This window comes from Pseudomonas sp. A34-9 (assembly GCF_029543085.1).
GTDB lineage: Bacteria > Pseudomonadota > Gammaproteobacteria > Pseudomonadales > Pseudomonadaceae > Aquipseudomonas.
Map to the genome: position 1 here is coordinate 4,143,699 of NZ_CP119967.1, position 57,671 is coordinate 4,201,369.

44 protein-coding genes (2 of these 44 cut by a window edge) are annotated in these 57,671 nt (G+C 59.6%); 19 read left to right on the plus strand and 25 right to left on the minus strand.

Features of this window, described 5'->3' with window-relative positions:
* From nuoM to P3G59_RS18450, 3 genes are all read left to right on the plus strand, one after another.
* A protein-coding gene (gene nuoM, locus P3G59_RS18440; protein ID WP_277758429.1) for an NADH-quinone oxidoreductase subunit M crosses the window boundary here: on the plus strand, nt 1-213 show its 3' portion. Its footprint begins 1,320 nt before the window's first position; 213 of the gene's 1,533 nt are visible here — the last part of the coding sequence; its start codon lies off the left edge, out of view; the stop codon is at nt 211-213.
* Nucleotides 214-220: 7 nt separating this feature from the next.
* Nucleotides 221-1,684, plus strand: a complete 1,464-nt coding sequence (gene nuoN, locus P3G59_RS18445) for an NADH-quinone oxidoreductase subunit NuoN (RefSeq protein WP_277758430.1) — start codon at nt 221-223, stop codon at nt 1,682-1,684.
* A 541-nt stretch (nt 1,685-2,225) separates the two neighbouring features.
* Nucleotides 2,226-3,551 carry an OprD family porin gene (locus P3G59_RS18450; RefSeq protein WP_277758431.1) on the plus strand — a complete coding sequence of 442 codons (1,326 nt, stop codon included), beginning with the start codon at nt 2,226-2,228 and terminating at the stop codon, nt 3,549-3,551.
* 460 nt (nt 3,552-4,011) lie between these two features.
* On the opposite strand, the gene P3G59_RS18455 is transcribed toward P3G59_RS18450, so the two are convergent.
* The 6 genes from P3G59_RS18455 to P3G59_RS18480 form a co-directional block, all read right to left on the minus strand.
* Nucleotides 4,012-4,392 (minus strand): DUF6124 family protein, encoded by a 381-nt coding sequence (locus P3G59_RS18455; RefSeq protein ID WP_277758432.1) that lies wholly within the window; start codon nt 4,390-4,392, stop codon nt 4,012-4,014.
* A gap of 456 nt (nt 4,393-4,848) precedes the next feature.
* Nucleotides 4,849-5,181, minus strand: coding sequence for a DUF2790 domain-containing protein (locus tag P3G59_RS18460; protein ID WP_277762178.1), 333 nt, complete (start codon nt 5,179-5,181; stop codon nt 4,849-4,851).
* Between the two features lie 80 nt (nt 5,182-5,261).
* The gene (locus P3G59_RS18465; protein WP_277758433.1) at nt 5,262-5,465 is read right to left on the minus strand and encodes a co-regulatory protein PtrA N-terminal domain-containing protein; all 204 of its coding nucleotides are present in this window, start codon (nt 5,463-5,465) and stop codon (nt 5,262-5,264) included.
* A 223-nt stretch (nt 5,466-5,688) separates the two neighbouring features.
* A complete protein-coding gene (locus P3G59_RS18470) occupies nt 5,689-8,838 on the minus strand; it encodes a CusA/CzcA family heavy metal efflux RND transporter (protein WP_277758434.1) in 3,150 nt (1,049 codons plus the stop codon).
* Nucleotides 8,839-8,853: 15 nt separating this feature from the next.
* Nucleotides 8,854-10,041 (minus strand): efflux RND transporter periplasmic adaptor subunit, encoded by a 1,188-nt coding sequence (locus P3G59_RS18475; RefSeq protein ID WP_277758435.1) that lies wholly within the window; start codon nt 10,039-10,041, stop codon nt 8,854-8,856.
* A 49-nt stretch (nt 10,042-10,090) separates the two neighbouring features.
* Complete coding sequence (locus P3G59_RS18480; RefSeq protein WP_277762179.1) at nt 10,091-11,338, minus strand: TolC family protein; 1,248 nt, start codon at nt 11,336-11,338, stop codon at nt 10,091-10,093.
* A gap of 572 nt (nt 11,339-11,910) precedes the next feature.
* Here P3G59_RS18480 and P3G59_RS18485 point away from each other — a divergent pair.
* From P3G59_RS18485 to P3G59_RS18500, 4 genes are all read left to right on the plus strand, one after another.
* Nucleotides 11,911-12,585 carry a heavy metal response regulator transcription factor gene (locus P3G59_RS18485; RefSeq protein WP_277758436.1) on the plus strand — a complete coding sequence of 225 codons (675 nt, stop codon included), beginning with the start codon at nt 11,911-11,913 and terminating at the stop codon, nt 12,583-12,585.
* Nucleotides 12,582-14,015, plus strand: coding sequence for a heavy metal sensor histidine kinase (locus P3G59_RS18490; RefSeq protein WP_277758437.1), 1,434 nt, complete (start codon nt 12,582-12,584; stop codon nt 14,013-14,015). The genes P3G59_RS18485 and P3G59_RS18490 overlap by 4 nt, the downstream gene beginning before the upstream one ends.
* Nucleotides 14,016-14,369: 354 nt before the next feature.
* The gene (locus P3G59_RS18495) at nt 14,370-14,708 is read left to right on the plus strand and encodes a type II toxin-antitoxin system Phd/YefM family antitoxin (protein ID WP_277758438.1); all 339 of its coding nucleotides are present in this window, start codon (nt 14,370-14,372) and stop codon (nt 14,706-14,708) included.
* The gene (locus P3G59_RS18500; protein ID WP_277758439.1) at nt 14,705-15,082 is read left to right on the plus strand and encodes a type II toxin-antitoxin system VapC family toxin; all 378 of its coding nucleotides are present in this window, start codon (nt 14,705-14,707) and stop codon (nt 15,080-15,082) included. The genes P3G59_RS18495 and P3G59_RS18500 overlap by 4 nt, the downstream gene beginning before the upstream one ends.
* Before the next feature lie 320 nt (nt 15,083-15,402).
* Here the strand turns inward: P3G59_RS18500 and P3G59_RS18505 are convergent, their stop codons facing one another.
* From P3G59_RS18505 to P3G59_RS18530, 6 genes are read right to left on the minus strand one after another with little or no spacing between them, the layout of a single operon-like run.
* Complete coding sequence (locus P3G59_RS18505; protein WP_277758440.1) at nt 15,403-17,145, minus strand: ABC transporter substrate-binding protein; 1,743 nt, start codon at nt 17,143-17,145, stop codon at nt 15,403-15,405.
* Nucleotides 17,146-17,192: 47 nt separating this feature from the next.
* Nucleotides 17,193-17,465: a DUF2160 domain-containing protein gene (locus P3G59_RS18510; protein ID WP_103305295.1), complete on the minus strand. Its 273-nt coding sequence runs from the start codon at nt 17,463-17,465 to the stop codon at nt 17,193-17,195.
* Between the two features lie 10 nt (nt 17,466-17,475).
* Nucleotides 17,476-18,276: a carbohydrate ABC transporter permease gene (locus tag P3G59_RS18515; protein WP_027614646.1), complete on the minus strand. Its 801-nt coding sequence runs from the start codon at nt 18,274-18,276 to the stop codon at nt 17,476-17,478.
* 9 nt (nt 18,277-18,285) lie between these two features.
* The gene (locus P3G59_RS18520) at nt 18,286-19,152 is read right to left on the minus strand and encodes a sugar ABC transporter permease (protein ID WP_007912484.1); all 867 of its coding nucleotides are present in this window, start codon (nt 19,150-19,152) and stop codon (nt 18,286-18,288) included.
* Nucleotides 19,149-20,255, minus strand: coding sequence for an ABC transporter ATP-binding protein (locus P3G59_RS18525; RefSeq protein WP_277758441.1), 1,107 nt, complete (start codon nt 20,253-20,255; stop codon nt 19,149-19,151). The genes P3G59_RS18520 and P3G59_RS18525 overlap by 4 nt, the downstream gene beginning before the upstream one ends.
* The gene (locus tag P3G59_RS18530; protein WP_277758442.1) at nt 20,255-21,349 is read right to left on the minus strand and encodes an ABC transporter ATP-binding protein; all 1,095 of its coding nucleotides are present in this window, start codon (nt 21,347-21,349) and stop codon (nt 20,255-20,257) included. Before P3G59_RS18530 ends, P3G59_RS18525 begins: the two co-directional genes overlap by 1 nt.
* Nucleotides 21,350-21,680: 331 nt before the next feature.
* On the opposite strand from P3G59_RS18530, the gene P3G59_RS18535 reads away from it, so the two are divergent.
* Nucleotides 21,681-23,519, plus strand: coding sequence for a sigma-54-dependent Fis family transcriptional regulator (locus P3G59_RS18535; RefSeq protein ID WP_277758443.1), 1,839 nt, complete (start codon nt 21,681-21,683; stop codon nt 23,517-23,519).
* A gap of 189 nt (nt 23,520-23,708) precedes the next feature.
* Here the strand turns inward: P3G59_RS18535 and P3G59_RS18540 are convergent, their stop codons facing one another.
* From P3G59_RS18540 to P3G59_RS18550, 3 genes are all read right to left on the minus strand, one after another.
* Nucleotides 23,709-24,926: an MFS transporter gene (locus P3G59_RS18540; RefSeq protein WP_277758444.1), complete on the minus strand. Its 1,218-nt coding sequence runs from the start codon at nt 24,924-24,926 to the stop codon at nt 23,709-23,711.
* A gap of 495 nt (nt 24,927-25,421) precedes the next feature.
* Complete coding sequence (gene cysS / locus P3G59_RS18545) at nt 25,422-26,804, minus strand: cysteine--tRNA ligase (protein WP_277758445.1); 1,383 nt, start codon at nt 26,802-26,804, stop codon at nt 25,422-25,424.
* A gap of 22 nt (nt 26,805-26,826) precedes the next feature.
* Nucleotides 26,827-28,527, minus strand: a complete 1,701-nt coding sequence (locus P3G59_RS18550) for a glutamine--tRNA ligase/YqeY domain fusion protein (RefSeq protein WP_277758446.1) — start codon at nt 28,525-28,527, stop codon at nt 26,827-26,829.
* A 249-nt stretch (nt 28,528-28,776) separates the two neighbouring features.
* Here P3G59_RS18550 and P3G59_RS18555 point away from each other — a divergent pair, with 249 nt between their 5' ends.
* Complete coding sequence (locus P3G59_RS18555; RefSeq protein ID WP_025108967.1) at nt 28,777-29,283, plus strand: peptidylprolyl isomerase; 507 nt, start codon at nt 28,777-28,779, stop codon at nt 29,281-29,283.
* A complete protein-coding gene (lpxH, locus tag P3G59_RS18560; protein WP_277758447.1) occupies nt 29,280-30,026 on the plus strand; it encodes a UDP-2,3-diacylglucosamine diphosphatase in 747 nt (248 codons plus the stop codon). The genes P3G59_RS18555 and lpxH overlap by 4 nt, the downstream gene beginning before the upstream one ends.
* A 180-nt stretch (nt 30,027-30,206) precedes the next feature.
* Here the strand turns inward: lpxH and P3G59_RS18565 are convergent, their stop codons facing one another.
* The 8 genes from P3G59_RS18565 to P3G59_RS18600 form a co-directional block, all read right to left on the minus strand.
* Nucleotides 30,207-31,736, minus strand: coding sequence for a DHA2 family efflux MFS transporter permease subunit (locus P3G59_RS18565; RefSeq protein ID WP_277758448.1), 1,530 nt, complete (start codon nt 31,734-31,736; stop codon nt 30,207-30,209).
* A 166-nt stretch (nt 31,737-31,902) separates the two neighbouring features.
* Nucleotides 31,903-33,105 (minus strand): HlyD family efflux transporter periplasmic adaptor subunit, encoded by a 1,203-nt coding sequence (locus P3G59_RS18570; RefSeq protein ID WP_277758449.1) that lies wholly within the window; start codon nt 33,103-33,105, stop codon nt 31,903-31,905.
* A 15-nt stretch (nt 33,106-33,120) separates the two neighbouring features.
* Complete coding sequence (locus P3G59_RS18575) at nt 33,121-34,590, minus strand: efflux transporter outer membrane subunit (RefSeq protein WP_277758450.1); 1,470 nt, start codon at nt 34,588-34,590, stop codon at nt 33,121-33,123.
* Nucleotides 34,580-35,062, minus strand: coding sequence for a MarR family transcriptional regulator (locus P3G59_RS18580; protein ID WP_277758451.1), 483 nt, complete (start codon nt 35,060-35,062; stop codon nt 34,580-34,582). The genes P3G59_RS18575 and P3G59_RS18580 overlap by 11 nt, the downstream gene beginning before the upstream one ends.
* Nucleotides 35,063-35,317: 255 nt before the next feature.
* A complete protein-coding gene (locus P3G59_RS18585) occupies nt 35,318-36,634 on the minus strand; it encodes a DUF308 domain-containing protein (RefSeq protein WP_277758452.1) in 1,317 nt (438 codons plus the stop codon).
* A gap of 118 nt (nt 36,635-36,752) precedes the next feature.
* Nucleotides 36,753-40,427: a translocation/assembly module TamB domain-containing protein gene (locus tag P3G59_RS18590; RefSeq protein WP_277758453.1), complete on the minus strand. Its 3,675-nt coding sequence runs from the start codon at nt 40,425-40,427 to the stop codon at nt 36,753-36,755.
* On the minus strand, nt 40,424-42,151 hold the full coding sequence (locus P3G59_RS18595) for an autotransporter assembly complex family protein (RefSeq protein WP_277758454.1): 1,728 nt from the start codon (nt 42,149-42,151) through the stop codon (nt 40,424-40,426). The genes P3G59_RS18590 and P3G59_RS18595 overlap by 4 nt, the downstream gene beginning before the upstream one ends.
* Before the next feature lie 66 nt (nt 42,152-42,217).
* Nucleotides 42,218-42,868, minus strand: coding sequence for a GNAT family N-acetyltransferase (locus P3G59_RS18600; RefSeq protein ID WP_108225630.1), 651 nt, complete (start codon nt 42,866-42,868; stop codon nt 42,218-42,220).
* Nucleotides 42,869-43,165: 297 nt separating this feature from the next.
* Between P3G59_RS18600 and xthA the strand changes: the two genes are divergently transcribed.
* Together xthA and P3G59_RS18610 are read left to right on the plus strand one after the other, a co-directional pair.
* Nucleotides 43,166-43,978 carry an exodeoxyribonuclease III gene (gene xthA / locus P3G59_RS18605; RefSeq protein WP_277758455.1) on the plus strand — a complete coding sequence of 271 codons (813 nt, stop codon included), beginning with the start codon at nt 43,166-43,168 and terminating at the stop codon, nt 43,976-43,978.
* Between the two features lie 177 nt (nt 43,979-44,155).
* The gene (locus tag P3G59_RS18610) at nt 44,156-45,490 is read left to right on the plus strand and encodes a phosphate ABC transporter substrate-binding/OmpA family protein (RefSeq protein WP_277758456.1); all 1,335 of its coding nucleotides are present in this window, start codon (nt 44,156-44,158) and stop codon (nt 45,488-45,490) included.
* Nucleotides 45,491-45,620: 130 nt separating this feature from the next.
* Here P3G59_RS18610 and P3G59_RS18615 read toward each other — a convergent pair whose 3' ends face one another.
* A complete protein-coding gene (locus P3G59_RS18615) occupies nt 45,621-46,847 on the minus strand; it encodes an acyl-CoA dehydrogenase (RefSeq protein WP_277758457.1) in 1,227 nt (408 codons plus the stop codon).
* A gap of 185 nt (nt 46,848-47,032) precedes the next feature.
* Here P3G59_RS18615 and P3G59_RS18620 point away from each other — a divergent pair, with 185 nt between their 5' ends.
* From P3G59_RS18620 to P3G59_RS18630, 3 genes are all read left to right on the plus strand, one after another.
* Nucleotides 47,033-47,962 (plus strand): LysR family transcriptional regulator, encoded by a 930-nt coding sequence (locus tag P3G59_RS18620; protein WP_016986544.1) that lies wholly within the window; start codon nt 47,033-47,035, stop codon nt 47,960-47,962.
* A gap of 196 nt (nt 47,963-48,158) precedes the next feature.
* Nucleotides 48,159-48,560, plus strand: a complete 402-nt coding sequence (locus P3G59_RS18625) for a MerR family DNA-binding transcriptional regulator (protein ID WP_093434160.1) — start codon at nt 48,159-48,161, stop codon at nt 48,558-48,560.
* Between the two features lie 148 nt (nt 48,561-48,708).
* The gene (locus tag P3G59_RS18630) at nt 48,709-49,608 is read left to right on the plus strand and encodes a hydroxymethylglutaryl-CoA lyase (RefSeq protein WP_277758458.1); all 900 of its coding nucleotides are present in this window, start codon (nt 48,709-48,711) and stop codon (nt 49,606-49,608) included.
* A 669-nt stretch (nt 49,609-50,277) separates the two neighbouring features.
* On the opposite strand, the gene P3G59_RS18635 is transcribed toward P3G59_RS18630, so the two are convergent.
* Nucleotides 50,278-51,975: an AMP-binding protein gene (locus tag P3G59_RS18635; protein WP_277758459.1), complete on the minus strand. Its 1,698-nt coding sequence runs from the start codon at nt 51,973-51,975 to the stop codon at nt 50,278-50,280.
* Between the two features lie 294 nt (nt 51,976-52,269).
* On the opposite strand from P3G59_RS18635, the gene P3G59_RS18640 reads away from it, so the two are divergent.
* The 4 genes in view from P3G59_RS18640 to P3G59_RS18655 are tightly spaced (at most 13 nt apart) and all read left to right on the plus strand, a layout consistent with a single transcriptional unit that may run on beyond the window.
* On the plus strand, nt 52,270-53,433 hold the full coding sequence (locus tag P3G59_RS18640) for an isovaleryl-CoA dehydrogenase (RefSeq protein ID WP_277758460.1): 1,164 nt from the start codon (nt 52,270-52,272) through the stop codon (nt 53,431-53,433).
* Nucleotides 53,434-53,445: 12 nt separating this feature from the next.
* The gene (locus P3G59_RS18645) at nt 53,446-55,053 is read left to right on the plus strand and encodes a carboxyl transferase domain-containing protein (protein ID WP_277758461.1); all 1,608 of its coding nucleotides are present in this window, start codon (nt 53,446-53,448) and stop codon (nt 55,051-55,053) included.
* 13 nt (nt 55,054-55,066) lie between these two features.
* Complete coding sequence (locus tag P3G59_RS18650) at nt 55,067-55,882, plus strand: gamma-carboxygeranoyl-CoA hydratase (protein ID WP_277758462.1); 816 nt, start codon at nt 55,067-55,069, stop codon at nt 55,880-55,882.
* Nucleotides 55,882-57,671: the 5' portion of an acetyl/propionyl/methylcrotonyl-CoA carboxylase subunit alpha gene (locus tag P3G59_RS18655; RefSeq protein ID WP_277758463.1), read on the plus strand. 160 nt of this gene lie beyond the right edge of the window; only the first 1,790 of its 1,950 coding nucleotides appear in the window; its start codon is at nt 55,882-55,884; its stop codon lies beyond the right edge, outside the window. Before P3G59_RS18650 ends, P3G59_RS18655 begins: the two co-directional genes overlap by 1 nt.

The window sequence follows — 57,671 nt, forward strand, 5'->3', positions numbered from 1 at the left end:
ATGATCCACCGTGCTTACTTCGGTCCGGCCAAATCGGATTCGATCCTGCACGGCATGGACGGTCGCGAACTGATCATGGTGCTGGGCCTTGCGGCATTGCTGATTTACCTCGGCGTTTACCCGCAACCGTTCCTCGACACTTCTGCCGCCACGATGCATGGCGTACAGCAGTGGCTCGGCACCGCCTTCACTCAACTCGCTTCGGCCCGGTAAGAGCGCTATGGAATTCACGATTCAACACTTTATTGCGCTTGCGCCACTGTTGATCACCAGCCTCACCATTATCGTGGTGATGCTGGCAATCGCCTGGCGCCGCAATCACTCGCAGACCTTCCTGATCTCGGTCGCCGGTCTGAACCTGGCCCTGCTGTCGATCCTGCCGGCCCTGAAAGTCGCGCCTCTGGCCGTGACTCCACTGCTGCAGATCGACACCTTCGCTTGCCTGTACATGGCGCTGATCCTGGTCGCCACCCTCGCTTGCGTCACCCTCGCCCACGCCTATCTGGGCGATGGCGGTTCGGGTTACCCGGGCAACCGTGAAGAACTGTACCTGTTGATCCTGATGGCCGCCGCCGGTGGTCTGGTTCTGGTCAGCGCGCAGCACCTGGCCGGTTTGTTCATCGGTCTGGAACTGCTCTCGGTACCGGTTTACGGTCTGGTGGCTTACGCCTTCTTCAACAAGCGTTCGCTGGAAGCCGGCATCAAATACATGGTGTTGTCGGCCGCCGGTTCTGCGTTCCTGTTGTTCGGTATGGCGCTGCTGTACGCAGACTCCGGTTCGCTGAGCTTCGTCGGTATCGGTCAGGCTCTGGCTGCAACTGGCCTGCCTAGCTCGCTGGCACAACTGGGCCTGGGCATGATGCTGATCGGTCTGGCGTTCAAGCTTTCGCTGGTACCGTTCCACCTGTGGACGCCGGACGTCTACGAAGGTGCTCCGGCACCAGTGGCCGCGTTCCTCGCCACTGCGTCGAAGGTTGCGGTGTTTGCGGTGATGGTGCGTCTGTTCCAGATCTCCCCTGCCGCGAGCAGTGGCGTACTGAGCGACGTGCTGACCGTCATCGCCTTCGCCTCGATCCTGTTCGGTAACCTGCTGGCCCTGACCCAGAGCAACCTCAAGCGTCTGCTCGGTTACTCGTCCATCGCGCACTTCGGCTACCTGCTGATCGCGCTGGTGGCGAGCAAGGGTCTGGCGGTGGAAGCCATCGGCGTCTACCTGGTCACCTACGTGATCACCAGCCTCGGCGCGTTCGGCGTGATCACCCTGATGTCCTCGCCGTACAACGGCCGTGACGCCGACGCACTGTACGAGTATCGCGGCCTGTTCTGGCGCCGTCCATACCTGACCGCCGTCCTGACCGTGATGATGCTGTCGCTCGCGGGTATCCCGCTGACTGCAGGCTTCATCGGCAAGTTCTACATCATCGCTACCGGTGTCGAGTCGCACCAATGGTGGCTGGTCGGTTCGCTGGTACTGGGCAGCGCCATCGGCGTGTTCTACTACCTGCGCGTGATGGTCACCCTGTACCTGATCGAACCAAACCTGCGTCGCCACGACGCCCAGCTGCACTGGGAACAGAAGGCAGGCGGCGTGATGCTGCTGGCCATCGCCCTGGTCGCATTCTTCCTGGGTGTGTACCCGCAGCCATTGCTGACACTGGTTCAGCAGGCGGGTCTGGCGGGCTGATTGCTTGGCTGGAAACGGAAACGGCACCTTCGGGTGCCGTTTTTGTTTTTGTGGGATTCAACCTCAAAAGATCGCAGCCTTCGGCAGCTCCTACATTGGGATGGTATGCGGTCTGTAGGAGCTGCCGAAGGCTGCGATCTTTTGACTTATAACGCTCTCCCCTTTCTAGGAATTTGCCTGCAAAGCGGTGAGCAATGGCTGACATTCTGCAGAAGGTAATTACGGTTAAATTTGAGGATCACCTATCAAGTGGAGATCCACGAACCATGAAGCGGGATATTTTTTCAGCGTTGGTAGGCACATCCACCCTCTTCAGTGCCTGACATTCCGCTTTCGCGAGCAGGCTCGCTCCCACAGGTTTGTGTGGCGTTCACTTAATCCATATAACCACATGACGAAATTGTAATTCCCGCATCACCTTGGCGTTATCCGCAGCTTGCAACGATGTCACCCGGCGACCATGCCGGCGGGCCCTGCCCCGCCGAACAATAAAACCCACGCCGAAGCACGTTCCCGTTCTGCCGAACCCAAGGAGTGTTTGATGGTTAACAATACAAAAATGTCGATGGCCGCTTTAGCGGTGGTGGTCGGCGCCGGGCCGTCCATGGTGTTTGCAGAAGACAAGCCTGAAGGCTTTGTCGAAGGCAGCAGCCTGACGGTGCTCAACCGCAACTTCTACTTCAATCGTGATCATCGCAACGGCCAATCCAGCCCGACCGGCAACGGTTATTCCGAAGCCTGGGCGCATGCGGTCATCAGCAAGTTCGAATCCGGTTTCACCCAAGGCACCGTCGGCGTTGGTGTCGATGCATTTGCGATGATCGGGCTGAAGCTCGACACCGGCGACGGCCGTAATGGCGGGCGCAGTTCGTTTGATGTTCTTCCGGTCAACAGTGATGGTCAGGCGCGAGACGAATACACCAAGGTCGGCGGCGCTGCGAAAATTCGAGCGTTCGATACGGTGGTCAGGGTCGGTGATGTATTCCCGGCCAACCCGGTAGTGGCGGCTGGTGACTCGCGTTTGCTGCCGGAGAGCTTTCGCGGGGTGACGGCGAGCAACACCAGTATTGAAGGTCTATCGGTTCAGGGCGGTCGCTTGCACGCGATGAGCCAACCGGTGTCCAGCGACATGCGCGAGAACTTCGCGACCTTCTACGCAGGCCCGGTCAATTCGCCGTGGATCGCTTACGGCGGCGGCGATTATGCGCTGAACAAAAACCTCAGTTTCAGCCTGTACTCCAGTCGTCTCAAGGACGCCTGGAATCAGTACTACGCCGGCACTGCCTGGACCTATCCGCTGTCCGATGATCTGTCGCTGTTCGGTGGCCTGAACTACTACAAGGCGGTCGATGAGGGCAAACAGCTGCTCGGCGAGTTCGACAACAACATCTGGAGCGGCCGTGCCGGCGTGAAGTTTGGTGCCCACTCCGTCGCCCTCTCCCACCAGCGCAACAACGGCAATGACGACTTCGATTACCTGCGCCAGTCCGATTCGATCTTCCTCGACAACTCCATCCAGTACAGCGACTTCAACTCGCCGAAAGAGCGTTCGTGGATGGTGCGTTATGACCTCGACATGAGCACTTATGGCGTACCGGGTTTGTCGTTCATGACCCGCTATGCGCGCGGCACTGATGCCGACTATTCCAACGCCAACGCGGTGTACATGCGCCGCGATGCCGAGGGTAATCCGCTGACCGACCAGAAGCGCTGGGAACGCGATATCGAAGTCAAATACGTGGTGCAAAGCGGTTCGATGAAAGACCTGTCACTGCGTTTGCGCCAGGCCACCACTCGCGCCACGGCGTTCGAATCCGATCTGGATGAAGTGCGGGTGATTGTCGAGTATCCGCTGGCGATTCTCTGACTTTACGAGCAATGCACATTCACCTTTAGAAGCTCCTTGCTCCTTTGGTAAGAGGTGAATTTTTTGGCGTCCTTCGGGGCGCTTTTTTTTGCTTTGCGTTTTGCCGTGGTTATGTTTTCCAGGTTTAGGCCCGGCCCTCACCCTAGCCCTCTCCCAGAGGTAGAGGGGACTGACCGAGTTGGTTATTGAAGATACATCGACCTGAAAAACCGAGTCGTACTCAGGTTTTGAATGGCTTGAAGATCTATTCCCTTTCCCCCTCGCACCCCTGGGGGAGAGGGGACTGACCGAGTTGGTTGTCGAAGATACATCGACCTGAAAACCGAGTCGTACTCAGGTTTTGAATGGCTTGAAGATCTGCTCCCTTTCCCCCTCGCCCCCGTGGGGGAGAGGGCTGGGGTGAGGGGGTAGGATTTTGAGGTCAACGCACAAACAACGGTTGAAAACTGGCCATTGATAACTACGCGGTGGGATCGACGTTATCCAATGCCTTGTTCACCGCCAGTTCGCCAAGCATGACGACCTGCGCGATGCCGAGCAGGGTCTTGCGATGGGTGCCGTTCAGCAGCGCGGCGAAGTCGCCGAGCATTACCGTGGCCGAGGCGAGGGATTCGCTGGCGTTGGCCAGTAATGATTCGGTGTCGGCTTTGGGATTGACCAGGAACATCTGGTTGGGGATGTACGGTGCGGACATGATGGCGGCTGAGGGTTTGAGGTAGAAGTCGAGGGCGCGGTCGGCGGCTTCGTGGAGTTTTCTAGTCTCAATGGAGACGTAGGGGGATGTTGAGGTGGTGTCAGGGGTGACGTCTGTTTCGGGAGGATTGGGTGTTGGCTTTTTCATAATGTTTTACTCAGCTTGAAGGTGGAGCTGGCCCTTTCGGTTCCACGCGAAAGGGTGGCAGCTGTACGCAGGTTGGAACCCGGGCAACTGAGCAAACCCGACAGACTCGAAGTCTCCCGCGCACAGCCGCCATAACGGAGTGCACACATGAAAGTGCGCAAGCATACGTCATGAACAGTGCGTTTTGCTTCAGTTGAGCCACGGGGTTCCAATCCCGATCGCTGATTTGGCAGCGACCCACACAGGCTAGAGAGCGGACGTCCGACGGACAACCTGAAAACATTGTGGGAAGGTTCCGTATTTCCCACACAACCTTTAAACATCACGAATTGAAATACAGAACGTGTAGGAGCTGCCGAAGGCTGCGATCTTTTGATCTTGATCTTTAACATCAAAGTCAAAAGATCGCAGCCTTCGGCAGCTCCTACGCGGGACCGCGTTTAGACTTTACAGATTTCAGCTACCGCCGTTCCGGCACACGCCCATCACGTTGTACTTGATGGTGTTGAGCTGACCTTTCGAATCCTCGTAGGTCATCGCGGTCGGCACCACCTTGCACGCAGGCTGCGGCTTCACCACGCTCACCACCTTGACCACGTCCAGCTTCATTCCGTATTCGTAATCCTTCACCACCGGCGGCGCTTTGCCCTGGTTGGCGGCGTACTGTTCCATGGCTTTGCTGTTGGCGCTGAGCGCACGTTCGAAGGTGCGGTCGCCACCGCCTTCAGCCAGCACATTTACCGACATCGCCATGACAGCGGCGAATGCGATCAACTTGAGTACTTTCATATCCATTTACTTCCCGTCCGGGCTTGAAAAAAAAGCCCGGCATCGATGCGCGATGAAGGGCTTGTTCAGCTGCAGCAGGCTTACAGGTCGCGGGTTTTGTCGTCTTTCTTGTCATTGACGACAACCGGGTTGCCGGCGGCTTTCTCCTTGGCGACGAACACCTCCATGGAGCGGTCGTTGTGGGTCATCATCCGGTCGAATGTGCGGTCACCACCGCCCTCAGCCATGACCAGGGAAGACATCGCCAATGCCACCACAAAAGCACCCATCTGTACGATTTTCATCTTTGATTCCTCGTTTAAGTAACTGACGGGATCAAGGTAACAATCCGAACCTTTCGTGACGGTGGCGTGGAAATTACATATCCGTTATGTGCCCGGCACTCTTCTGAAGCCGAACACAAAACCTGTAGGAGTGAGCCTGCTCGCGATAGCGGTGGGTCAGTCAATTTAGATCTGACTGATAGACCGCTATCGCGAGCAGGCTCACTCCCACAGGGGGGATTACCTATTCAGATGGAACGGCGTCCTCATCCCGGCGATGGGCGAGTTGGTAGAGCGCCGGCAGGATCAGCAGCGTGAGGATCGTCGAGGACAGGATTCCGCCGATCACTACAGTGGCGAGCGGTCTCTGCACTTCAGCGCCTGTGCCAGTGGCGAGCGCCATCGGGATAAAGCCGAGGGACGCCACCAGCGCCGTCATCAGCACCGGCCGCAAACGCGTCAGCGCGCCTTCGTTGATCGCAGCGGATAGAGACCGCCCCTCCTCACGCAAATTACGAATAAACGCAATCATCACCAGGCCGTTCAACACCGCCACCCCGGACAACGCGATAAACCCGACACCCGCCGAAATCGACAGCGGAATATCGCGCAACCACAGCGCCATGACCCCGCCAGTCAAGGCAAACGGAATCCCGGTAAATACCAGCAAACCGTCCTTGAGGTTGTTGAACATCATGAACAGCAACCCGAACACCAGCAGCAGCGCCACCGGCACCACAATCTGCAAGCGCTTGGCCGCCGATTGCAGTTGCTCGAACTGTCCGCCCCAACTGGTCCAGTAACCGGCCGGCACTTGCACGTCTCGCTCGATCACTTCGCCGGCCTCGCTGACAAATGAACCAATATCACGCCCGCGCACGTTGGCACTGACGATCACCAGACGCTTGCCGTTCTCGCGGCTGACCTGATTCGGCCCGAGCACCAGATCCAGGCTGGCGACTTCCTTGAGCGCAATGAAACCGATCTGATTGGTCGTGCCATTGACCGCCGGCACCGGAATCAGCAATGCCGACAGTCCATCGATGTCTTTACGCATGGCATCGGACAAACGCACCACCATGTCGAAACGCCGGTCACCCTCATACAACGTCCCGGCCTGACGCCCGCCCACCGCGACGGCGATGGTGTCCTGCACATCACCCACGTTGAGTCCGTAGCGCGCAGCTTTATCGCGATCAATGTTGATGGTCAGCACCGGCAACCCGGTGGTTTGCTCGACCTTCACTTCGGATGCGCCGTTGACCTTTTGCATGGCCGCAGCGATTTTCGCCGCGATGGCGTTAAGCACGTCCATGTCATCACCGAACACCTTCACCGCGACGTCACTGCGCACGCCAGAGATCAGTTCGTTGAAACGCAACTGGATCGGCTGCGACAGTTCATAGTTGCTGCCCGGCAACGTCGCGGCGGCGGCTTGCAGTTCAGCCAGCAGGGTTTCACGCGACTTGCCCGGATCCGGCCACTGCTCTTTCGGCTTGAGCATCACATAGCTGTCGGAGATATTCGGCGGCATCGGGTCGGAGGCGATTTCGGCGGTGCCGGTGCGGGCAAAGACGCGTTCGACTTCCGGTACTTTCGCCAGAATCAACGTTTCCAGACGCTGCTGCATGTCCACCGATTGCGTCAGGCTAGTGCCCGGTACGCGCAAGGCTTGCAGGGCAAAATCGCCCTCGCTGAGGCTTGGCACAAACTCGCTGCCCATACGACTGGTCAGCACACCACTGAGCACGATCACGGCCAACGCCACGCCAACGGCAACGGTCCGATGACTCATTACCCACGCCAGCGCTGGCGCATAGACACGACGCGCGCCGCGCATCACCGCGCCCTCTTCTTCCTTGACCTTGCCCGTGACGAACAACGCAATTGCCGCCGGCACAAAGGTCACGGAAAGCAACATCGCGCCAAGCAAAGCGATGACAACGGTGAACGCCATCGGGTGGAACATTTTCCCTTCGACGCCGCTCAGGGCGAAGATCGGCAGGTACACCACCATGATGATCAGCTGACCGAAAATCAGCGGTCGCCGGGCCTCTTTCGCTGCGGCAAAGACTTCCTTGAAACGCTCGGTGCGGGTCAACAATCGCCCATGGTGCTGCTGCGCATGGGCCAGGCGGCGCAGGGTGTTTTCGACTATCACCACCGCGCCGTCGACAATGATGCCGAAGTCCAGCGCACCAAGGCTCATCAAATTGGCGCTGACCTTGTTGCTGAACATGCCGGTAAAGGTGAACAGCATCGACAGCGGAATCACCATCGCGGTAATCAACGCAGCGCGGATATTGCCGAGGAACAGGAACAGAATCGCGATCACCAGAATCGCGCCTTCGATGAGGTTCTTTTTCACCGTGGCGATGGCTTTGTCGACCAGGTGCGTGCGGTCGTAAACCGGCACGGCGATCACACCTTGGGGCAAGGATTTGTTGATCTGTTCGAGTTTGCTGGCGACCGCTTGCGAGACCGTGCGGCTGTTCTCGCCGATCAGCATGAACACGGTGCCGAGCACTACTTCGCGACCGTTCTCCGTGGCCGCACCGCTGCGCAATTCGCGGCCGATTTCGACTGTTGCTACGTTCTTGATGCGGATCGGCGTGCCGTCGACATTGGCCATGACGATGTTGGCGATGTCCTCGGTACTCGCCACTTGCCCCGGTGCGCGGATCAGCAACTGCTCGCCGCTGCGCTCGATGTAACCGGCGCCGACGTTGGCGTTGTTGCGCTCCAGCGCAGTGACCAGATCGGTCAGCGTCAGCTTGTACGCCGCCAGGCGTTTGGGGTCCGGCGCGATCTGATATTCCTTGGCGAAACCACCGATGGTGTTGATCTCGGCGACGCCCGGCACGTTGCGCAATTGCGGCTTGATGATCCAGTCCTGAATGACCCGCAGATCGGTCGGCGTGTACGCTGTGCCGTCGTCCTTCAGTGCGCCCTCCTTGGCTTCCACGGTCCACAAAAAGATCTCGCCGAGGCCGGTGGAAATCGGCCCCATCACCGCTTCGGCGCCTTCGGGCAATTGCTCCTTGGCGATCTGCAAACGCTCGTTGACCAGTTGACGGGCGAAGAACAGGTCGGTGCCGTCCTTGAAGATCACCGTCACTTGCGACAGGCCGGAGCGCGACAGCGAACGGGTCTGCTCCAGCGCCGGCAGACCGGCCATGGCGGTTTCAATCGGGAAAGTGATGCGCTGCTCGGTTTCCAGCGGCGAGAACCCGGCGGCGCCGGTGTTGATCTGCACCTGGACGTTGGTGATGTCGGGCACGGCGTCGATCGGCAGTTTTTGATAACTGGCGATGCCGAGGCCGGCCATGAGCAGAACGGCGAGCAGCACGATGATGCGCTGCTCGATGGCAAACTGGATCAGGCGTTCGAACATGAGGACCTTCCAGAATTAATGGCTGTGCTCGGCTGAGGCTTTGCCCAGTTCCGATTTGAGGACGAAGCTGCCAGCGCTGGCGACTTGCGCGCCCGGTTCCAGCCCCTGAGTAATTTCCACGTGGCCGGCGGCGCGACTGCCCAGTTCCACCGCGCGCGCTTCGAAACCGTCGTCGGTACGCACGAACACCGTGGGTTTATCCTCGACGGTCTGGATCGCGGTTTCCGGCACGGCGACTTGCGCTTCGCGGCTGTCGGTCGCCACCAGCGCAGTGACGAACAGACCGGGGCGCCATGAGCCTTGCGGGTTTTCCAAGGTGACGCGAACCGTTGCGGTACGAGTCTGTTCGCCGAGCAAGCTGCCGACGTAAGCCACGCTGCCGACCACTTCTGCGTTGAGTTCCGGGGCGCTGACGGTGACCGCTTTGCCCACTTGCACCTTGTTCAGATCCTTCGGTGAAACGCCGAATGTGACCCACACTCGCGACAGATCCGAGAGGGTGAATGCCGCCGTGGATTCATCGACCACTTCCCCCGGCGTCAGGTGTTTTTCCACCACGACACCGTCGAACGGCGCGCGTAATTCGTAGCGGTTGCCGCCAGTGGCGACCACGCTGCCGCTGAGCACGCTGATCTTTTGCCGGGCATTGCTCACGGCAATTTCCGCCTCTTGCAACGCCTGGCGCGCCTGGAGGAAATCCTGCTCGGCGGAGATCTTGTCCTGCCACAGCTTTTTCTCGCGCTCATAGGTGGTGCGCGCCAAGGCCAAACGCCGTTGCGCGGCGGCTTGCTCGCTGCGTTGTTCGGAGATCTGCTGACTGGCGATCACCGCCAGTAACTGGCCCTTCTTCACGGTTTGCCCGAGGTTGACCGCCACCGTCTCGACCACGCCCGGCACACGCGGCACGACGTGGGCGGTGCGGTCTTCGTCAAAGCGCACTTCGCCAGGGAACGGCAAGCCAAGGCTGATGTTTTGCGGTTTTGCTTCGGCCAGTTGAATGCCGGCAGCAGTGATTTGCTCGGCACTCAATTCGATGTGCCCCTCTTCGCCATGTTCAGCCGCTGCGCCTTCTTCAGCGTGATCGGCATGTTCAGCCGCCTCATCGGCGTGGGCATCGATGCTTGCATTGCCCGCCCACTGCGAGCCGATACCAATGCCCAGGGCCAACGTCGCCACTGCGACCACCATCAGTTTTTTATCCATGGAAACTCCTCTGCGCCGCGCCATCGCGCAGTTGTCTGAAAAATGAAATTCAACGGCTGACGCTGAGGTCGCCAAAGATCCGTTCGATGCGCACGCGGGCGTCGGTCGCTTCGCTGACGGCCTGGATGTACTGGCTGCGAGCGCTGATCAACGTGCGCTGCGCATCGAGTACATCGAGGAAGCCGAACTTGCCCATTTCGAAACCGCGCGTGGCGCTGTCGACCGCACTTTGCGCAGCAGGCAGGATGGTCTGGTTGAAAGCTGTGACTTCGCCGTTGGCGGTCTGCCATTGCGCAAGGCTGGTCTGGATTTCGGTGCGCAAACGCAGCTCGGTGGCGTTGCGCAGATCCCGCGCCTGATCGGTTCGCCGCGCCGCCGCGAGCACGTTGCCCTGATTGCGGTTAAACAGCGGAATCGGCATCGACAGCCCAACCACGTTGACCCGCTCGCGCTCGGTTTCGCTGTATTGGCTGCCGATGCTCACGGTCAGGTCGGGGATGCGTTGGGATTTTTCCAGCCCCAGCGACGCTTCACGCTGATCGATCTGCAGCGTGGCCAGACGCAATTCGGCGGTTTCGTTCAGACGCTCGAGCAATCTTGTCGGCGGAGGCACGGCCGGCATGCTTTGCGTGGGTGCCTGCACCTTGGTCGAGGTCGGCAACGGTGCGCCCATGACTTGCGCCAATTGTTGATACGCGTTGGCCTGATCGCGTTCGGCGCGGCTCAGTTCCAGGCGTACTTCTGAGAGTTGCACTTGCGCCCGCGTGCCTTCGACCGGGGAAGATTTGCCGGCCTCGATCCGCCCTTGCGCCACGCGCAAGCCGTGCTCGGCCAGTTGCAGTGATTGCCGCGACAACTGCAAACGTTGCTGCGCGGTTTGTGCGCTGTTGAACGCCTGAATCACATCGGCGCGCAAGGTGTTGCGCTTGCGCTCCAGCTCGATGCCGGCGGCGTCCTGCGCGCGGCTGGCGACGTCGATCCGCGCGCCGCGTTTGCCACCCAGTTCGATCGGCTGGCTGAGCATCACCGTGGTGGTGCGCGAGTCGCGGCGGGTGTCCTCGGCCTCCCACGAGACCTCGGGGTTGGGGATCAGCCCGGCCTGTTGGCGGTCACCTTCCGCGATGCCGATTTCCCACTTTGCAGCGGCCAGATCCGGGTTGCCGGCGAAGGCCGTTTGCAGGGCCTGATCGAGGGTCAGGGTCGATGCGCCCGCGAGGCTGGTGCTGGCCAGCAGCAGAATGCCGCTGGCGATTTTTTTCAGGCGTGATCGCGCCGTCAGTTGTCTTGAACCGGGCAATGGAAGACTTCCTTTCATCAGGATTTTTCGATGCCGCCACGGTAGGGTTTTGAACTTATCGACAAGGTGACTGGAACATTACAAATCCGTTATCCACGGTTTGCCTGATTTGTTTTGTTTTAGGATGCGAAGTGCAAATGGCGTTATCGAAATACATCGAAACAAAAACACGGTAGTTATCTGCTGTACAGCACTTGCCGGAATCAAACTGATGAGAATTTTGTAGTTCACGCTGCGACCGACTGTCGCAGAACACTGTTTAAAGCAATTGGTTGTTGACCCTGTAGTCGCTACAACCTTTATCGTGCCTGCCTCCCCTCACCCCAGCCCTCTCCCGGGGGGAGAGGGAGCCGACCGAGGTGTATGGCACTTTCCATCGACCTGTTAAATCAAGTCGATTATGGATTCAGTAAAGATGTTCCACGTCGGTGTAGTTCTGAAGCATCCCGCGTTCAGTCCCCTCTCCCTCTGGGAGAGGGTTAGGGTGAGGGGCTTCTTAAGCAATGACAAAAACAACAACTTTTCCCGACCGCCTTAATTAACTATCCATTAAATAAAAGTGGTGAAAGATCATGCGAATCCTTGTAATCGAGGACGAGCTTAAAGCTGCCGAATACTTGCATCAGGGTTTGACCGAAAGTGGTTATGTCGTTGACCACGCCGCCACCGGTGCCGATGGCCTGCATCTGGCGCAACAACACGCGTATGACCTGATTATTCTCGACGTCAACCTGCCGGAACTCGACGGCTGGGGCGTACTGGAGCAACTGCGTCGCACGCATTCGACACGGGTGATGATGCTCACCGCGCGCGGGCGCCTGGCCGACAAGATTCGCGGCCTCGACCTGGGTGCCGATGATTATCTGGTCAAGCCGTTCGAGTTCCCCGAACTGCTGGCACGGGTACGCACGTTGATGCGGCGCAGCGAAAACATCCCGGTGCCGCAGGTGCTGAAAGTCGCTGATCTGGAATTAGATCCGGGCCGCCATCGCGCGTTTCGCGGGCAACAGCGTATCGACCTGACCACCAAGGAATTCGCCCTGTTGCATCTGCTGATGCGCCAGTCCGGCGAGGTGCTGACCCGCACGCAAATCATCTCGCTGGTGTGGGACATGAATTTTGACTGCGACACCAACGTGGTCGAAGTGTCGATCCGCCGCTTGCGGGCGAAGATCGACGACCCGTTCGACAGCAAACTGATCCACACCCTGCGCGGTGTCGGCTATGTCCTGGAGGCGCGGGAATGAAGCCGGCCAGCCTGTCGATGCGCCTCGGTTTGACAGTGAGTATTCTTGGTGCGCTGTTGGTGGTGTTTCTGGCGATCCTTGCCTATTTCGCGTTGACCCATGAGCTCAATGCGCTGTCCAGAGACAGCCTGGAAAAGAAGATGGCGCAGGTCGAGCACAGCCTGTCGCTGTACGTCGACGCCAATGAAATCAGCGGCAAGCCGCACATTTTGCTCGATCAGGTCATGGGCCATGACAACCTGACGCTGACGATTTATGACCGCGTCAATCAGCGCTCGCCGCTGCTCAAGTCCGGCTCGGGATTGAGCGATCCGCGCGTCGAATTGAAAGCGGTGCGCGCCACCACCGATCAACTGACTTACAGCGACAGCACCGACGCGGAAGGCAAGAAATTCCTCACCGCCTCGAAACTGATTCGCCTCAAAGACGGCAGCAGCGTGCCGGTGTTGCTGTCGGTGGATAATGCGCACGATGAGGCGTTGCTCAGCGCCTACCTGCGCTCGACGCTGATCGCCCTGCCATTGTTGCTGGTGTTTATCGGCCTGACAGCGTGGGGTGCGGTGCAGCGCGGGTTGGCGCCGCTGCGCGAATTTCGCAAAGTCGCGGCGATGGTCTCTACGCAAGACCTGGATCATCGACTGTCGGTGCTGAACATGCCGCAGGAACTGAGTGAACTGGCGCAGGGCATCAACTTCATGCTGCATAGGCTGGATGCCGGGGTGCAGCAGTTGTCGCAGTTCTCCGATGACCTTGCGCATGAGTTGCGTACGCCGATCAATAACTTGATGGGCAAGGCGCAGGTCACGTTGTCACGCGAGCGCTCGGTTGAGGAATACAAGGATGTGCTGGTGTCGTGCACCGAGGAACTGGAACGCGTGGCGCGGATTGTTTCGGACATGTTGTTTCTGGCGCAGGTGAGCCATCCGTCGGCGCTGGCGCCGTTTGAGTCGGTGGCGCTGGAGGTTGAAGCGGCGAAGGTGGCGGAGATGTTTTCGTTGTCGGCGCAGGATAAGCAGATTCATTTGAATGTCATTGGCAGCGCACAGGTGATGGGGGATCGTTTGATGATTCAGCGGGCGATTTCCAATCTGCTTTCCAACGCGTTGCGCCACTGCCCCAGCGGGAAAACCGTAACGCTGCTGATCGAACAAGGTGCCACGCAAAGCTCGATGCTGGTCAGCAATCCCGGAGCGGGGATTGAAGCGCAGCATCTGCCGCATCTGTTCGACCGCTTCTACCGTGTCGACAGCAGCCGCTCGCGCTCGCAGGGCAGCACCGGGTTGGGCTTGGCGATCGTGCGTTCGATCATGAGCCTGCATCAGGGTGTGGCGGAGGTGAGGAGCTTGCCGGGGGCGATGACCGTGTTCCGCCTCGGTTTCCCTGCGGTGCCTGCCATGGCCCCATCACTTGCAGGCAAGCTCCCACAGTGATCTGCGGTGTGCCAAGGTTATGTGGACACCACTGAAACCTGTAGGAGCCAGCCTGCTGGCGATGGCGGTGGGTCAGCCGCTATCAATGACCGAATCGCTGGCAAGCCTGCTCCCACAGAGATCTGCGGCGTGCCTGGAGTTTGTGAGCATCGCAGAAACCTGTGGGAGCCTGGCTTGCCAGCGATGGCGGCGGGTCAGTCGATATTTTTGTACGATTTTTTACCGATTTGCTCCCGTCCCCAAACAAACGCCGAAAGCTCTCGCCGCAACCTCCGTTTTGTCCTACAGCCAGTTTTGAGTAGATAGCTCTATGGTGGAGGCCTTGGCAGATGGAATATCGACGAGAGGCAAAAAATGAACAGGGATATCGTTTGCGAATGGGCTGAAGAAGTCTATGGATTGGCAGTGCTGAAATATTCTGGCTATATTTGTCCAGAATACAGGGGTGAGCTGATGATCATCGTTCCGCTGGCTGAAGCCAAAAACAATTTATCCAAACTCGTCGACGATGCCGCTGCTGGCCAAGTCATCACGATTGCCAAGCATGGCCGGCCGATGGCTCGCCTCATTCCCGTAGGAAAACCCAGCGCTCAGCGTATTGGCGCAATGAAAGGCAAACTGGTGTTGCCCGACGATTTCGACTCACCATTGCCCGATGACATGCTTGATGCATTCGAGGGCACTCAAGCATGAGGCTTCTGCTCGACACGCACATTTTGCTCTGGACGCTCAGTGATGACGCCAGACTGTCCGGCAAAGCCAGAAAACTGATTGAGAACGCCGCCGAAATCTACATCAGCGCCGCCACCTTCTGGGAAATGGCGATCAAGGTCGGGCTCGGCAAGCTGAATGTTGATCTGGAAGAAATCCGCCAATATTGTCTCGACAGTGGCTTTATCGAACTGCCAGTGACTGCAGAGCACGCCATCGCCGTGAGGGATCTTGAGCACCATCATCGCGATCCGTTTGACCGCATTATCGTGGCCACAGCAATGACCGAACCGATGAAGTTGCTCACGGCTGATGCTTTGGTTGCTCGGTACACAGATTTGGCTGTTCTGGTCTGATCAAGACACATCCAGTACCGGCACACATCAATGCTGGCAGGCCAGCTCCCACAGTAATTTGCGGTGTGCGCAGAGTTTTGTGCACTCACAGAAACCTGTGGGAGTCTGGCTTGCAAGCGATGGCAGCGGGTCATTCGACAGCTTTGTTGTCTGACACACCGCAATCGCGAGCAGGCTCACTCCTACAGGTTTTTGTGTCGTTCACGGATGATGCGTACGCCGCAATCCCCTGTAGGAGTGAGCCTGCTCGCGATTGCGGTGTGTCAGGCACAAATGAAAACGGCACCTTGCGGTGCCGTTCGCCTTTCCCATTTCAGCTGTTACTTGCGCGCATCCGCCCACGATTTCAGCAGTTCGTTGTAGCTCACGGTCTCGCCCTTCGGCTTCTCGTTGGCCAGTTTCGGTTTCGGTGCGCCCGGCTGGTCAAACCAGTATTGCGCATCGCGTTCCGGGTTCATCTTCGGTGCACAAACAGCTTGAGCCTTGGAGCGTTCGAGGCGCGTCATGATCGCGTCCTGATCCTTGGCCAAACCGTCGAGCGCCTGTTGCGGGGTCTTCTCGCCACTCGCTGCTTCGGCGATGTGGCTCCACCACAATTGCGCCAGACGCGGATAGTCCGGCACGTTGGTGCCGGTCGGGGTCCATTGCACGCGGGCCGGGCTGCGGTAGAACTCGACCAGACCACCGAGTTTCGGCGCCAGATCGGTCATCGCCTGCGAGTTGATGTCCGACTCGCGAATCGGCGTCAGGCCGACGATGGTTTTCTTCAGCGACACGGTTTTCGAGGTGACGAACTGCGCGTACAACCAAGCCGCCAGTTTCTGTTTCTCAGGCGTCGACTTCATGAACGTCCACGACCCCACGTCCTGATAGCCGAGCTTCATGCCCTCCTCCCAATACGGCCCGCGCGGCGATGGCGCCATGCGCCATTTCGGCGTGCCGTCGGCGTTGACCACCGGCAGGCCCGGTTTGGTCATGTCGGCGGTGAACGCGGTGTACCAGAAGATTTGCTGGGCGATGTTGCCTTGCGACGGCACCGGCCCCGACTCGGAGAAGGTCATGCCCGCCGCTTCCGGTGGCGCATAGGCCTTGAGCCAGTCGACATATTTCTGCGTGGCGAACACCGCCGCCGGGCCGTTGGTGTCGCCGCCACGGGTCACGCTGGAGCCGACCGGGTGGCAATCCTCGACGCGAATCCCCCACTCGTCCACCGGCAAACCGTTGGGCAAGCCCTTGTCGCCGCCGCCGGCCATGGAGAACCAGGCATCGGTGAAGCGCCAGCCCAGCGACGGGTCTTTCTTGCCGTAGTCCATGTGCCCGTAAACGCGCTTGCCGTCGATTTCCTTGACGTCTTCGCTGAAGAATTTGGCGATGTCTTCATAGGCCGACCAGTTCACCGGCACGCCCAATTCGTAGCCGTACTTTTCCTTGAACTTGGCTTTCAGGTCGGCGCGCTCGAACCAGTCGGCGCGGAACCAGTAGAGGTTGGCGAATTGCTGGTCGGGCAGTTGATAGATCTTGCCGTCCGGCGCCGTGGTGAAGGAGATGCCGATGAAGTCCTTGATGTCGAGGGTCGGCGAGGTGAAGTTTTTGCCTTCGTTGGCCATCAGGTCGGTGATCGACTCGGTCTTGCCGTAGCGAAAGTGCGTACCGATCAGGTCCGAGTCGTTGACCCAGCCGTCATAAATATTCTTGTCGGACTGCATCACCGTCTGCATTTTTTCCACCACGTCGCCTTCTTGCAGCAGGTCGTGGGTGAGCTTGATCCCGGTGATTTCGGTGAAGGCCTTGGCCAGCACTTTCGACTCGTATTCGTGGGTGGTCAGGGTCTCGGAAACGACCTTGATTTCCATGCCGCGAAACGGCTCGGCGGCCTTGATAAACCACTTCAATTCTTCGAGTTGCTGATCGGCCGTCAGGGTCGACGGTTTGAATTCACTGCCGATCCATTTTTTCGCCGCGTCTTCGTAGGCATCAGCCCAGGCGACTGCGCTCAAACCGCTGAGTGCCAGCATGGCTGCCAATGAAATGCTATGTCGCAGCTTATTGTTTTTGTCGAACATAGAGACCTCCTGTTTAGGATTTCGGAGCACGGTGCCGATCGATTCGACTAGCCCCAACGCATCACAGCCAACAGCCACACCAGGGACAACGCGGACGCGACCCAGATGCTCCAGTCGGTGGCGCCGATGACCAGCAAATGCAGGTAGGCGCTGCCGAGAAGACCGATAAACAAGCGATCGCCACGGGTGGTGGCAATCGGCAGAAAACCTCGCCGCAGGATGCTCGGCGAGCGCAATTCCCATGTGGTCATGCCCACCAGCAGCAGACCAATGGCGATGAAGAACCCCGCTGTCGGGGTGGTCCAGCTCATCCATTCCATCATCAGTTCCTCAGACCCGGCCGAGGGCAAAGCCCTTGGCCACGTGGTTGCGCACAAACCAGATCACCAGCATGCCCGGCAGAATGGTCAACACCCCCGCCGCCGCCAGCACGCCCCAGTCGATACCCGAAGCCGAGACCGTACGGGTCATCACCGCAGCAATCGGTTTGGCGTTCACCGAGGTCAACGTACGCGCGAGCAGCAGTTCGACCCAGGAAAACATGAAGCAGAAAAACGCCGTCACACCGATGCCGGAGCCGATCAGCGGGATGAAAATCTTCACGAAGAACTTGGGGAAACTGTAGCCGTCGATGTAGGCGGTTTCGTCGATTTCCTTCGGCACGCCGGACATGAAACCTTCGAGAATCCACACCGCCAATGGCACGTTAAACAGGCAGTGCGCCAGCGCCACGGCGATGTGTGTATCGAATAGACCAATCGACGAATACAACTGAAAGAACGGCAGCAGAAACACCGCCGGCGGCGCCATGCGGTTGGTCAGCAGCCAGAAAAACAGGTGCTTGTCGCCGAGAAAACGATAGCGGGAAAACGCATAGGCTGCCGGCAGCGCGACACTCAGGGAGATCACCGTGTTCAGGCTGACGTAATACAGCGAGTTGAGATAACCGGTGTACCAGCTCGGATCGGTGAAGATCACTTTGTAGTTGTGCCAGGTGAAATCCTGCGGAAACAGGGTCAACCCGCCGAGAATTTCCGTGTTGCTTTTGAACGACATGTTCAGCAACCAGTAGATCGGCACCAGCAGGAACAGGATGTACACCAGCAACGGAATAAGCTTTCTTTTGCTCATGGCCGGGCCTCAACGGTTGGCGTCGGAGTGCGTCATGGCGGTGTAGAACAGCCAGGACACCAACAGGATGATCAGGAAGTACACCAGCGAAAACGCCGCTGCCGGACCGAGGTCGAATTGCCCTACAGCCATCTGCGTCAACGTCTGACTCAAGAAGGTCGTGGCATTGCCCGGCCCGCCGCCGGTGAGCACGAACGGCTCGGTGTAGATCATGAAACTGTCCATGAAGCGCAGCATCACCGCGATCAGCAGCACGCTCTTCAGCTTGGGCAATTGAATGTGGCGGAACACCGCCCAGGCCGAGGCGCGGTCGATGCGCGCCGCCTGGTAATACACGTCGGGAATCGCGCGTAAGCCAGAGAAACACAGCAAGGCTACCAGTGAAGTCCAGTGCCAGACGTCCATCACCAGCACCGTCACCCAGGCGTCCATGGTGTTGGCCGCGTAGTTGTAGCTGATACCCATGGCGTTGAGGCTGGAACCGAGCAAACCGATGTCGGCACGGCCGAAGATCTGCCAGATCGTGCCAACCACGTTCCACGGGATCAGCAGTGGAATCGCCAGAATGATCAGCACCACCGACGACCAGCGGCCCTTGGTCGGCATGGTCAGCGCAACGGCAATACCCAGCGGGATCTCGATCAGCAACACGCACGCCGAGTAGATGAACTGACGCAGCAGCGAGTCATGCAGACGCGGATCAAGCAGCACCTGTTTGTACCAGTCAGCGCCGACGAAGTAGCGGCTGGACTGGTCGAAGATGTCCTGCACCGAATAGTTGACCACCGTCATCATCGGGATCACCGCACTGAACGCCACCAGCAGGAACACCGGCAATACCAGCCACCAGGCCTTGTTGTTCTGCACCTTGTTCATGGCTGCACCTCGTCGGCTTCGAGCAGAAACTCATCGGCATAAACCATCAGCCACTGCGCCGGAAAACTGATGTACGCGGTGCCCTGCGGCACCGGTTTGTCTTCGGCCAGGCGCACTTTCAGCGGCGCGCCGTCGAGGTCGAGGGTCATGATCTTGTAGGTGCCGAGGTCTTCGACGTGTACGACTTTTGCCTGCATCGCGTCATCAAACGGCTCGTCCCACACGTGAATAAACTCGGGGCGGATGCCGACCTTCAGATTTTTCCACTGGCCGTGTTCGATATGGCGCTGCATGGCGTCAGACAACGGCAGATGCGTCGAGGCGAAACCGACGCCGCCGGGTTGTGGCTGCACCTCGATCAGATTCATCCCGGGGCTGCCAATGAAGTAGCCGACAAAGGTGTGGCTCGGCCGCTCGAACAATTCCCGTGGCGTGCCGAACTGCACGATCTGGCCGCCGTACATCACCGCGATCTTGTCGGCGAAGGTCGAGGCCTCGAGTTGATCGTGGGTGACGTAGACCATGGTGATGTTGAACTGCTCGTGGATCTGCTTGAGCTTGCGCCGCAGTTTCCACTTCAGGTGCGGGTCGATCACCGTCAGCGGTTCGTCGAAGAGGATCGCCGACACGTCGTCACGCACCAGGCCACGGCCCATCGAGACTTTCTGTTTTTCGTCGGCGGTGAGATTGCGCGCCTTCTTGCTCAAGAGGTTTTGCAGGTCGAGCACTTCGGCAATTTCCTGCACCTTGCTGTGCACTTTCGCCTCGGCCATGCCCTGATTGCGCAGCGGGAAGGCGAGGTTATCGAACACGGTCATGGTGTCGTAGACCACCGGAAACTGGAAAACCTGGGCGATATTGCGCTTCTCCGGCGTCAGGTCGTTGACCGCTTTGCCGTCGAACAGCACGTGGCCCTGCGAGGGGCTGAGCAGGCCGGAAATGATGTTGAGCAAGGTCGACTTGCCGCAACCCGACGGGCCGAGCAAGGCATAGGCGCCGCCCTGCTCCCAGACGTGGTCCATTTCGCGGATCGCGTAATCCTCCGCGCCGCTCGGGGTTTTGCTGTAGCTGTGGGCGAGGTGTTGCAAACGGATTTCGGCCATCAGGCAACCCTCGCGACGCGCCGGCCCGGTGCTTGCACCAGACGGCCCTGCGCATCGAAAACGAACAGTTTGTGGGTCGGGATGTAAATGCGGATCGGCGCATCGACGTCGTATTCGTGAACCCCGGGCAGGTGCAGCACCAGCAGGAAATGCTCGTTGCGCACGTGCAGGAAGGTTTCCGAGCCGCTGATTTCGGCGACTTCAACGGTGACGGCCAGTTCGAGGTCGTCATCGTTGCTCGGCACCAGCGAGATGTGGCTGGGGCGCACACCGAAGCGGAACTCGCCCTCGCCCACCGGGCGCAGATCGACGTTCAACGGGAAGTGCACGAAGTTGGCGAAACTGACTTCGTTACCGGCGATGCGCCCGGGCATCAGGTTGATCGGCGGCTCGGAAAACAATTCGGCGGCGAGCACGGTTTGCGGCTGGTGGTAAACCGAGGTCGACGGGCCGCTCTGGATTACCCGGCCCTCGTGAAGAATCGTCGTGGTCCCGCCGAGAGCCAGCGCTTCATTGGGTTCGGTGGTGGCGTAAATGGCGATGGTGTGGCGCGCCTTGAACAGCTCGCGCATTTCCTGACGCAGCTCTTCGCGCAGTTTGTAGTCGAGGTTGACCAGCGGCTCATCGAACAGAATCAGCTCGGCGTCCTTGACCAGCGCGCGGGCCATGGCGGTGCGCTGCTGTTGGCCGCCAGAGAGTTCCAGCGGATAGCGCTGCAGAAACTTCTCGATGCGCAGCATCTTCGCGGTTTCCTGCACTTTGCTATGGATGATGTCTTTTGACACTCCGGCCTGGCGCAGCGGCGAGGCGATGTTCTCGAACACGGTCATGGTCGGGTAGTTGATGAACTGTTGATAGACCATCGACACGTTGCGCAGGCGCACCGGGCGTTGGGTGACGTCGACGCCGTTCATCAGGATGCGGCCGCTGTCGGGTTTATCCAGACCGGCCATCAAACGCATGAGGCTGGTTTTGCCGGACAGGGTGCGGCCGAGCAAAACGTTGAAGGATCCGGGTTCGAATTGCAGGCACGCATCGTCGATCCAGGTCTGGCCCTCGACGGTACGGCTGACGTGCTCCAGGGTGAGTGACATGGCTCGGCCTTTTTATTATTGGAGTCAAGCGACCTGTGCACGGGAGCGAGTTTCGTGCCAGAAATGGCAAGTGGTTGATTTGTCGTGAAAATCGTTGAAAGCGCGGGGATTGGGCGTTCATTGCTGAACACATTTGAACAGTTGGGCGATTGACAATGAACAATAGTGAACAACACTCTACGGACTGCTCACGCTCCCTGTAGGAGCTGCCGAAGGCTGCGATCTTTTGATCTTGTTTTTTAAAGTCAAAGTCAAAAGATCGCAGCCTTCGGCAGCTCCTACAGGGGATCGCATAAAAATAATAAGAATGCTGCATCAGAGGCCCACTGCCATGGCCGCACCCGCCCCGCCGCTGTCCCACGACGCGATCGTCCAGACTTCCTGGCAACGTTGTCGCGCGTTCGGTCTCGATCACCAGAGCACGCCGGCCTTCGATCAGTTGCCCGCCGCCGGCATTGCGCAGTTGCTCGACAGCCATCATTCACTGGTGCAGACCACGCACCAGGAAGTCCTGCCCTATTACGAAAACATCCTCAGCAATTCCAACTGCCTGATCATGCTCGCCGACAATCAGGGCCAAGTCCTGACCTCGTGGGGCACGCAACGCTTTATCGAGCCGAATCTGGCACGGGGCTTTCAGGCCGGGGCGAGCTGGGTGGAGCGCACCAGCGGCACCAACGCGATCGGCACGGCACTGGCCTGTGAACAAGCCGTGCACATCGAACACGACGAACATTTCCTCAAGGCCAACCGCTTCATGACCGGTTCCGCCGCGCCGATTTTCGACGCCGAGCGCAAGGTGATCGCGGTGCTCGACGTGTCCAGCGACAGCTACCTGCCGCCCTCGCACACCCTGGGCATGGTCAAGATGATGAGCCAGACCGTAGAGAACCGGCTGATCCTCAACCTGTTCCATGGCCAGCACTTTCAACTGACCTTCAACACCGGGTTGAACAACCTCGACAGTCAGTGGGCCGGGTTGCTGATCTTTGATGAAAGCGGGCAAGTGCTGTCGGCCAATCGCCGTGCCGATAATCTGCTCGGCGTGCGTTTGTCGCGTGTCAGCGTTGAGAGCCTGTTCAAAGTGGCGCTGCTGGAATTGATCAATCAGCCCGACGGGTTGCCGTTTGCCTTGCAGAGCTCTGGGCGTAACCGTTTTCAATGCTTGTTGAAGCGGCCGAAACAGGCGTCGATTCAACCGCGCGTTTTTGCGGCTGAACCGAAAACTGCCGCGCCCACCGCCATCAGTCTCAACACTCTGCACTTCGGCGACAGTCGCGTTGAAAAAGCCGTGCGGCAGGCGGAACGGTTACTGGAGAAAGACATTCCGTTGCTGATCCACGGCGAAACCGGGGTCGGCAAGGAAGTCTTTGTCAAAGCCCTGCATCAGGCCAGCTCACGGAGCAAACAGGCATTCATCGCCGTGAACTGTGCGGCGATCCCCGCCGAACTGGTCGAGTCGGAACTATTCGGCTACGAGAAAGGCGCGTTCACCGGTGCCAACCAGAAAGGCAGCATCGGCCTGATTCGCAAGGCTGATAAAGGCACGTTGTTTCTTGATGAAATTGGTGACATGCCGCTGCCGACGCAAGCGCGTTTATTGCGGGTGTTGCAGGAGCGCTGTGTGCAGCCGGTGGGCAGCAGCGAGTTGTTCCCGGTGGACTTGCGGATTATCTCGGCGACTAACCGATCTTTACGCGAACAGGTGCAATTGGGCAGGTTTCGTGAGGACTTGTACTACCGCATTGGCGGGCTGACGCTGGAACTGCCACCGCTGCGCGAGCGCAGTGATAAACAAGCGTTGTTCAAACGGTTATGGGAACAGCATCGTGAGCCGACGCAATGGGCGGGATTGAGTCGTGAAGTGCTGGAGTTGTTCGAACGGCATCCATGGCCGGGGAATTTGCGCCAAGTCAGCAGCGTGATGCAGGTGGCGCTGGCGATGGCCGAGGAACAGCCGGTAAGGCCTGAGCATTTGCCGGATGATTTTTTTGTCGATCTGGAGATGGAGCCGGTGGAGAGCGCGCAGCCGCTGGGCCTGGATTTAAATGATGTTGAGGCGTTGAACCGGGAGTTGAAGGCGGCCGGGGGGAATATTTCTCATCTGGCACGCAGGCTTGGGGTGAGCCGCAATACTCTCTACAAGCGGTTGCGGCAGATTGAAGGTTGAGTGAACCCCACTCCCCTCATCGGAACGCCGCCCGCCTATCCCTCTCCTCCAGGAGAGGGAGCTGACCGAGGTGTCTGGCGCTGGAGATCGACCTGAAACATCGTGGCGATTATGGATTCGGTGCAAATCGCTCAGGTCGGTGTATCTCGTGAGCATCCGCCATTCAGTCCCCTCTCCTGGGGGAGAGGGCTAGGGTGAGGGCAAAAATTCCGGATCGACCTGCACAGCCGAAGCCGCCTCCAATGTGCGCAACCCCACCAGCACGACCACCACCATCATCAACCCTGCGCCAATCGCCACGCCGAATCCCGCTCGCGCGCCGTATGCATCGATAACCAACCCCGCCAGCATGCCGCCCAGCGCAACGCCAATGCTGATGCCGGTGGTCATCCACGTCAGCCCTTCGGTGATCCGCGACGGCGGGATGATGATCGTCCCCAGCTTCATGACCACGACCATCGTTGGCGCAAACGAAATGCCGGCAATAAACAGCGTCCCTGACAGGACGTAAACATCCGCCGCAAAAATCGGCAATACACCGGTGAACGCCGTGACCAGGATCCCGATCAGGAACTGTTTTTCGATCGCCAGCGAAACCCTCATCGCGCCGAACGTCAGGCCCGCCACCAGTGAACCGAACGCATAGGCGGCGAGGATAAAGGTCGCCGACGCTGGCCAGCCTTGCGCATTGGCGAACGCCACGACGGCAACATCGATTGCTCCACCGATAACGCCCATCGCCAACAACGCGAGGACAATGGTGCGAACGCCGGGGATCAGCAAGGTCGAGCCGCCATGGCTGGCCTGGCCCACGACAACCTTGGGTTCCGTCTGGCGTTGCAGGAGGAACGCCGTCACTCCGACGGCCAGCAACCCGACCGCGACCAGTGGCCCGGCCTCGGCGAAAAAACTCACGCTCAAGCCGATCGCCAGTGGCGGACCGACGATGTAAGCCATTTCGGTGAGGACCGTGTCCAGCGAGAACGCCGTATGCAATTGCGGTTTGCCCCGGAACAACTGCGTCCAGCGCGCGCGGATCATCGACGGCATGCTCGGCATCGTCCCCGCCAGCGCGGCCAGAACGAAGAGCAACGCGGCGGGTGCACGCAAATAGACGGCGATGATCAGCGCCAGCAACATGCCAATGCTGAACGCCGTGACGACAGGCAGCACGCGACTCTGGCCATGTTGATCGACCCGTTTCGAGATGTGCGGGCCGAGCAGCGCATTGGCGAGGGTGAACGTACCGGCGACGGCACCGGCCAGCCAGTACACACCGGTTTGCTCAACCAGCATGGTGATGATGCCAATGCCGATCATTGCCTGCGGCAACCGCGCAATAGAACTCGCGAGCACTAACCCCGTGGCGCCGGGCGTTGTTAGCAGTTCGCGATAGTGATTAGCCATGGTGTCTCCCTTCCAGAATCGTCGCTGCTCAGCATCCCGCTGAACGCGTTGCCGACATCAAGACCTACGCGAACATCAAAAGCAACCCTCACCCCAGCCCTCTCCCGGAGGGAGAGGGAGTCGACCGAGGTGTCTGGCGTTGTACATCGACCTGACAGATTGTGTCGATTATGGATTCGGAGAAAAACTTTCAGGTCGATGTATTCTTGAACATCCCCCATTCAGTCCCCTCTCCCGGAGGTAGAAGGTGCCGACCGAGGTGACTGGCGTTGTACATCGACCTGACAGATTGTGTCGATTATGGATTCGGCAAACATCGTTCAAGTCGGCGTATCTCGCGAACATCCCCCATTCAGTCCCCTCTCCCTCTGGGAGAGGGTTAGGGTGAGGGGCTCTTTTACGCGCCCAAACAAAAACCCGCACAAGGCGGGTTTTGTTGATCGTTCCCACGCTCCGCGTGGGAATGCAGCCCGGGACGCTCTGCGTCCCTGATCATCAGTCAGCCAGACGCCAGGTCGTGCCACCCTTGCCGTCTTCCAGCACCACGCCCATCGCCGTCAGCTGATCACGGATACGATCGGACTCAGCCCAATCCTTACCCGCACGCGCCGCCAGACGCGCGGCAATCAGCGCATCCACTTCAGCCGCATCGACACGCCCTTCGGCGCCGGCCTGCAGGAAGTCATCGGCTTCGAGCTGCAACACACCCAACACACTCGCCAGTTCTTTCAGACGTGCCGCCAGACCCGCCGCTGCGTCGAGATCGCTCTCACGCAGACGGTTGATCTCACGCACCATCTCGAACAGCACCGCACAGGCTTCCGGCGTGCCGAAGTCGTCGTTCATCACCGTGGTGAAACGCTCGACGAAGGCTTCGCCGCCCGCCGGCGCCACGGTCGGCAGGCCTTTCAACGCGTGGTAGAAACGCTCCAGTGCGCCCTTGGCGTCCTTGAGGTTATCTTCCGAGTAGTTGATCGCGCTGCGGTAGTGGCTCGACACCAGCAGGTAACGCACGACTTCCGGGTGGTACTTGTCGAGCACGTCGCGAATGGTGAAGAAGTTGTTCAAGGACTTGGACATCTTCTCGCCATTGATACGGATCATGCCGCAATGCATCCACGCGTTGGCGTAGGTCTTGCCGGTGGCCGCTTCGCTCTGGGCGATTTCGTTTTCGTGGTGCGGGAACTCGAGGTCGCTGCCGCCGCCATGAATATCGAAGGTCTCACCGAGGCAGCAGGTGGACATCACCGAGCACTCGATGTGCCAGCCCGGACGCCCGGCGCCCCACGGCGACTCCCAGCTTGGCTCGCCCGGCTTGACGCCTTTCCACAGGACGAAGTCCAGCGGATCTTCCTTGGCTTCATCGACCTCGATCCGCGCACCGATGCGCAGGTCTTCGATCTTCTTGCGCGACAGCTTGCCGTAGCCCATGAACTTGCCGACGCGGTAGTACACGTCGCCATTGCCCGGGGCGTAGGCGTAACCCTTGTCGATCAAGGTCTGGATCATCGCGTGCATGCCCGGAATGTGATCCGTGGCGCGCGGTTCCATGTCCGGCTTCTTGATGTTCAGGCGCGCTTCGTCTTCGTGCATTGCGGCGATCATGCGCTCGGTCAACGCTTCGAACGATTCACCGTTCTCGTTGGCGCGGTTGATGATCTTGTCGTCGATGTCGGTGATGTTGCGCACGTAGGTCAGGTCGTAACCGCTGAAGCGCAACCAGCGGGTCACCAGGTCGAACGCGACCATGCTGCGGCCGTGGCCGAGGTGGCAGTAGTCGTACACGGTCATCCCGCAGACGTACATGCGCACCTTGTTGCCATCGAGCGGCTTGAAGACTTCTTTGCTCTTGGTGAGCGTGTTGTAAATCGTCAGCACTTTTAATTTCCTTGACGCTGAATCACTGGCCCCACGAATCACGCAGGGTCACGGTACGGTTGAATACCGGCTGACCTGGTTTCGAGTCCTTCAAATCGGCAACGAAGTAGCCTTCGCGCTCGAACTGGAAACGGTCTTCCGGCTGTGCATTGCCAAGCGATGGCTCCGCACGACAACCGGTGAGTACCTGCAGCGAATCAGGGTTGATGTTGTCGAGGAAACTCGCGCTGTCTTCAGCCTTCTCAGGGTTCGGAGAGCGGAACAGACGATCGTACAGACGCACTTCGCACTCGATGCTGGCCGCGGCCGGCACCCAGTGAATCACGCCTTTGACCTTGCGGCCTTCAGGGTTCTTGCCCAGCGTTTCCGGATCGTACGAGCAACGCAGTTCGACGATGTTGCCATCGGCGTCCTTGATCGCTTCGTCGGCACGGATCACGTAGCTGCCGCGCAGACGCACTTCGCCATTCGGCTCCAGGCGCTTGTAGCCCTTCGGTGGCTCTTCCATGAAGTCGTCACGGTCGATGTAGATTTCACGGGCAAACGGCAGCTTGCGCACGCCGAGTTCTTCTTTCTGAGGATGGCGCGGCAGTTCGAGGTTCTCGACCTGGTCTTGCGGGTAGTTGGTGATCACGACTTTCAACGGACGCAGCACGCACATGGCACGTGGGGCGTTCGCGTCGAGGTCCTGACGGATGCTGAACTCGAGCATGCCGAAGTCGACCACACCGTCGGAACGGTTGGTGCCGATCATGTCGCAGAAGTTGCGGATCGACGCCGGCGTGTAACCACGGCGGCGGAAGCCCGACAGCGTGGACATGCGCGGATCGTCCCAGCCATTGACGTGTTTCTCGTCCACAAGCTGCTTGAGCTTGCGCTTGCTGGTGATGGTGTAGTTGAGGTTCAGACGGCTGAACTCGTACTGACGCGGGTGCGCTGGCACTGGCAATGCGTCGAGGAACCACTCGTACAGCGGACGATGGCTTTCGAATTCCAGGGTGCAGATCGAGTGGGTAATGCCTTCGATGGCGTCCGACTGACCGTGGGTAAAGTCGTAGTTCGGGTAGATGCACCACTTGTCACCGGTCTGGTGGTGATGCGCGTGACGGATGCGGTACATGATCGGGTCACGCAGGTTCATGTTCGGCGAGGCCATGTCGATCTTCGCGCGCAGCACGCGGGCGCCGTCCGGGAACTCACCGGCACGCATGCGGGCGAACCAGTCGAGGTTCTCTTCTACCGAACGGTCGCGGAACGGGCTGTTCTTGCCTGGCTCGGTCAGACTGCCACGGTATTCCTTGGCCTGCTCCGGGGTCAGGTCGTCGACGTAGGCCTTGCCGGCCTTGATCAGCTCCACCGCCCAGTCGTGCAACTGGTCGAAATACTGCGAGGCGTAGCGCACTTCGCCGGACCACTCGAAGCCCAGCCATTTGACGTCAGCTTCGATCGCGTCGATGTATTCCTGGTCTTCCTTGGCCGGGTTGGTGTCGTCGAAACGCAGGTGCGTAACGCCGCCGAACTCCTGGGCAAGGCCGAAGTTCACGCAGATCGACTTGGCGTGGCCGATGTGCAGGTAGCCGTTGGGCTCAGGCGGGAAACGGGTGACGATCTGGGTGTGCTTGCCCGAGTCCAGGTCTGCCTGGATGATCGGCCGCAGGAAATTGACCGGCACGGCAGGGCCGGACTTGGCATTCGAGGTAGGGTCGACAGTGGGCTTGCTCATAGGATCCTTGACTTACATGTGCGCGGCCGCAGAGGGGGCCAGACAAAACAAAGCCGCTATCATAGCCGATGCTGTCAAGGGGCTGACAGAGCACGGCCTATAAAGGAGCGCATTTAATCGCCGGGAATTGAAAAACAGCCTCGAAATTCGCGCCTGTCACGCTAAACTGCGCACCTTGGCCCATGGGCTGAACCGGTAACGGGCCGAAATGTCCCATTACCCACGAATTCCTTATAAAGAGTAGCGATCATGACTCAAGTCAAACTGACCACCAACTACGGCGACATCGTCATCGAACTGGACGCGGAAAAAGCGCCGATCACCGCTGCCAACTTCCTCGAATACGTTAAAAACGGTCACTACGAGAACGTGGTATTCCACCGCGTGATCAAGGGCTTCATGATCCAGGGCGGCGGTTTCGAGCCTGGCATGCAAGAAAAGAAAGACAAGCGCCCAAGCATTCAGAACGAAGCCGACAACGGCCTGAAGAACGAGAAGTACACCCTGGCCATGGCTCGCACCATGGACCCGCATTCGGCCTCGGCGCAGTTCTTCATCAACGCCACCAACAACAGCTTCCTCAACCACACCGCCAAGACCGCTCAGGGCTGGGGCTACGCCGTATTCGGTAAAGTGGTTGCCGGCACTGAGGTTGTCGACAAGATCGAAGGTGTTGCCACTACCTCCAAGGCCGGTCACCAGGACGTGCCAAAAGACGACGTGATCATCGAGAAAGCCGAGATCATCGAAGCGTGATATTGCTGATTTCAGACTTGCATCTGGAAGAGGAGCGCCCGGACATTACCCGGGCGTTTCTGGATTTGCTCGCCGGACGCGCCCGCTCGGCGAGTGCGTTGTACATCCTCGGCGACTTCTTCGAAGCATGGATTGGCGACGACGCCATGACACCCTTCCAGCGCTCCATCTGCCAGGCCCTGCGCGAATTGAGCGACAGCGGCACGGCGATCTTTCTGATGCACGGCAATCGCGACTTCATGCTCGGCAAGGCCTTTTGCAAGCAGGCCGGCTGTACGCTATTGAAGGACCCGAGTGTCGTGCAGTTTTATGGCGAGCCGGTGCTGTTGATGCACGGCGACAGCCTCTGCACCCGCGACGTCGGCTATATGAAGCTGCGTCGCTATCTGCGCAATCCGGTCACCCTGTTCATCCTGCGCAACCTGCCGCTGAGCAGCCGTCATAAGCTGGCGCGCAAACTGCGCAGCGAGAGTAAGGCCCAGACGCGGATGAAGGCCAATGACATCGTTGATGTCACGCCGGAGGAAATTCCGCGGATCATGCAGGCATTTGGCGTGAAAACCCTGATTCACGGGCACACCCACCGCCCGGCGATTCACAAGCTGCAGCTCGGTGAGCAGGCGGCGAAGCGCATTGTGCTGGGGGATTGGGATCGTCAGGGTTGGGCGTTGCAGGTGGATGAGAGCGGGTATGCCTTGGCACCGTTTGACTTCGCCCCGCCGCTGGCTTTGCCGCACGGCTGAAGATCGCTACCCCCTCACCCCAGCCCTCTCCCCCAGGGGGGCGAGGGGGAAAGGGAGCCGATCTTCATGGCTTTCAAGACCTGAGTTCGACTCGATATCTCAGGTCGGCGTACCTCGAAAGCAACCCGCGGTCAGTCCCCTCTCCCCCTGGGAGAGGGTTAGGGTGAGGGGCTTTTGACCTTAGTGCCCGGACGCCGCCGGCCCTGCCTTAGCAGCAAACGGCGGCTTCGCCAGCCACACAATCAGAATCAACCCCATAAAACCCCAGCCCAACAGCGTGAAGTAATCCACGGTGGAGAGCATGTACGCCTGGCTCGTCAGAATCTGATCCATCTGCGCATAAGCCGATTGGCTCGCGCCGCCCAAATGATTCAAGGTCTCACGAGTCGCCGGCTCGAAGGTGCTGATGCTTTCACTCATGTACGCATGATGTTGATCGGCCCGACGAATCCAGATCCACGTGGTCAGCGACGCCGCAAAACTACCGCCCAACGTCCGCAGGAACGTCGCAAGACCGGCACCATCGGCAATCTGGCTTGGCGGCAGATCCGACATCAGGATGCTCAGGGTCGGCATGAAGAACAGCGCCACGCCAATGCCCATGAACAGCTGCACCAAAGCGATGTGCTGGAAGTCCACCTCGTTGGTGAAACCGGCGCGCATGAAGCAGCTCAAGCCAATCGCCAGAAACGCCAGCCCGGCCAGCAAACGCAGGTCGAACTTGTTCGCGTACTTGCCGACAAACGGCGACAGCAGCACCGGCAGAATGCCGATCGGCGCCACCGCCAGACCAGCCCAGGTCGCGGTGTAGCCCATTTGCGTCTGCAACCATTGTGGCAGGATCAGGTTGATGCCGAAGAACCCGGCGTAACCCAGCACCAACACCAGCGTGCCGATGCGGAAGTTGCGGTAGGCGAACAGCCGCAGGTTGACCACCGGATGCTGGTCGGTCATTTCCCAAATGACGAACACGGCCAGGGCGATCACCGAAATCGCCGCGCCGATGATGATGAAGTTCGACTCGAACCAATCCAGATCATTGCCCTTGTCGAGGATCACCTGCAAGGCGCCAACACCGATGATCAGTGTGATCAGACCGACGTAATCCATCGGCTGACGGCTGGTTTCCACCGGACGTTTGGCCAGCTGCGAGCGCACCACCATCACCGCGAAAATACCGATCGGTACGTTGATAAAGAAGATCCACGGCCAGCTGTAGCTGTCGGTAATCCAGCCACCGAGAATCGGCCCGGCAATGGGCGCGACCACCGTGACCATCGCCAGCAACGCCAGGGCCATGCCGCGCCTGGCGGGGGGATACACGGCGATCAACAGGGTTTGCGTCATCGGGTACAACGGCCCGGCGACCAAGCCTTGCAGCACGCGGAAGCCGATCAATTCCGGCATCGACGTCGAGATACCGCAGAGAAACGAGGCCAGCACGAACAGCATGGTGGCCCAGAGGAACAGCTTCACTTCGCCGAAACGGCGGCTGAGCCAACCGGTCAGCGGCAGCGCAATCGCGTTGCTCACGGCGAACGAAGTGATCACCCAGGTGCCCTGCTCCGAACTCACCCCCAGGTTGCCGGAAATCGTCGGCAGCGCCACGTTGGCGATGGTGGTGTCGAGCACTTGCATGAACGTCGCCAGCGACAGGCCGATGGTGCTGAGCAACAGGCTGGGCGGCGTGAAAGAGGCGTTATTGCTCATTGTGAATCCTATGAAACCAAGTTGACGCCGCGTGCTGATGAACACCGCGACCCCTGTGGGAGCGAGCTTGCTCGCGAAGGCGGTGTACCAGACAAATCAACGGCGAATGACACTCCGCTTTCGCGAGCAAGCTCGCTCCCACAAGGGGCAGTGCCAAAGTCACGATTCAGCGTTGCGCGGTTTTGCTCACCGCAGCGCTGTTGTCGTGGATCAGCTGCGCAATCATCGCGTCGGCTTCAGCCAGTTGACGGTCGTAGACGTTGGTGCTGAACGAGGCTTTTTGCGGCGGTTGCTGCGCCAGCACCGGACCGCTCTGGTCGTGCAAATTCACTTCAACATTGGTCGACAGACCGACGCGCAGCGGGTGCTTGGCCAGTTCTTCGGCGTTGATGTGGATACGCACCGGCACACGCTGAACAATCTTGATCCAGTTACCGGTGGCATTCTGCGCCGGCAACAAGGCAAACGCGCTACCGGTACCCGCACCGAGGCTGTCGACGGTGCCGCTGTATTTAACGTCGCTGCCGTAGATGTCGGATTCGATGTCGACCGGCTGACCGATGCGCATGTCACGCAGTTGGGTTTCCTTGAAGTTGGCGTCGATCCACAGTTGATCCAGCGGAATCACCGCCATCAACGCCGTGCCCGGCTGCACACGCTGGCCGAGTTGCACGGTGCGTTTGGCCACGTAACCGGTCACTGGCGCGATCAAGGTACTGCGGGCATTGGTCAGGTAAGCCTGGCGCAGATCGGCAGCCGCCGACATCACGTCCGGGTGCGACGACACCACGGTGTCATCGACCAGTGCGCTGGTGGTTTTCAGCTGTTGTTTGGCATTGGCCAGGGCGTTTTGCGCCGAGGTCAGATCATCGCGAGCGTGGGACAGTTCTTCCTGAGAAATCGCCCCGCCAGCGGCAAGGTTTTTCCGCCGGTTGAAGTTGTCCTGAGCCTTCTGCACTTCGGCCTGCTGCGCGTTGACCTGGGCTTTCATGCCATCAACGTTGCTGTACAAGCCGCGCACCTGACGCACGGTGCGCGCCAGTTTCGCCTGCGCACTTTGCAGGCCGACTTCGGCGTCGTTCGGGTCGAAGTTGATCAGCACCTGGCCTTCGTGAACCAGATCGCCATCGTCAGCACCGATGCTGACCACGGTGCCGGTCACCAGCGGGGTGATTTCCACGACGTTACCGTTGACGTAGGCGTCATCGGTGCTTTCGTTAAAGCGCCCGATGAACTCGTGATACGCCCAGACGCCGGCGCAGGCGAGTGCAACCACAACGGCCAGCACCAACAGCATGACTTTGCGTTTGCGCGGGTTGCCGGTGTCCGGGGTGTTGCCTTGAGCTTGGGTGTTTTCGGCAGTGGCCATGACAATTACCTTGAATTAGTTGTGCGGCGTGGCTGGGGTGGCGTTGGCTGCGGTCAGGGTTTCACCCTGGAAGCCGCCGCCCAGCGCTTGCATCAGTTGAATCGACAGGTCGATCTGCTCGGCATTGAGGTTGGCCAGCTGACGCTGGGCCTGCAGCAATTGCTGCTCGATGCTGAGCACGTCCAGGTAGTTGCCGATGCCGGAACCGTAACGCTGGACGACGGTGTTGTAAGAATCCTGAGCAATGTCGGTGGCGTGCTGCTGCGCGCCGATCTGCCGACCGATGTCACGCAGCTGGTTGATCGTGTCGCTGACATCGCCCAGTGCTTTCACCAGACTTTTGTTGTACTGCGCCACCGCCAGATCGTAATCAGCGTCGCGCGCATCGAGGTTGGCGCGCAGGCGGCCGCCGTCGAAAATCGGCACCGAAATGGTTGGGGCAATGTTGAAGAAGCGACTGGCCGAACCGAACATCGCGTCACCCAACAAGGATTCGGCACCGGCCGAGGCCGTGAGGTTCAAGTTGGGATAGAACTGAGTCTTCGCCGAGTCGATGTCTTTGCTCGCCGCTTCGACGCGCCACCGCGCGGCGACCAGATCCGGGCGACGACCGAGCAGTTCCGCCGGCAACACCGATGGCACAGCCACAGCACTGGCTTGCAGGACTTTCGGCCGGGCAATTTCGCTGCCGCGATCCGGGCCTTTGCCGAGCAGCACGGCCAGAGCGATCTTGGCGCTGTTCAGGCGTTTTTCCGCGTCGATCAGGCTGGCTTCGGAAGTGGCTTCCAGACTTTGCGTTTGCTGGAATTGGTACTGACTGTCGATACCGGAACTGAGGCGACGCTGGCTCAAGTCGAGCATCTGCTTGGTGCGCTTGAGATCGTCATTGGCCAGGTCATAAACGATATGGGCCTGACCGAGATCGCTGTAAGCGCGAGCCACATCAGCGGCGAGGGTCAACTGTGCCGCCTGACGGTCGACTTCGGCGGCGCGGGCCTGACCGAGTGCAGCTTCCCAGGCATCGCGGTGGCCGCCCCACAGGTCGAAGTTGTAATTGAAGCCGGCGCTGACGTTACGCACGGTGGCGTAGGCATCGCCCTGCCCCAACGGGTCCTGATCCTTGGCCAGGCGCGAACGGCTGATGCCGGCGCTGGCATCGAGAGTCGGATAACGGGCGGCGTCGGCGGCATACGCGGCGGCGCTGGCCTGATGGGCACGGGCTTCAGCGATTTGCATGTCCGGGCTGTCGTGCAGGGCTTCGCGAATCAGACCGTCGAGTTGCGGGTCACCAAGGCTGGTCCACCAGTCGCTTTTCGGCCACGCGGCCGGCGACAGGGTCACGCCGTTGAGGGACTGGCCGACCTTCAGGCTTTTCGCATCAAGGTTCTGGCCATGGGTGTCGAGGCCACTGTAGTTGGCGCAACCGGCGAGGATCATCGCCGACAGCACCAGTGTCAGGCTGCTGCGCAAGGTTTTACCGCTCATTGTGTTCACCTAACCGCTGGATAGTGATCGGGTCACCGGCTGCCAGCAGAATTTTCTTGAGGATGTATTCCAGGGTCTTCAACTCGTCCGAAGTGACGGCGCCCGCCAGTTCATTCATCGCATCGGCGCCGATGTGCGGCAGGCGATCAGCCAGTTGCTGGCCTTGCTCGGTCAGCTTGAGCTGGACTTGGCGACGATCGCCTTCGCTGCGTTGGCGAGCGAGGAAACCTTTCTGCTCCAGACGATCGAGCATGCGCGTCATCGAACCGCTGTCGAGCGACAAATGCCGGCACAGCTCGGCCGGGGTGTCGACGCCGAACTGGGCCATGATGATCAACACCTTGAACTGCGCGGCAGTGATGCCGTGGGGTTCCATGTGGGTGTCGATGATCCTGTCCTTGAGCAGCGCGGCACGGCCAAGCAACAGGCCGAGATGGCAATGTTTGAATTCGTCCGGGGTGAAATGCTTCATTTGCTCACCTAATAACTGCCTAGGCAGTGAATGTATGTCGAGATGTTACTGCCTAGGCAGCGAATGTCAACGAAATAGTTAGGAGGCTTGGTAATTAGTTGACCAATGGAGGGGGATTTGTTGCGCACGCACTGACGCCTTCGCGAGCAGGCTCGCTCCCACAGGGATCTCCATCAGGCACAAACTCTGTGCCAATCAGAGATCCAATGTGGGAGCGAGCCTGCTCGCGAAGACCGCGACTCGGTACAGGATCAATCAGGATTCGTCGGAAGGATGCACAGATGGCGGTTGCACCGGATGCACCTCCCGCCCGCGCAAGGCAGTCGCCACGTACCCAAAAGCACGCTTGGTCACCGCATACATGCTGTGCCAGCCCGGCGGTGCGGGCTCGATGGCAGCATGCAACGCTCGCGCATAATCGAGCACCAGCCCGGGCGTCCAGGCCATCACCTCGGCGCGCTTGCGCACTTGTGCGGCGACCCAGAACTCGGGGCTGAAGATGACTCGGGCAAAGTCGAGCATGCTCGAATGCCCGCGGTTCATCGCCCCTTCAAGGGCGGCTTCGAGGCTATGGGCGACGGCGCTGGAACAATTGCGACTGGTCAGGTTGTACGTGCTGTTCTGCCGATACTCAGACCAGAATGCTTGCAGGCGCCGGGCATCGTAATGGGCAAAACTGACCTGCAGCGAAGACGGGCACCAATCAGCCACCTCGCCGGCATAGTCAGGCAAAAACCGGCCGGCGACATCGTTGTTCGGCGTCGCCCGCAGCAAACGGACGAAATCCCCCGCCGAACGATCGATGTCGTCCTGCGGGTAATGGCTGATGTAGATGTCCGGGCCACACTCCAATGCCGCATGACCGGCGGAGATCACGCCATTGATGTCGACTGCCGCGATATAGCGGTTGAGCAGGCGGTTGCGCACCAGGGTGTCATCCACGGTGCCGCTGGGGGTCCAGACATGAATCACCAGCGCGGCGCTGCTGGCCGGCGCAGTCCCGGCCGGGCTGGTCAACGGCGGCTGGTGCTTGAAGCGCACCGCTTGGCGCAACAAAGCGCAGCCCGAGAGAAACAGACTCATGCCAATGCAGAACGGCACAGTGCCCTTATAAAGCGTCGGATACGGTTCGAGGATAAACACGCCAAAGCCGATTTCGAACAACCCCGCCAGCAGCGACACGTGCCAACCGACAAAGCGCACCACCACCGCAGCCGCCAGCCGAAAGATCCCATCGATGATAAAAGCCCCGCCAAACAGCACCGCCAGAATCAGCCCGGCAGCATGTTGCCGGTCGACGATCAGCAACCCCAGCAAGAGAAAAACCAACCCTCGCGCTTTACGCAGGGCAGCGGCGGTTCCGGTCTGCGGTGCCGGCACCAGCAGCAGGATCAGGGCTTCCAGTAACAACAGATAGCCGAAAAGATGCAGCGGAAAATACAAAACACCGTCCAGCGCATCAATGAAGATGCCCACACCGGCCGCGCCCCAGACAACGCCCGTCAGCGCCAGCGCGGACCAACGCTTGCGGACAAAGTCGTGACCGAGCAAGACCATACTCAAGCGGACCATAGGCGTCTCTGTTCTCTTCGGGCAGCCGCCAACCACGCAGCTTTCAAGTTGCGCTGAGTCTAATCCATTCTGCAAAAGCCGGATCGCAGCGTTGCGACCCGGCTATGGGAAACGCGCGTCAGAAATCGCGCTTGTAGAAGATATCCAGCGAACTGGCCACGCCACTGGCGGCCTCGACATACACCTTCTTGCTCAGCTTGTAGCGCAGGGCAATGGTGTTGGCCGGTTCGAACACGCCAACGCCATAACGCAAACTGAGTTTCTCGGAAATATTGCCGCTCGCCACCACGCTGGTGGTGTTGCCGCTGCCTTGCGTATCGAGCTGGAAATCCTGAATCCCCAGATCCTTGGCCAGGCTGCTGGTGACTCCCGAACTGCCCATCAAGCCCAGACCCAATGCCGCTTGCGCAAGCATGTTGTTATCTTCGCCGTTGGTGCTCAGCGGACGACCGAGCACCAGATAGGACAGCGCCTGCTCCTGACTCATCGCCGGCTCCGAGAAGATCTGCGTGGTCGGCTGCTCGGCACTGCCGCTCAGGCGAATACCGGCGATCACATCGTCAGTCTGGCGAATCGCTTCGATGTCCAGATACGGCTGATCGATTGGGCCGGCGAACAGCAGACGTGCACGGCGTACCGACAAACGCTGGCCGTAGGCACTGTAGCGACCATCGTTGAGCCACAGTTCACCACGGGTGTCCATGTTGTCGCCAATGTGCACATGACCTTGCACATTGGCGGTCAGACCAAATCCGGCGAAGGCCAGTTTGTCTTCACCCACGACCACGTCGATGTCCATTTTCATCGCCAGCGGTGGTTTGCCCTCTTCGGTCTGCGCACCGACGATGATCGTGTCATCGGAGACTTTTACCGTTGATGGCGGCAATTCACGCACGGTGATTTCGCCTCTGGGCACCTGCACTTTGCCGGCGATTTTCAGCTCGTCGCCGGCCATGGAAATCTTCAGGTCCGGCGCCACTTCAAGTTTCGCGTACGGCTCGACGGTGACCGGCAATTGTGTGCCTTTCAAAGCCAGATCAACCACCAGCGCCTGGCCCCAGGCGACGTTACCGGTCAGGCTGCCCTGCCCGCTCTTGCCACTTTTCCAGCCGCCGTCGAGGCGCACCGTTTCGCCGGCGATCACGGCGGTAAGTTGCAGATTCTGTAGTTCCATCGGCAACTCGGCACCGGACACTTCGCCGTCGCTGAGCTGCACCGTGCCGTTGACCAGCGGCGCCAGCAACCCGCCGGAAATCGTGCCGCTGCCATTCAGGCGCCCGGTGAGTTTCTCGACCATCGGCACAAACGGCCGCGCCACCGACAAGTCCAGCCCGGAGAGACGGAACGAGCCGCTCAACGGTTTGTTTTTCGGCAATGGATTGAGCTGCGCCTGCACCAGCAACTCGCCGAGTTTGCCGCCGACGAAATTCAGTTCGGTGTCGACGCGTTTGGGCGTCAGTTTGCTGGTGAGCTTCAGCGTCTGGTACGGAAAGTCCAGCCACTGATCCTTTTCCTTCATGCGCAAGGTGCCGCCGCTGGCGTCAATGCTGACCACACCGTTCGGGCCGCTGGCCGGCAGGTCCAGTTGCAGATCGGCGTTAAGCTTACCCTTCCAGGCAAAGTCCTTCGGCAACCATTGCGCGAGGCTTTCGATCGGGAATTGCTTGAGGTGATAGCGCAGTTTCGGCTCCGGCATCAGGCGCTGATCTTCCCCGCAGAGGCTGGCATCGCCAGACATCCAGCAATGCGCGCCGAAATTGATTTTGCCGTCAGCCAAACGTTCGAGTCTGGCCGGGCTTTGCAGTTTCCAGTCCTGGCCACCGGCCTGAATGTCACCACTGGCCAGGCGCCCGCGCCAGTTGCCTTTGTCGAGATTACCGTCGAGGCCCAAGGCCAGTTTCAACTTCGGTCCGATCAGGTCGAGGTTGAGTTTCTGGTTTTTGATATCGCCCTGAGCGCTGGCGGTCAGCGTGCCCAAGGAAGTGTCGCCGGCCTGAATACCGGCGCCTTTCAGATCGATTTTCGCCCGCTGCGCACTGTCGAGCGTGGCATCGAGGTTGAGACTTTGCAGACGATTGTCCTGGAAGGCCAGTTGCGAACCTTGCAGGTCAAGCTTGCCTTGTGGCGCCTTCAGCGTACCGGCGACGTTGACCTGGCCAGTGACCTGCCCACGCAGTTGCGGCCAGAGTTGGGCCAGGCGCGCCAGCTTGATATCGATCTGCCCGGTGAGTTTCTGTTGCAGGCTGCCCTTGCCGCTGATGCTGTTGTCGCCGAGGCGGATTTGCAGGGCATTCAGGTTCCACTGCTCGCCAGCGCCGTCAGCCTTGGCCTGGAGGATCGCCGGTTGCCCGCGCAGTTTGCCCTTCAAGTCGAGGTCGGCGGTGAGGCTAAGGCGTTCGTTCTTCATTTCGCCCGTGCTTTTCAGCGGTCCGGCTAACGTGCCCGGCAACTCGGCGACCCAGTACGCCGGGTTGAGCGCCGACAGCTCCAGCGCGGTGTCCCAGGCAATCCCGTCGGCGAACTGCACGTTGACATGACCTTCAGCTTTGCCCTGCCCGGCTTCCATTTTCAGTTGCGGTAAAGCGATCTGTTTAAGGCTGCCGCTGAATGGACTGCTCAGGGTAAACGCGCCCGCCGGGCCATCCAGCGCGGCGGCGAAGTTACCGAGGTATTGACCGTCGGTGTAGGAGACTTCGCCATTAAAGGTACGCAAGGCGACTTGTAGCTCATCGATTTCGTTATAGAGCCGATGCCACGGGAAATCCTGCCAGTTGATATTGGCTTGCGCGCTGAGGCCTTTGCTCCAGTCGACGCTGCCCGTGAGTTTCAAGCTTTGCTTGTCGTTGGCCGTCAGGTCGAGGCCGGCGATCTGCGCGCCGCTGGCATCGACCTTGCCTTTGAGCAACAGCGCCACCGGGCCTTTATCGGCGGGCAGCGTGGCGGTGCCGTTTAACTGGTAACCGTTTTTCAGGTCGCCTTCGCCGATCAGCAGCAGTTGATTGAGTTGCAGGGTATCCGGCAGATCGGCACTCGGCTTGAAAGCTTCGGAAGTGATGCGCACTTTCGCCGGAAGGTTTTCCACCAGCGGTTGCAGTTCGCCGCTCAACTGGCCGTCGAGGTAACCACGGCTGTCGGCGTGCAGGTTGAGGGTTTTCAGCAGATCGCCGTCGATCTTCAACGCCAGCGTCCACGGCCCCGTGCCAGGCGATGGCAACGTCAGTTCCCCGGCGATGTTCAGCGGCCAGTTGCCGGTCGGCGTGAGTGTGCCGGACAGGTTCAGGCTGAGGTCGTCGCGCTGCAATTTCACGCTGTCGATCTGCATACCCTGAGCGGTCCAGTGCGCCGCGAGTTGCAAGCCCTTGAGCTGTTCGCTGCCGTTGAACAGCAGGCTGCCGACCTGCACGTCGCCCAGTTCGATGGCCACCGGCAATTGCAGATCCGGCAGTTTGATCGGACCGCTCTCGGTCGTCTCTTCGCTCGGCGGCAATTGCAGAATGACCTGATCAGCCTTGAGCTGTTCGATGCACAAGGTCATGCGCGTGAGGCACAGCGGCGACCAGGCGAAGATTGCCTTGTTCAGCTCGACGCGGCTGCTGTCCTGCTGCCACAACAGATGATCGGCGCTCCATTGCCCGCCGAGGCGACCGTGGAAATTTTCCATGCTCAAGCCCGGCACGAGGCCCAGCACCCAGCGGCTGCCGGCCTGCGTGCCGAGCACGGCAGTTAGGCTCAATACAAGCAACAACACCAGCGCCAGCAACGCCAGCGCCGTAATCTTCAAACCACGCTTCACAGCTCAGGCCCCATGGAAAAGTGCAGCCGGATGCCGCCATCGTCGTCGAGTGCATGGGCCAGGTCGAGGCGGATCGGCCCCACCGGCGAGACCCAGCGCACACCAATACCGACCCCGGTTTTAAGGTTCGGCAGTTCGAGTTTGTTGAATGAGTTGCCTTGGTCGACGAAGGTCGCCACGCGCCATTTCTCGGCGATCGAATATTGATACTCGACGCTGCCGGCGACCATATAGCGGCCACCGATGCGATCACCCTTGGAGTTCTCCGGGGACAGGCTCTGGTAGTCGTAACCGCGCACGCTCTGATCGCCGCCGGCGAAGAAACGCAGCGACGGCGGCACCGCGTTGTAGCCATTGGTGGCGCTGCCGCCGACCTGCACGCGACCGAGGAAACGGTGTTTGTCGAACACCGTGGTCAGGCCTTTGACCAGCGCGGTGCCATATAAAAGGTTGTTATCGGAACCGAGGCCTTCCTTCGCCACTTTGCTTTCGAAACTCAGGCGATAGCCATTGTGCGGGTCGATACGGTTGTCGCTTTTCAGGTACGAGTAACTGATGCCGGGCATCAGTAAGGTACTCAGGCCGGAGTCGTCGCCGAGTTCATATTCTTCGCGCTGCCATTTCAGCGAGATCACCCGCTGCCAGCCGCTCGGTAACTTGCTGTGCCATTCCGGGCCGAAGGTCAGCAGTTTGCTCAAGGTGTCGGAGCCGTCGATGTCTTCGAATTGATAGCCGCCGGCCCAGCGCAATTTATCGGTCAGGGGCGGGTCGAGCGGGATGTCGTAGAACAGCCCGACGTTTTGCCGCGGCGCCGAGAGTTCGGCTTCCCAGCCATAACTGTCGCCTTGCGGGTTGACCCAGTGGCGCGTCCAGTTGGCTTTGATGCGCGGGCCGACGTCGGTCGAATAACCGAGGCCCAGGCCCATGGTGCGCGGCTTGCGCGTGTCGAGTTTGACGTCGACCGGGATCACGTCGTTCTGGGCAGCGGTCGGTGCGGCATCGACGCGTATGCCTTCAAAATAACCGCTCGATTGCAGATCACGGTTCAATTCGGCGATCAGCTCGGAGTCGTAGGGTTCGCCTTCCTTGAACGGCACCATACGTTGCAGCAGGTCTTCGTCGAACGGCGTGTCGCCTTCGAATTTGACTTTGCCCAGCGCATAACGCGGGCCGCTTTCGTAGATCAGTTCGATGTCGGCCACCCCGGCACGCGGGTCGACCATGAGTTTTTGGCTAGTAAAGTGGCCACTGAAAAAACCGAAGCGCGAGGCCTGATTCTGAATAAGTCTTTTGGCGTCTTCATAACGCCCATGATTGAGCACCGCACCGGACTTGAGCGCGTCGCTTTTCGGTACACGAAAGGATTTGAGGGAGGCAGCCGGGCCGTCGACGCGGATTGTGACGTTGCGCAGGTGAATCGGCTCGCCGGGATCGATGTTCAACACCAGGCGCGGCTTGTCGCCGCCCTTGACGTCACTTTCAATCTGCGGCTGGTAATAGCCCAACGCCTGGGCGGCTTTGCGCGCCTGCTCTTCGGCACCGCGACTGAAGCGCTGCAGGGCTTCTTCGTCACGATCGCCGAGGCTGCCGATATAGCCTTCTATATTGGCCTTGAGTTCATCGTTGGACGGTTTGATCCGCACATCCAATTCACTTTGCGCCAGTGCCGCGCAGCTGGTTAACAGCATGAGCACGCCACTGGTAAATCTTCCTGGAAACTTCATAGGCGCGGATGCTATCACGGGCTTGGGAGCGTGATAGAACAGGAAATTTCCCAAGAAGTTCGATTGTCATGCTGTTGCAGTTTGTAACACCTGCGGATTGGCGTGGAAAAATACGTGTTCGCGCACCGGGCCGACGGCAACTTCGCCGATCTCTTCGTATCCCTGCCTTTTATAGAATTCCAGATAGCGTGGGTTACCGGTGTCGAGCACCACACCTTGCGAGGTTTCATCGACGGCGCACCAGTTGTGCACCGCCGTCAGCAATTGTTCGCCGAAGTGTTTACCCTGAAATTGTGGGTGAATCCCCAGCAGCGGCAGCATGTGCACCGAATCAGTCGGCACGCAGGCAGAAACGGCGTCGTGGTATTCGAGATAGCGGCGGGTGCAGCGAAAACCGGTGCTGAGCACCATGCGCAGGCGCCACGCCCAACTTTCGGTGATACCCAGGCGCCGTTGCGGCGGCGCGATCAGGGCGATGCCGATCAGGCGATCGTTGACCAACAGGCCAATGGCCGGCAAGTCCTGCAGAAAATGTTGCTTGACCAGTTCCCGCACCGTCGCGCGCACGCGTTGCTCGTAGCCGGGGCGCTCGGCTTCGAACAGGTAGCCGAAGGTCGGCTCGTGGCGATAGGCCTGATAGAGCAGCGAGCGGGCTTCGCGGGAATAGCCGCGGTCGAGCATATGAATGTCGGCGATGGCGGTCTGGGTTTCAGGCATGACGGTGATTCTCCCCGGGGCGCGTTCAAATGGCGGCGCTCTTGTTGGTACGAACCTTGTGGCAGTGACACAGTTCCCCACAGGTATAGACCAACCATGGATCTTCATCGACTGGACGGACGTCAATCGCGAGCAGGCTCACTCCTACAGGGGTACGCATTCCAATTGTAGGAGTGAGCCTGCTCGCGAAGAGGCCCTCACAGGCAATACAAATCCCACAGACCAAAATGATTTCTCCCACACTGGCCCATTTCCCCCCTGTCAGCTAGCATCGCCCTTTTGCCAGGACTGCCGACCATGAAGATCGTTTCCTTCAACATCAACGGACTGCGTGCCCGTCCGCATCAGCTGGCAGCGCTGATCGAAAAACACCAACCGGACGTAATCGGCCTGCAGGAAACCAAGGTCCACGACGACCAGTTCCCGCTCGAAGAAGTCCGCGCCCTCGGCTACCACGTGTATTTCCACGGCCAGAAAGGCCACTACGGCGTGGCCATACTCTCGCGCCAGGAACCGATCGCCATCCACAAAGGTTTCGCCACCGACGAAGAAGACGCCCAGCGCCGCTTTATCTGGGGCACCTTCGCCGACGCCAATGGCGTGCCGGTGACGATCATGAACGGCTATTTCCCACAGGGCGAAAGCCGCGACCATCCGACCAAATTCCCCGCCAAACAGCGTTTCTACAACGATCTGCAAGCGCTGCTGGAAAGCCAGTTCCACAACGAACAGCCGCTGGTGGTGATGGGCGATGTGAACATTTCTCCGGAAGACTGCGACATCGGCATCGGTCCGGACAACATGAAGCGCTGGCTGAAAACCGGCAAATGCAGCTTCCTGCCGGAAGAGCGCGAGTGGATGGCACGTTTGAAGAATTGGGGCCTGACGGACAGTTATCGCCACCTGAACCCGGACGTGACTGACATGTTCAGCTGGTTCGATTACCGCAGCCGTGGGTTTGAGGATGAGCCGAAGCGTGGCCTGCGCATCGACGTGATCCTCGCCTCCCATGGCCTGTTGCCTCGGGTAAAGGACGCGGGGGTCGACTACGAACTGCGCGGCATGGAAAAACCGTCCGATCACGCACCGATCTGGCTTGAACTGGCCTGATATCCACCAAAATCAAAAGATCGCAGCCTGCGGCAGCTCCTACATTTGGAACGCGTTCCCCTGTAGGAGCTGCCGCAGGCTCGGGCCGCGATCGGACGATCTTTTGATCTGTCATCTTTTGGTCATGCGCCTGACTTAATCTCCCCGGCAATCCCCTTGGCTTGATTCGGTGCCGGCATGACCCTGCGTGTTTTGTGCGTTTTTCTCTTGAGTGCATGGCTGTCGGTTTCCGCCGCCGCCCTGCCCCTTCCTGAAAACGGCCCGGCGCTACGCATCCAGGGTTCCAACACCATCGGCGCCGAACTCGGCCCGGCTCTGGTCGAAGGCCTGCTGCAAGAACAGGGTTTGCTGAAGATCCACCGCGAAACCCCAGACACCGCCAACGAATTGCGCATCGTCGGCCAGACCGCCCAAGGCCAACGCGTGGTCGTCGAAGTCGCCGCCCACGGTTCCAGCACTGGTTTCACCGCGTTGAAAAATGCCAGCGCCGACCTTGCCGCCTCCTCCCGCGAAATCAAGGACGGTGAATTGCAGGCCCTGCAATCGCTGGGCGATCTGAAAAGCCCAGTCGCCGAACAAGTCATCGCCATCGATGGCCTGGCGATCATCCTTCATCCCGACAATCCGCTGCAGCAACTGGACACCGAGCAACTGGCGCGGATCTTCGCCGGCGAGGTGAAAACCTGGGAAGAGCTTGGCGGGCGTGGCGGTGCGATTCATTTATATGCGCGCGATGATCAATCCGGTACCTACGACACGTTTAAGGAACTGGTCCTCAGTCGTCGTGGGAAGATTCTGAACAGCGCCGCGAAACGCTTTGAATCCAGTGAGCAATTATCCGACGCTGTCAGCGCGGATCCGCAAGGCATCGGTTTCATCGGTTTGCCTTATGTGCGCCAAGCCAAAGCCGTGTCGATTGCTGATGGCGCTTCGCAGTCAATGCTGCCGCTCAACAGCCTGATCGCTACCGAAGACTATCCACTGTCGCGGCGGTTGTTCTTCTATCTGCCGCCCGACAGCAACAATCCCTGGGCGAAGGCGTTGGTGACGTTCGCGCAAAGTCGTCAGGGCCAGGCGATTGTCGCGGCCAACGGTTTTATCAGTCAGACCGTGCATGCAATGAGCGTCGCGCCGAATGCGCTGATGCCCGAGGGTTATCAATCCCTCAGCCGCCACGCCCAGCGTCTTACGGTGAATTTCCGTTTTGAAGAAGGCAGCGCAACGCTGGATAACAAGGCGCGTCAGGATCTGGCGCGAGTCTTCGACTATATAAAGCGTCATGACAAGACTGAACGTTCGGTGACCTTGGTCGGGTTTGGTGATGCCAAGGATGACCCGGCGCGGGCAGATCTGCTGTCGAAGCTGCGGGCGATGGCCGTGCGGCGGGAGTTGGTGAAGAACGGCGTGGTGTTGCGCGAGGTTCGCGGCTTTGGCGCGTTGATGCCGGTGGCGGCGAACAATGTGGATGAGGGGCGGATCAAGAATCGGCGGGTTGAGGTTTGGGTGTATTGAGCCTGATGGTTATGTACTGAATGTTCAGGCCCCTTCGCGAGCAGGCTCGCTCCCACATTCGATTTGTGAACGCCACAGATCCAATGTGGGAGCGAGCCTGCTCGCGAAGGGGGCGACGCGGTCTTAAGTCTTAATGACCGCGCAGCATTTCCTTCGGCACATATTTGCCGATCTCGAACTTGCCAATCGCCGCGCGGTGCACTTCGTCCGGGCCATCGGCCAGGCGCAGGGTGCGCTGCATTGCATACATGTAAGCCAACGGGAAATCGTTCGATACCCCTGCCCCGCCATGCATCTGGATCGCCCGGTCGATCACCCGCAGTGCCACGTTCGGCGCAACCACCTTGATCTGCGCGATTTCGCTTTTCGCCACTTTGTTACCGACGGTGTCCATCATGTACGCCGCTTTCAGCGTCAACAGGCGCGCCATGTCGATTTCCATCCGCGAATCGGCGATCTTGTCGACGTTGCCGCCCAAGCGTGCCAGCGGTTTGCCAAACGCGGTGCGGCTCACCGAGCGTTTGCACATCAATTCCAATGCACGTTCCGCCATGCCGATTGAACGCATGCAGTGGTGAATGCGCCCTGGGCCAAGGCGACCCTGAGCAATTTCGAAGCCGCGTCCTTCACCGAGCAGGACGTTTTCGTACGGCACGCGCACGTTGTCGAACAGCACCTCGGCGTGGCCGTGCGGAGCATCGTCGTAGCCAAACACCGGCAGCGGACGAACGATTTTTACCCCGGGAGTATCCACCGGCACGAGGATCATCGAGTGCTGGGCGTGGCGCGGTGCATCGGGATTGCTCAGGCCCATGAAGATGAGAATCTTGCAGCGTGGATCGCAGGCACCGGAGGTCCACCATTTTTTCCCGTTGATGACCCATTCGTCACCATCACGCACGGCGCGGGCGGCCATGTTGGTGGCGTCAGACGAGGCCACGTCGGGTTCGGTCATGGCGAACGCCGAGCGGATCTCGCCGCGCAGCAGCGGTTCGAGCCAGCGCTGCTTCTGTTCTTCGTTGGCGTAACGCACCAGCACTTCCATGTTGCCGGTGTCCGGCGCCGAGCAGTTGAACGGTTCGGGACCGAGCAGCGAGCGGCCCATGATTTCCGCCAATGGCGCGTATTCGAGGTTGCTCAGACCGGCACCGAGTTCCGATTCCGGCAGAAACAGATTCCACAGGCCTTCAGCTTTGGCCTTGGCTTTGAGCTCTTCCATGATCGCCGTCGGCTGCCAGCGATCGCCTTCGGCAACCTGGCGCTCGAACACGGCTTCGGCCGGGTAAACGTAAGTGTCCATGAACGCGGTCACGCGCTCACGCAATTCTTGCACCTTGGGCGAATAAGCGAAATCCATGAGCAGCTCCCGATGGTTAAGGCAGTTCTTGGGCGGAGGTTGTTTAAGTCATGCAATCGATGCTAGAACAGCGTTGATAATTTACCTAGCCTATTCTCGGCGTGTATAAACATTCATCACCGATATATGATCGGCTGATTGCCAGCCCCCAAAACACCGCCCTAAATAACAAGAGAAGCCGCGTTATGAATCTGAGTAAGGTCGACCTCAACCTTTTCATCGTCTTCGACGCGATTTACACCGAAGCCAACCTGACCCGCGCCGGGCAGATTGTCGGCATCACCCAACCGGCGGTGTCCAACGCCTTGGCCCGGTTGCGCGAGACCTTTAACGATCCGCTGTTTGTGCGCACGGCTCAGGGCATGGTGCCGACGCCAATGGCGCAGAACATCATCGGCCCGGTGCGCAACGCCCTGTCGTTGCTGCGCGTGTCGGTTCAGGAAAGCCGTATTTTCAACCCGGCACAAGCGGTCAAGACTTACCGCATCAGCATGACCGACCTCACCGAGGCGGTCATTCTGCCGCCGCTGTTCCAGCGTCTGCGCCGTCTGGCGCCGACGGTGATCATCGAAAGTTTTCTGTCCAAACGTCGCGAAACCACCAAGGAACTGGCCGCCGGCCGTCTGGATTTCGCCGTGGATGCGCCGCTCAACACCGACCCGCAGGTGCGCCACGTCAAGCTGATGGAAGACCGTTACGTGTGTGCGATGCGCAAGGGGCATCCAATGGCGGGCAAGGAAAAGCTCTCGCTGGATGATTATCTGTCGCTGACCCATATCCACATTTCCAGCCGCCGCAGTGGCCTGGGCTATGTTGATCTGGCGCTGGGCAAAATGGGCATTCAGCGCAAGATTGCCCTGCGTTCGCAGCACTATCTGATGGCGTCGCAGGTGATGCAGCAGACGGATATGGTCATGACCGTGCCGGAGCGCTTTGCCCGTCGGCATGAACTGCAGGCGTTCAATCTGCCGGTCAATGATGTGCCGCCGGTGGAGACGCACCTGTATTGGCATGAAAGCACCGATCAGGACCCGGCGAATCGCTGGATGCGCGAGCAGATGATCGAGTTGTGCCAGCAGGTGACGGCACAGGAGAAGAAGCTCGATAAGGTGTAGGGTTTTTTACCGCGGCGCTGCCATCGCGAGCAGGCTCACTCCTACAGTTGACCGTGTTTCACTTGAAGAAACGCAACCAATTGTAGGAGTGAGCCTGCTCGCGATGAGGCCAGCATGAACACCATAGATCTTCCTGCTTGACGTAAACGTCAACCTGCCATTAGCTTAGCGCCAAGACCTTTTTTCGAGCGCTTCCATGAGCAGCCAGACTTACAGCATCTCCGACCTCGCCCGCGAGCTGGACATCACCACCCGGGCGATCCGCTTTTATGAAGAGCAAGGCCTGCTCAGCCCTGAGCGCCGTGGCCAGGAACGCATCTATTCGCCCCGCGACAAGGTCAGCCTGAAGCTGATCCTGCGCGGCAAGCGCATCGGTTTCTCGCTGGCCGAATGCCGCGAATTGATCGAACTCTACGATCCGTCCAGCGGTAACACCAAACAGCTCAACAGCATGCTGGCGAAAATCACCGAGCGCCGCGAGCAGCTGGAGCAACAGTTGCTGGATATCGAGCAGATGAAACTGGAACTCGATACCGCCGAAGAGCGCTGCGTGCAGGCGTTGGAGCAGACGCTCAAGAGCCAGCAGGCCATTCAGTAACAACCCCATTCCCTGTGGGAGCGAGCCTGCTCGCGAATGCGCCGGGTCAATCACCATAGATGTTGAATGACAGATTGCATTCGCGAGCAGGCTCGCTCCCACAGGGGGATATCCGCAGACTTCAGATAACTACAACAGGTCAACCGCCATGTCCCTTCCCTCCCAAGTACGCCTGATCGAAGTCGGCCCGCGCGATGGCCTGCAGAACGAAGCCCAGCCCATCAGCGTCGCCGACAAGGTGCAACTGGTCGATGCTCTCAGCGCCGCTGGCCTGAGCTATATAGAAGTCGGCAGTTTTGTCTCGCCCAAGTGGGTGCCACAAATGGCCGGTTCCGCCGAGGTGTTCGCGCAGATCCAGCGCAAGCACGGCGTGACCTACGGTGCACTGGCGCCGAACCTGCGCGGGTTTGAAGACGCCATCGCTGCCGGGGTCAAGGAAGTGGCAGTGTTTGCGGCCGCCTCCGAAGCCTTTTCGCAACGCAACATCAACTGCTCGATCAGTGAAAGCCTGGCGCGCTTTGCGCCGATCATGGAGGCGGCGCAACAGCACGGCGTTACCGTGCGCGGTTACGTGTCCTGTGTGCTCGGTTGCCCGTACGAAGGCACGGTCGCCCCAGAGCAAGTGACGATGGTCGCGCGCGAGTTGTATGTGATGGGCTGCTACGAAATTTCGCTGGGCGACACCATTGGCACTGGCACTGCGGGCGCGACTCGCCGCTTGTTTGAAGTGGTGTCGGCGCAAGTGCCACGGGAAAAACTCGCCGGGCATTTCCACGACACCTACGGTCAGGCCATGGCCAACATCTATGCCAGCCTGCTCGAAGGTATTTCGGTGTTCGACAGCTCTATCGCGGGCCTCGGCGGCTGCCCGTACGCCAAAGGCGCGAGCGGTAACGTGGCCACCGAAGACGTGGTGTACCTGCTCAACGGCCTGGGCATCGAGACCGGTATCGACCTGGACGCCTTGATTGCCGCGGGTCAGCAGATCAGCGCGGTGCTCGGTCGCCCGACCGGTTCGCGCGTGGCCAAGGCTCGCAGCGCACAGTGAGGGGGGCAAGGTGTTACCGCTGCGTCTGGAATGGGGGCTTAAGCGAGTAACACGGAAACAAATTGTCTGGTTTCGCCTGACAGAAAAAACTGCAAAATTATTAACTTGATGATTCATAAGGATTTTTTAAAGTTGGCACGGCTTCTGCTATCTCTATTGCATAACAAGAATAAAAAGCAGCAAACCAATAAAAATAAGACGTACCGACTCTGACATAACAAAAACAACACGGCAGAGACGCAGCTAACAGATTTTTTTGGAGAAGGTGTGCTTTTCAGGGTGCTCTCAGGAGTGACCCGCAACCGGGCAGAGAACAATAAAACTACCTTCAGGTAGCTCCCGAATCGGTTGGATCGTTTAACGAGAAAGCAGATCAGCGCTCAAAAAAATACGTTTGCTCTTGACCCCGGATGGGGGTCGCCAAAAACAGCGGTAAAGGGCCACGGTTGCCAAAAACAACAACAGACCGACCCTCAATAATAAAAAAGAGCACGCGACGACAAAATTAAAGGGGAGCCTCGGCTCCCCTTTGTGCTTTCTGTGATTTGTGTTTTCAACGCCGATCCCTTGTAGGAGTGAGCCTGCTCGCGATAGCGGTGTATCAGTCAATATTTACATCGACTGACACGACGCTATCGCCAGCAGGCTCACTCCTACATTTGCTCGCTGTCAGGCGTGCTTTTCGCGCAGCTCTTCGATACTGATCTCGCGCATTCTGAATTTCTGGATCTTGCCCGTCACCGTCATCGGAAACTCTTCGACGAACTTGAAGTGCCGTGGCGTCTTGAAGTGCGCGATGCGTTCCTTGCACCAGATTTGCAACTCCAGTTCGGAAGCGTTGTGGCCGGGATGGAATTTGATCCAGGCGACAATCTCCTCGCCATAACGCGAACACGGAATGCCGATCACCTGGACGTCCGCCACTGCCGGATGGGTGAAGAAAAACTCCTCCAGCTCACGCGGATAAATGTTCTCGCCACCGCGAATGATCATGTCCTTGTTACGCCCGGCGATGTTGACGTAACCCTCCTCGTTCATGCTCGCCAGGTCGCCGGTGTGCATCCAGCCAGCCTCATCGATGGCTTCGGCCGTGGCTTGCGTATTATTCCAGTAACCGAGCATTACGCTGTAACCGCGGGTGCAGAGTTCGCCAATGGTGCCGCGCGGCACCAGGTTGCCGGCCTCGTCGATGATCTTGCTTTCCAGTTGCGGCTGGGTGCGGCCGACGGTGGTCACGCGCAGTTCCAGTTCATCGTTTGGCCCGGTTTGCAGGGACACTGGACTGGTTTCAGTCATGCCGTAAGCAATTTGCACCTCACTCATGTGCATTTCACTGATCACCCGGCGCATCACTTCGATCGGGCACGTGGCCCCGGCCATGATCCCGGTGCGCAGGCTCGACAGATCGAATTCGGCGCGTTGCGGCTGATCGAGCATGGCGATGAACATGGTCGGTACGCCGTAGAGGCCCGTGGCTTTCTCTTCGGCGACGGTTTGCAGGGTCAGCAGTGGATCGAACGCATCGTTGGGGTAAATCATCGTGCTGCCGTGGGTGATGCAGCCGAGATTGCCCATGACCATGCCGAAGCAGTGGTACAGCGGCACCGGGATCACCAGGCGGTCGCACGGGGTCAGGCCAATGCTCTCGCCGACCATGTAACCGTTGTTGAGGATGTTGTAGTGGCTGAGGGTCGCGCCCTTGGGGAAACCGGTGGTGCCGGAGGTGTACTGGATGTTCACCGGCTGATCGAAGTGCAGGCTGTCGCTGCGTTCGTGTAGTCGTTCTTCAGAGACACTGGCTGCCCTATCGGCCAATTGCGACCACGGCAGAAAACCTGACGGTGGCTGCGCGTCGAGGCTGATCACCCCGCGCAACTGCGGCAAACGCTCACTGCGCAAATGGCCGACGGATTGCTCGGCCAGTTCCGGCACCAGGCCTTGCAGCATGCCGTGGTAGTTGGAGGACTTGAAGGCTCCGGCGCAGACCAGCCATTGGCAGCCGGACTGTTTGAGGACGTATTCAAGTTCGGAACTGCGGTAGGCCGGGTTGATGTTGACCAGGATCACGCCGATTTTCGCGGTGGCGACTTGCGTGATGCACCACTGCGCGCAGTTCGGCGCCCAGATACCGAGGCGGTCGCCGGCCTGCAAACCCAGGGCGAGCAGCGCTCTGGCGTGCAGGTCCACCGCGTCGGCCAGTTGTCGCCAGGAATAACGCAACTGCTGATGGCGGACCACCAGCGCTTCACCGTCCGGGTACTGCGCGACGGTCTGATCGAACTTCTGCCCAATAGTCATCGCCAGCAAGGCTTTGTCCTGAGAACCACGGGTGTAGCTGCGCTGCGGGTTTGCACTGGGTTGATCCATGACGACCCCTATTGTCTTTATTTATGGGTTGCCGACGGTCACTTGTAGGAGTGAGCCTGCTCGCGAGCTTGATCCATCTGTCAACATTTATGTCGACTGACACGACGCCATCGCGAGCAGGCTCACTCCTACAAAAACTAATCAGCGTTCAATCCTGAACTGCGTCTACTCTCGCTCAAGTTGACGTTAACGTAAAGGGTGATTGACAGCCCTTCACCGCAGGCTTACGTTAACGTAAAGGTGAGAACTGCAACGCCCTTCTCCCCACCCTACAAAAAAGCCAAAAGGTGACCCATGAGCTACCCATCCCTGAACTTCGCCCTCGGTGAAACCATCGACATGCTGCGCGATCAGGTTCAGTCCTTTGTTGCCAAGGAAATCGCTCCGCGCGCCGCGCAGATCGACAGCGACAACCTGTTCCCCGCCGACATGTGGCGCAAATTCGGCGACATGGGCCTGCTCGGCATCACCGTGCCGGAAGAGTACGGCGGCGCAGGCCTGGGTTACCTGGCGCACGTGGTGGCGATGGAAGAAATCAGTCGCGGCTCGGCGTCGGTGGCATTGTCCTACGGCGCGCACTCCAACCTCTGCGTCAACCAGATCAACCGCAATGGCAACCACGAACAGAAAAGTAAATACCTGCCAAAGCTGATCAGTGGCGAACACGTCGGCGCGCTGGCGATGAGCGAGCCCAACGCCGGTTCTGACGTGGTGTCGATGAAACTGCGCGCCGACAAACGCGGCGACCACTTCGTCCTCAACGGCAGCAAGACCTGGATCACCAACGGCCCCGACGCCAACACCTACGTAATCTACGCCAAGACTGATCTGGAAAAAGGCCCGCACGGCATCACCGCGTTCATCGTCGAACGTGACTGGAAAGGCTTCAGCCGCAGCAACAAATTCGACAAGCTCGGCATGCGCGGTTCCAACACCTGCGAGCTGTTCTTCGATGACGTCGAAGTGCCGGAAGAAAACATTCTCGGTGTGCTCAACGGCGGCGTGAAGGTGCTGATGAGCGGCCTCGATTACGAACGCGTGGTGCTGTCAGGTGGCCCAACGGGGATCATGCAGTCGTGCATGGACCTGATCGTGCCGTACATCCACGACCGCAAGCAGTTCGGCCAAAGCATCGGCGAATTCCAGCTGATCCAGGGCAAAGTCGCCGACATGTACACCCAGCTCAATGCCAGTCGCGCCTATCTCTATGCGGTTGCCCAGGCTTGCGAACGTGGCGAAACCACGCGCAAGGATGCCGCCGGGGTAATCCTCTACACCGCTGAGCGCGCCACGCAAATGGCCCTCGATGCGATCCAGATTCTCGGCGGTAACGGTTACATCAACGAATTCCCGGCGGGTCGTCTGTTGCGTGATGCCAAGTTGTACGAAATCGGCGCCGGCACCAGTGAGATCCGTCGCATGCTGATCGGTCGCGAACTGTTCAACGAAACCCGCTAATCGGAGCTGACCATGGCTACCTTGCACACTCAGCTCAACCCCCGTTCAGCGGAGTTCGCCGCCAACAGCGCGGCGATGCTCAAACAGGTCGACGCCCTGCACACCCTGCTCGCCCAAGTGGCGCAGGGTGGCGGCGCGAAAGCCCAGGAACGCCACACCTCGCGCGGCAAACTGCTGCCGCGTGAGCGCATTAACCGCTTGCTCGATCCAGGCTCGCCGTTTCTGGAAATCAGCCAATTGGCCGCCCACGCCGTGTATGGCGAAGAGGTTCCTGCCGCCGGTGTGATTGCCGGGATCGGTCGAGTCGAAGGCGTCGAATGCATGATCGTCGCCAACGATGCGACGGTGAAGGGCGGTTCGTACTACCCGTTGACGGTGAAAAAACACCTGCGCGCGCAGACCATCGCGCAGCAGAATCGTCTGCCGTGCATTTATCTGGTGGACTCCGGCGGCGCCAACCTGCCGCGCCAGGACGAAGTGTTTCCGGATCGTGAGCACTTCGGGCGGATCTTCTTCAACCAGGCCAACATGAGCGCGATGGGCATTCCGCAAATCGCCGTGGTCATGGGCTCCTGCACTGCCGGTGGTGCCTATGTGCCGGCGATGGCGGACGAAGCGATCATGGTGCGCAATCAGGCAACGATTTTCCTCGCCGGCCCGCCACTGGTAAAAGCCGCGACCGGTGAAGTGGTCAGCGCCGAGGATCTGGGCGGCGCCGATGTGCACTGCAAGATTTCCGGCGTTGCTGACCATTATGCCGAGAGCGACGAACATGCCCTCGCCCTCGCCCGCCGCAGTGTCGCCAACCTTAACTGGCGCAAACTCGGTGAAGTGCAGCAACGCCCGCCGATCGCGCCGTTGTACGCCAGCGATGAGTTGTATGGCGTGGTGTCCGCCGACGCCAAGCAACCCTTCGATGTGCGCGAAGTGATTGCGCGACTGGTCGACGGCTCGGTGTTCGATGAATTCAAAGCGCTGTTCGGCACCACGCTGGTCTGTGGCTTTGCGCACCTGCACGGCTACCCGATCGCGATTCTGGCCAACAACGGCATCCTTTTCGCTGAAGCCGCCCAGAAAGGCGCGCACTTCATCGAACTGGCCTGCCAACGCGGCATTGCGCTGTTGTTCCTGCAAAACATCACTGGCTTCATGGTCGGCCAGAAATACGAAGCCGGCGGCATCGCCAAGCACGGCGCGAAACTGGTAACAGCCGTTGCTTGCGCGAAAGTGCCGAAGTTCACCGTGATCATCGGCGGCAGCTTCGGCGCCGGGAACTACGGCATGTGCGGCCGCGCCTACGATCCGCGTTTCCTGTGGATGTGGCCGAACGCGCGCATCGGCGTGATGGGCGCCGAACAGGCAGCCGGCGTATTGGTACAAGTCAAACGTGAGCAGGCTGAACGCAGCGGTCAGGCGTTCAGTGCCGAGCAGGAAGCCGAGATCAAGCAACCGATTCTCGACCAATACGAAGAGCAGGGTCATCCTTACTATTCCAGCGCACGCCTGTGGGACGACGGCGTCATCGACCCGGCGCAGACCCGCGATGTGCTGGCCCTGGCCTTGTCCGCGTCGCTGAACGCGCCAATCGAACCGAGCCGCTTCGGCGTGTTCCGGATGTGATCGGGAGAATCTCATGAGTGACTTCAACACCCTCGAACTGCAAAGCGACCCACGGGGTTTCGCGACGCTGTGGCTCAACCGCGCCGAAAAGAACAACGCGTTTAACGCCGAGATGATCCGCGAACTGATCCTTGCATTGGACAAAGTCGCCAGCGACGCCAGCCTGCGTTTTTTGCTGGTGCGCGGCCGTGGCAAGCATTTCAGCGCTGGCGCTGACCTGGCGTGGATGCAGCAATCGGCCGAGCTCGACTATCACACCAACCTCGACGACGCCCGCGAACTGGCGGAACTGATGTACAACCTCGCCAAACTGAAAATCCCCACCGTTGCCGTTGTCCAAGGCGCAGCGTTCGGTGGCGCGCTGGGGTTGATCAGTTGCTGCGACATGGCGATTGGCGCCGATGACGCGCAATTCTGCCTGTCGGAAGTACGCATTGGCCTGGCGCCGGCGGTAATCAGCCCGTTCGTAGTACAGGCTATCGGCGAGCGCGCGGCACGGCGTTATGCGCTGACCGCCGAACGTTTTGGCGGCCAACGCGCTCGGGAAATCGGTTTGTTGGCCGAGAGCTATCCAGCCGCTGAACTTGATCAGCAAGTCGAACATTGGATCAACAACTTGTTACTCAACAGCCCGGCCGCCATGCGCGCCAGCAAGGATTTGCTGCGTGAAGTCGGTAACGGCGCGCTGACCCCGGCGCTGCGCCGCTACACCGAAAATGCCATCGCCCGCATCCGCGTCAGCCCTGAAGGTCAGGAAGGCTTGCGCGCCTTTCTGCAAAAACGTCCGCCGAGCTGGCAAGCCGCAACCACCACCAAGGAGCCGCGTTGATGAGCGCACCCGTTCTCACCACCCTGCTGGTGGCCAACCGTGGCGAAATCGCCTGCCGCGTGATGCGCACCGCCAAAGCACTGGGCCTGACCACGGTTGCCGTGCACAGCGCCACCGACCGCGAGGCGCGGCACAGCCGTGAAGCGGACATTCGCGTCGATCTCGGTGGCAGCAAGGCGGCCGACAGTTACCTGCAAATCGACAAACTGATCGCAGCGGCCAAGGCCAGCGGCGCTCAGGCGATTCATCCGGGTTACGGGTTTCTCTCGGAAAACGCCGGCTTCGCCCGCGCCATCGAAGCGGCCGGGTTGATTTTCCTCGGCCCGCCCGCCTCGGCCATCGACGCCATGGGCAGCAAGTCTGCGGCCAAAGCGCTGATGGAAACTGCGGGCGTGCCACTGGTGCCGGGTTATCACGGCGAAGCACAGGATCTCGAGACCTTCCGCGATGCCTGCGCACGCATTGGTTATCCGGTGCTGCTCAAAGCTACGGCCGGCGGCGGTGGCAAAGGCATGAAAGTAGTCGAGGACGTCAGCCAGTTGGCCGAAGCCCTCGCCTCCGCTCAGCGTGAAGCGCAGTCGTCGTTCGGCGATTCGCGGATGCTGGTGGAGAAATACCTGCTCAAGCCACGTCATGTGGAAATCCAGGTATTCGCCGATCAACATGGCCACTGCCTGTACCTCAACGAGCGTGATTGCTCGATTCAACGACGCCATCAGAAAGTCGTCGAAGAAGCACCGGCACCGGGCCTGTCCCCGGAACTGCGCCGCGCCATGGGCGAAGCGGCCGTGCGTTCGGCGCAGGCAATCGGTTATGTCGGCGCCGGTACGGTGGAGTTCCTGCTCGATGCCCGTGGCGAATTCTTCTTTATGGAGATGAACACGCGCCTGCAGGTGGAGCACCCGGTGACCGAGGCCATTACAGGCCTGGATCTGGTCGCCTGGCAGATCCGCGTTGCCCGTGGTGAAGCATTGCCGATCACGCAGGATCAAGTGCCACTAAACGGTCATGCAATTGAAGTGCGCTTGTACGCCGAAGACCCTGCGAATGATTTTCTGCCGGCGACCGGGTGTCTGGCGTTGTATCGCGAATCGGCGCAAGGGCCGGGGCGCCGCGTTGATAGCGGGGTCGAAGAAGGCGATGAAATCTCGCCGTTCTACGACCCGATGCTCGGCAAACTGATTGCCTGGGGCGAAGATCGCGAACAGGCTCGGTTGCGGTTGTTGAGCATGCTCGACGAGTTCGCGATTGGCGGTTTGAAAACCAACATCAACTTTTTGCGCCGGATCATCGGGCACCCGGCGTTCGCGGCGGGAGAGCTGGATACCGGATTTATTCCGCGTTATCAGGAGCAATTGCTGCCTGCTCCAGGCGCGTTGAGCGATGCCTTCTGGAACGCGGCTGCTCAGGCGGTGGCGCAGAGCCTGCCGCAGTTGGCGCGCGAGGATGACCCTGCTTCGCCATGGTCAATCAACAGCGGTTTGCGTGCGGGATTGCCCCGGGAAATCACCCTGCATTTGAGTTGCGAGGAGCAGGATCGCGCTTTGACGTTGAGTGCCGCTGACCACGCCAGACTCTCCGGCGAAGCACTCATTGTCGAGCACGAGGGCGTACGTCGTACGTTGCGGGCTATCCGCCAAGGTGATTCGCTTTATCTGCAATGGGAAGGTGAGTTGCGGCGCATCGAGACGCATGACCCGATCAGTGCCGTCGAAGCCAGTCACAGTCATCAGGGTGGCCTGACTGCGCCCATGAACGGCAGCATTGTCCGTGTGCTGGTCGAGGCCGG

What these genes read in the sequence shown, in the direction of transcription:
- P3G59_RS18620 (WP_016986544.1), top strand. Translation starts at nt 47,033, where the DNA reads ATGAATCTGAGTAAGGTCGACCTCAACCTTTTCATCGTCTTCGACGCG.
- P3G59_RS18510 (WP_103305295.1), bottom strand. Translation starts at nt 17,465, where the DNA reads ATGGAATGGATGAGCTGGACCACCCCGACAGCGGGGTTCTTCATCGCC.
- P3G59_RS18630 (WP_277758458.1), top strand. Translation starts at nt 48,709, where the DNA reads ATGTCCCTTCCCTCCCAAGTACGCCTGATCGAAGTCGGCCCGCGCGAT.
- P3G59_RS18600 (WP_108225630.1), bottom strand. Translation starts at nt 42,868, where the DNA reads ATGCCTGAAACCCAGACCGCCATCGCCGACATTCATATGCTCGACCGC.
- P3G59_RS18485 (WP_277758436.1), top strand. Translation starts at nt 11,911, where the DNA reads ATGCGAATCCTTGTAATCGAGGACGAGCTTAAAGCTGCCGAATACTTG.
- P3G59_RS18650 (WP_277758462.1), top strand. Translation starts at nt 55,067, where the DNA reads ATGAGTGACTTCAACACCCTCGAACTGCAAAGCGACCCACGGGGTTTC.
- P3G59_RS18625 (WP_093434160.1), top strand. Translation starts at nt 48,159, where the DNA reads ATGAGCAGCCAGACTTACAGCATCTCCGACCTCGCCCGCGAGCTGGAC.
- P3G59_RS18530 (WP_277758442.1), bottom strand. Translation starts at nt 21,349, where the DNA reads ATGTCACTCACCCTGGAGCACGTCAGCCGTACCGTCGAGGGCCAGACC.
- P3G59_RS18610 (WP_277758456.1), top strand. Translation starts at nt 44,156, where the DNA reads ATGACCCTGCGTGTTTTGTGCGTTTTTCTCTTGAGTGCATGGCTGTCG.
- P3G59_RS18455 (WP_277758432.1), bottom strand. Translation starts at nt 4,392, where the DNA reads ATGAAAAAGCCAACACCCAATCCTCCCGAAACAGACGTCACCCCTGAC.
- P3G59_RS18535 (WP_277758443.1), top strand. Translation starts at nt 21,681, where the DNA reads ATGGCCGCACCCGCCCCGCCGCTGTCCCACGACGCGATCGTCCAGACT.
- P3G59_RS18585 (WP_277758452.1), bottom strand. Translation starts at nt 36,634, where the DNA reads ATGGTCCGCTTGAGTATGGTCTTGCTCGGTCACGACTTTGTCCGCAAG.
- P3G59_RS18520 (WP_007912484.1), bottom strand. Translation starts at nt 19,152, where the DNA reads ATGAACAAGGTGCAGAACAACAAGGCCTGGTGGCTGGTATTGCCGGTG.
- P3G59_RS18640 (WP_277758460.1), top strand. Translation starts at nt 52,270, where the DNA reads ATGAGCTACCCATCCCTGAACTTCGCCCTCGGTGAAACCATCGACATG.
- P3G59_RS18465 (WP_277758433.1), bottom strand. Translation starts at nt 5,465, where the DNA reads ATGAAAATCGTACAGATGGGTGCTTTTGTGGTGGCATTGGCGATGTCT.
- P3G59_RS18515 (WP_027614646.1), bottom strand. Translation starts at nt 18,276, where the DNA reads ATGAGCAAAAGAAAGCTTATTCCGTTGCTGGTGTACATCCTGTTCCTG.
- xthA (WP_277758455.1), top strand. Translation starts at nt 43,166, where the DNA reads ATGAAGATCGTTTCCTTCAACATCAACGGACTGCGTGCCCGTCCGCAT.
- P3G59_RS18500 (WP_277758439.1), top strand. Translation starts at nt 14,705, where the DNA reads ATGAGGCTTCTGCTCGACACGCACATTTTGCTCTGGACGCTCAGTGAT.
- P3G59_RS18450 (WP_277758431.1), top strand. Translation starts at nt 2,226, where the DNA reads ATGGTTAACAATACAAAAATGTCGATGGCCGCTTTAGCGGTGGTGGTC.
- P3G59_RS18540 (WP_277758444.1), bottom strand. Translation starts at nt 24,926, where the DNA reads ATGGCTAATCACTATCGCGAACTGCTAACAACGCCCGGCGCCACGGGG.
- P3G59_RS18575 (WP_277758450.1), bottom strand. Translation starts at nt 34,590, where the DNA reads ATGAGCGGTAAAACCTTGCGCAGCAGCCTGACACTGGTGCTGTCGGCG.
- P3G59_RS18505 (WP_277758440.1), bottom strand. Translation starts at nt 17,145, where the DNA reads ATGTTCGACAAAAACAATAAGCTGCGACATAGCATTTCATTGGCAGCC.
- P3G59_RS18550 (WP_277758446.1), bottom strand. Translation starts at nt 28,527, where the DNA reads ATGAGCAAGCCCACTGTCGACCCTACCTCGAATGCCAAGTCCGGCCCT.
- P3G59_RS18470 (WP_277758434.1), bottom strand. Translation starts at nt 8,838, where the DNA reads ATGTTCGAACGCCTGATCCAGTTTGCCATCGAGCAGCGCATCATCGTG.
- P3G59_RS18595 (WP_277758454.1), bottom strand. Translation starts at nt 42,151, where the DNA reads ATGAAGTTTCCAGGAAGATTTACCAGTGGCGTGCTCATGCTGTTAACC.
- P3G59_RS18615 (WP_277758457.1), bottom strand. Translation starts at nt 46,847, where the DNA reads ATGGATTTCGCTTATTCGCCCAAGGTGCAAGAATTGCGTGAGCGCGTG.
- P3G59_RS18460 (WP_277762178.1), bottom strand. Translation starts at nt 5,181, where the DNA reads ATGAAAGTACTCAAGTTGATCGCATTCGCCGCTGTCATGGCGATGTCG.
- P3G59_RS18570 (WP_277758449.1), bottom strand. Translation starts at nt 33,105, where the DNA reads ATGGCCACTGCCGAAAACACCCAAGCTCAAGGCAACACCCCGGACACC.
- P3G59_RS18580 (WP_277758451.1), bottom strand. Translation starts at nt 35,062, where the DNA reads ATGAAGCATTTCACCCCGGACGAATTCAAACATTGCCATCTCGGCCTG.
- P3G59_RS18645 (WP_277758461.1), top strand. Translation starts at nt 53,446, where the DNA reads ATGGCTACCTTGCACACTCAGCTCAACCCCCGTTCAGCGGAGTTCGCC.
- nuoN (WP_277758430.1), top strand. Translation starts at nt 221, where the DNA reads ATGGAATTCACGATTCAACACTTTATTGCGCTTGCGCCACTGTTGATC.
- P3G59_RS18565 (WP_277758448.1), bottom strand. Translation starts at nt 31,736, where the DNA reads ATGAGCAATAACGCCTCTTTCACGCCGCCCAGCCTGTTGCTCAGCACC.
- P3G59_RS18635 (WP_277758459.1), bottom strand. Translation starts at nt 51,975, where the DNA reads ATGGATCAACCCAGTGCAAACCCGCAGCGCAGCTACACCCGTGGTTCT.
- P3G59_RS18475 (WP_277758435.1), bottom strand. Translation starts at nt 10,041, where the DNA reads ATGGATAAAAAACTGATGGTGGTCGCAGTGGCGACGTTGGCCCTGGGC.
- P3G59_RS18555 (WP_025108967.1), top strand. Translation starts at nt 28,777, where the DNA reads ATGACTCAAGTCAAACTGACCACCAACTACGGCGACATCGTCATCGAA.
- P3G59_RS18525 (WP_277758441.1), bottom strand. Translation starts at nt 20,255, where the DNA reads ATGGCCGAAATCCGTTTGCAACACCTCGCCCACAGCTACAGCAAAACC.
- P3G59_RS18490 (WP_277758437.1), top strand. Translation starts at nt 12,582, where the DNA reads ATGAAGCCGGCCAGCCTGTCGATGCGCCTCGGTTTGACAGTGAGTATT.
- P3G59_RS18495 (WP_277758438.1), top strand. Translation starts at nt 14,370, where the DNA reads ATGAACAGGGATATCGTTTGCGAATGGGCTGAAGAAGTCTATGGATTG.